49 protein-coding genes and 4 pseudogenes (1 of these 53 cut by a window edge) are annotated in these 57127 nt (G+C 71.1%); 33 read left to right on the forward strand and 20 right to left on the reverse strand.

Going from position 1 to position 57127, the window contains the following annotated elements; all coding sequences use genetic code 11:
- Positions 1-66 precede the first annotated feature (66 nt).
- Positions 67-360: a DUF5955 family protein gene (locus tag ACFQVC_RS02570; protein ID WP_381825926.1), complete on the forward strand. Its 294-nt coding sequence runs from the start codon at positions 67-69 to the stop codon at positions 358-360.
- Positions 361-678: 318 nt separating this feature from the next.
- Here ACFQVC_RS02570 and yczR read toward each other — a convergent pair whose 3' ends face one another.
- Entirely contained in the window at positions 679-2148 is a 1470-nt protein-coding gene (yczR, locus tag ACFQVC_RS02575; protein WP_381825928.1) for a MocR-like transcription factor YczR, read from the reverse strand.
- 315 nt (positions 2149-2463) lie between these two features.
- Between yczR and ACFQVC_RS02580 the strand changes: the two genes are divergently transcribed.
- Positions 2464-3090 carry a universal stress protein gene (locus ACFQVC_RS02580; protein ID WP_381825930.1) on the forward strand — a complete coding sequence of 209 codons (627 nt, stop codon included), beginning with the start codon at positions 2464-2466 and terminating at the stop codon, positions 3088-3090.
- A gap of 423 nt (positions 3091-3513) precedes the next feature.
- On the opposite strand, the gene ACFQVC_RS02585 is transcribed toward ACFQVC_RS02580, so the two are convergent.
- A complete protein-coding gene (locus ACFQVC_RS02585) occupies positions 3514-4203 on the reverse strand; it encodes a response regulator (protein WP_381825932.1) in 690 nt (229 codons plus the stop codon).
- Positions 4200-5429, reverse strand: a complete 1230-nt coding sequence (locus ACFQVC_RS02590; protein WP_381825934.1) for a sensor histidine kinase — start codon at positions 5427-5429, stop codon at positions 4200-4202. The genes ACFQVC_RS02585 and ACFQVC_RS02590 overlap by 4 nt, the downstream gene beginning before the upstream one ends.
- 147 nt (positions 5430-5576) lie before the next feature.
- Between ACFQVC_RS02590 and ACFQVC_RS02595 the strand changes: the two genes are divergently transcribed.
- From ACFQVC_RS02595 to ACFQVC_RS02605, 3 genes are all read left to right on the forward strand, one after another.
- On the forward strand, positions 5577-6656 hold the full coding sequence (locus ACFQVC_RS02595) for an ABC transporter permease (RefSeq protein WP_381825936.1): 1080 nt from the start codon (positions 5577-5579) through the stop codon (positions 6654-6656).
- Positions 6653-7519, forward strand: coding sequence for an ABC transporter ATP-binding protein (locus ACFQVC_RS02600; protein WP_381825938.1), 867 nt, complete (start codon positions 6653-6655; stop codon positions 7517-7519). Before ACFQVC_RS02595 ends, ACFQVC_RS02600 begins: the two co-directional genes overlap by 4 nt.
- An 87-nt stretch (positions 7520-7606) precedes the next feature.
- Positions 7607-8713, forward strand: a complete 1107-nt coding sequence (locus ACFQVC_RS02605) for an isoaspartyl peptidase/L-asparaginase family protein (protein WP_381825940.1) — start codon at positions 7607-7609, stop codon at positions 8711-8713.
- A 65-nt stretch (positions 8714-8778) separates the two neighbouring features.
- Here ACFQVC_RS02605 and ACFQVC_RS02610 read toward each other — a convergent pair whose 3' ends face one another.
- On the reverse strand, positions 8779-9588 hold the full coding sequence (locus tag ACFQVC_RS02610) for an IclR family transcriptional regulator (protein WP_381825942.1): 810 nt from the start codon (positions 9586-9588) through the stop codon (positions 8779-8781).
- Positions 9589-9920: 332 nt separating this feature from the next.
- On the opposite strand from ACFQVC_RS02610, the gene allB reads away from it, so the two are divergent.
- Positions 9921-11258 carry an allantoinase AllB gene (gene allB, locus ACFQVC_RS02615; protein WP_381825944.1) on the forward strand — a complete coding sequence of 446 codons (1338 nt, stop codon included), beginning with the start codon at positions 9921-9923 and terminating at the stop codon, positions 11256-11258.
- A gap of 5 nt (positions 11259-11263) precedes the next feature.
- Positions 11264-12379, forward strand: coding sequence for an allantoicase (gene alc / locus ACFQVC_RS02620; RefSeq protein ID WP_381825946.1), 1116 nt, complete (start codon positions 11264-11266; stop codon positions 12377-12379).
- A gap of 132 nt (positions 12380-12511) precedes the next feature.
- Here the strand turns inward: alc and ACFQVC_RS02625 are convergent, their stop codons facing one another.
- Entirely contained in the window at positions 12512-13246 is a 735-nt protein-coding gene (locus ACFQVC_RS02625; protein ID WP_381825948.1) for an SDR family oxidoreductase, read from the reverse strand.
- Between the two features lie 251 nt (positions 13247-13497).
- On the opposite strand from ACFQVC_RS02625, the gene ACFQVC_RS02630 reads away from it, so the two are divergent.
- A complete protein-coding gene (locus ACFQVC_RS02630; RefSeq protein ID WP_381825950.1) occupies positions 13498-14418 on the forward strand; it encodes a DMT family transporter in 921 nt (306 codons plus the stop codon).
- Between the two features lie 95 nt (positions 14419-14513).
- Positions 14514-14927 carry a guanyl-specific ribonuclease gene (locus ACFQVC_RS02635; protein ID WP_381825952.1) on the forward strand — a complete coding sequence of 138 codons (414 nt, stop codon included), beginning with the start codon at positions 14514-14516 and terminating at the stop codon, positions 14925-14927.
- Between the two features lie 59 nt (positions 14928-14986).
- Here ACFQVC_RS02635 and ACFQVC_RS02640 read toward each other — a convergent pair whose 3' ends face one another.
- A complete protein-coding gene (locus ACFQVC_RS02640; RefSeq protein WP_381825954.1) occupies positions 14987-15190 on the reverse strand; it encodes a hypothetical protein in 204 nt (67 codons plus the stop codon).
- Positions 15191-15370: 180 nt separating this feature from the next.
- Here ACFQVC_RS02640 and ACFQVC_RS02645 point away from each other — a divergent pair, with 180 nt between their 5' ends.
- A complete protein-coding gene (locus ACFQVC_RS02645) occupies positions 15371-16630 on the forward strand; it encodes a sensor histidine kinase (protein ID WP_381825956.1) in 1260 nt (419 codons plus the stop codon).
- On the forward strand, positions 16627-17304 hold the full coding sequence (locus ACFQVC_RS02650; RefSeq protein ID WP_381825958.1) for a response regulator: 678 nt from the start codon (positions 16627-16629) through the stop codon (positions 17302-17304). The genes ACFQVC_RS02645 and ACFQVC_RS02650 overlap by 4 nt, the downstream gene beginning before the upstream one ends.
- 90 nt (positions 17305-17394) lie before the next feature.
- On the opposite strand, the gene ACFQVC_RS02655 is transcribed toward ACFQVC_RS02650, so the two are convergent.
- From ACFQVC_RS02655 to ACFQVC_RS02680, 6 genes are all read right to left on the reverse strand, one after another.
- On the reverse strand, positions 17395-17901 hold the full coding sequence (locus ACFQVC_RS02655; protein ID WP_381825960.1) for a GyrI-like domain-containing protein: 507 nt from the start codon (positions 17899-17901) through the stop codon (positions 17395-17397).
- 50 nt (positions 17902-17951) lie between these two features.
- A complete protein-coding gene (locus ACFQVC_RS02660; protein WP_381825962.1) occupies positions 17952-19409 on the reverse strand; it encodes a glycoside hydrolase family 30 protein in 1458 nt (485 codons plus the stop codon).
- A gap of 113 nt (positions 19410-19522) precedes the next feature.
- Positions 19523-20887, reverse strand: coding sequence for a GH1 family beta-glucosidase (locus ACFQVC_RS02665; RefSeq protein WP_381827062.1), 1365 nt, complete (start codon positions 20885-20887; stop codon positions 19523-19525).
- A 38-nt stretch (positions 20888-20925) separates the two neighbouring features.
- Positions 20926-21780: a carbohydrate ABC transporter permease gene (locus ACFQVC_RS02670; RefSeq protein WP_381825964.1), complete on the reverse strand. Its 855-nt coding sequence runs from the start codon at positions 21778-21780 to the stop codon at positions 20926-20928.
- Positions 21773-22750 (reverse strand): carbohydrate ABC transporter permease, encoded by a 978-nt coding sequence (locus tag ACFQVC_RS02675; RefSeq protein WP_381825966.1) that lies wholly within the window; start codon positions 22748-22750, stop codon positions 21773-21775. The genes ACFQVC_RS02670 and ACFQVC_RS02675 overlap by 8 nt, the downstream gene beginning before the upstream one ends.
- Before the next feature lie 111 nt (positions 22751-22861).
- A complete protein-coding gene (locus tag ACFQVC_RS02680; protein WP_381825968.1) occupies positions 22862-24229 on the reverse strand; it encodes an ABC transporter substrate-binding protein in 1368 nt (455 codons plus the stop codon).
- Positions 24230-24383: 154 nt separating this feature from the next.
- Here ACFQVC_RS02680 and ACFQVC_RS02685 point away from each other — a divergent pair, with 154 nt between their 5' ends.
- The 4 genes from ACFQVC_RS02685 (at position 24384) to ACFQVC_RS02700 (ending at position 27225) form a co-directional block, all read left to right on the forward strand.
- Positions 24384-25760, forward strand: a complete 1377-nt coding sequence (locus ACFQVC_RS02685; RefSeq protein ID WP_381825970.1) for an ROK family transcriptional regulator — start codon at positions 24384-24386, stop codon at positions 25758-25760.
- 121 nt (positions 25761-25881) lie between these two features.
- Positions 25882-26352: a PaaI family thioesterase gene (locus ACFQVC_RS02690; protein WP_381825972.1), complete on the forward strand. Its 471-nt coding sequence runs from the start codon at positions 25882-25884 to the stop codon at positions 26350-26352.
- A gap of 5 nt (positions 26353-26357) precedes the next feature.
- Entirely contained in the window at positions 26358-26864 is a 507-nt protein-coding gene (locus ACFQVC_RS02695) for a hypothetical protein (protein WP_381825974.1), read from the forward strand.
- Positions 26865-26970: 106 nt separating this feature from the next.
- The gene (locus ACFQVC_RS02700) at positions 26971-27225 is read left to right on the forward strand and encodes a hypothetical protein (RefSeq protein WP_381825976.1); all 255 of its coding nucleotides are present in this window, start codon (positions 26971-26973) and stop codon (positions 27223-27225) included.
- Between the two features lie 7 nt (positions 27226-27232).
- Here ACFQVC_RS02700 and ACFQVC_RS02705 read toward each other — a convergent pair whose 3' ends face one another.
- Positions 27233-28264: a Gfo/Idh/MocA family protein gene (locus ACFQVC_RS02705; protein WP_381825978.1), complete on the reverse strand. Its 1032-nt coding sequence runs from the start codon at positions 28262-28264 to the stop codon at positions 27233-27235.
- Between the two features lie 89 nt (positions 28265-28353).
- Positions 28354-29109: a DUF4232 domain-containing protein gene (locus ACFQVC_RS02710; RefSeq protein ID WP_381825980.1), complete on the reverse strand. Its 756-nt coding sequence runs from the start codon at positions 29107-29109 to the stop codon at positions 28354-28356.
- 353 nt (positions 29110-29462) lie between these two features.
- Here ACFQVC_RS02710 and ACFQVC_RS02715 point away from each other — a divergent pair, with 353 nt between their 5' ends.
- The 11 genes from ACFQVC_RS02715 (at position 29463) to ACFQVC_RS02765 (ending at position 42763) form a co-directional block, all read left to right on the forward strand.
- A complete protein-coding gene (locus ACFQVC_RS02715) occupies positions 29463-30119 on the forward strand; it encodes a hypothetical protein (protein WP_381825982.1) in 657 nt (218 codons plus the stop codon).
- 211 nt (positions 30120-30330) lie between these two features.
- Complete coding sequence (locus ACFQVC_RS02720) at positions 30331-31050, forward strand: GntR family transcriptional regulator (RefSeq protein WP_381827064.1); 720 nt, start codon at positions 30331-30333, stop codon at positions 31048-31050.
- A gap of 182 nt (positions 31051-31232) precedes the next feature.
- Positions 31233-32231 carry a substrate-binding domain-containing protein gene (locus ACFQVC_RS02725; protein ID WP_381825984.1) on the forward strand — a complete coding sequence of 333 codons (999 nt, stop codon included), beginning with the start codon at positions 31233-31235 and terminating at the stop codon, positions 32229-32231.
- Between the two features lie 80 nt (positions 32232-32311).
- Positions 32312-33313, forward strand: coding sequence for a sugar ABC transporter substrate-binding protein (locus tag ACFQVC_RS02730; RefSeq protein WP_381825986.1), 1002 nt, complete (start codon positions 32312-32314; stop codon positions 33311-33313).
- A complete protein-coding gene (locus ACFQVC_RS02735) occupies positions 33310-34383 on the forward strand; it encodes an ABC transporter permease (protein WP_381825988.1) in 1074 nt (357 codons plus the stop codon). Before ACFQVC_RS02730 ends, ACFQVC_RS02735 begins: the two co-directional genes overlap by 4 nt.
- Positions 34380-35213, forward strand: a complete 834-nt coding sequence (locus tag ACFQVC_RS02740; protein ID WP_381825991.1) for an ATP-binding cassette domain-containing protein — start codon at positions 34380-34382, stop codon at positions 35211-35213. The genes ACFQVC_RS02735 and ACFQVC_RS02740 overlap by 4 nt, the downstream gene beginning before the upstream one ends.
- Before the next feature lie 139 nt (positions 35214-35352).
- Complete coding sequence (locus ACFQVC_RS02745) at positions 35353-36510, forward strand: ROK family glucokinase (protein WP_381825993.1); 1158 nt, start codon at positions 35353-35355, stop codon at positions 36508-36510.
- Positions 36511-37092 carry a sugar kinase gene (locus ACFQVC_RS02750; protein WP_381825995.1) on the forward strand — a complete coding sequence of 194 codons (582 nt, stop codon included), beginning with the start codon at positions 36511-36513 and terminating at the stop codon, positions 37090-37092.
- 85 nt (positions 37093-37177) lie between these two features.
- On the forward strand, positions 37178-37381 hold the full coding sequence (locus ACFQVC_RS02755; protein ID WP_381825997.1) for a hypothetical protein: 204 nt from the start codon (positions 37178-37180) through the stop codon (positions 37379-37381).
- Between the two features lie 67 nt (positions 37382-37448).
- Positions 37449-40352 (forward strand): DEAD/DEAH box helicase, encoded by a 2904-nt coding sequence (locus tag ACFQVC_RS02760; protein ID WP_381825999.1) that lies wholly within the window; start codon positions 37449-37451, stop codon positions 40350-40352.
- Between the two features lie 371 nt (positions 40353-40723).
- Complete coding sequence (locus ACFQVC_RS02765) at positions 40724-42763, forward strand: SWIM zinc finger family protein (RefSeq protein ID WP_417851972.1); 2040 nt, start codon at positions 40724-40726, stop codon at positions 42761-42763.
- Positions 42764-43061: 298 nt separating this feature from the next.
- Here the strand turns inward: ACFQVC_RS02765 and ACFQVC_RS02770 are convergent, their stop codons facing one another.
- Positions 43062-43874 carry a hypothetical protein gene (locus ACFQVC_RS02770; RefSeq protein ID WP_381826003.1) on the reverse strand — a complete coding sequence of 271 codons (813 nt, stop codon included), beginning with the start codon at positions 43872-43874 and terminating at the stop codon, positions 43062-43064.
- A gap of 870 nt (positions 43875-44744) precedes the next feature.
- Between ACFQVC_RS02770 and ACFQVC_RS42565 the strand changes: the two genes are divergently transcribed.
- Positions 44745-45476, forward strand: coding sequence for a transposase (locus ACFQVC_RS42565; RefSeq protein WP_465270583.1), 732 nt, complete (start codon positions 44745-44747; stop codon positions 45474-45476).
- Positions 45477-45833: 357 nt separating this feature from the next.
- On the opposite strand, the pseudogene ACFQVC_RS02785 reads toward ACFQVC_RS42565, so the two are convergent.
- Positions 45834-45964, reverse strand: a pseudogene (locus ACFQVC_RS02785) (IS5/IS1182 family transposase); the annotation flags it as partial.
- Positions 45965-46364: 400 nt separating this feature from the next.
- Between ACFQVC_RS02785 and ACFQVC_RS02790 the strand changes: the two are divergent.
- The 3 genes from ACFQVC_RS02790 to ACFQVC_RS02800 all read left to right on the forward strand — a co-directional run bounded on the left by ACFQVC_RS02790 (position 46365) and on the right by ACFQVC_RS02800 (position 50360).
- Positions 46365-48401, forward strand: coding sequence for an ATP-binding protein (locus ACFQVC_RS02790; protein WP_381826004.1), 2037 nt, complete (start codon positions 46365-46367; stop codon positions 48399-48401).
- Between the two features lie 407 nt (positions 48402-48808).
- On the forward strand, positions 48809-49924 hold the full coding sequence (locus ACFQVC_RS02795) for a PP2C family protein-serine/threonine phosphatase (protein WP_381826006.1): 1116 nt from the start codon (positions 48809-48811) through the stop codon (positions 49922-49924).
- Positions 49925-50003: 79 nt separating this feature from the next.
- The gene (locus ACFQVC_RS02800) at positions 50004-50360 is read left to right on the forward strand and encodes a cupin domain-containing protein (protein WP_381826008.1); all 357 of its coding nucleotides are present in this window, start codon (positions 50004-50006) and stop codon (positions 50358-50360) included.
- Positions 50361-50468: 108 nt separating this feature from the next.
- Here ACFQVC_RS02800 and ACFQVC_RS02805 read toward each other — a convergent pair whose 3' ends face one another.
- Positions 50469-52016, reverse strand: a complete 1548-nt coding sequence (locus ACFQVC_RS02805; protein WP_381826010.1) for an MFS transporter — start codon at positions 52014-52016, stop codon at positions 50469-50471.
- 145 nt (positions 52017-52161) lie between these two features.
- Between ACFQVC_RS02805 and ACFQVC_RS02810 the strand changes: the two genes are divergently transcribed.
- Positions 52162-53136, forward strand: a complete 975-nt coding sequence (locus ACFQVC_RS02810) for an Lrp/AsnC family transcriptional regulator (protein WP_381826012.1) — start codon at positions 52162-52164, stop codon at positions 53134-53136.
- Positions 53137-53217: 81 nt separating this feature from the next.
- A pseudogene (locus tag ACFQVC_RS02815) lies at positions 53218-53784 on the forward strand (transposase); the annotation flags it as partial.
- A 159-nt stretch (positions 53785-53943) separates the two neighbouring features.
- On the opposite strand, the pseudogene ACFQVC_RS02820 reads toward ACFQVC_RS02815, so the two are convergent.
- The 3 genes and pseudogenes from ACFQVC_RS02820 to ACFQVC_RS42535 form a co-directional block, all read right to left on the reverse strand.
- Positions 53944-54210 (reverse strand): annotated as a pseudogene (locus tag ACFQVC_RS02820) (MSCRAMM family protein); the annotation flags it as partial.
- Between the two features lie 113 nt (positions 54211-54323).
- Entirely contained in the window at positions 54324-55307 is a 984-nt protein-coding gene (locus tag ACFQVC_RS42530) for an ATP-grasp domain-containing protein (protein WP_417851975.1), read from the reverse strand.
- 52 nt (positions 55308-55359) lie between these two features.
- Positions 55360-55905: pseudogene (locus ACFQVC_RS42535) on the reverse strand (ATP-grasp domain-containing protein); the annotation flags it as partial.
- Between the two features lie 479 nt (positions 55906-56384).
- Between ACFQVC_RS42535 and pcaDC the strand changes: the two are divergent.
- Positions 56385-57127, forward strand: partial view of a bifunctional 3-oxoadipate enol-lactonase/4-carboxymuconolactone decarboxylase PcaDC gene (gene pcaDC / locus ACFQVC_RS02835; RefSeq protein ID WP_381826016.1) — the 5' portion only. The gene runs 556 nt beyond the window's last position; only the first 743 of its 1299 coding nucleotides appear in the window; the start codon lies at positions 56385-56387; the stop codon falls past the right edge of the window.

The following is a 57127-nucleotide window of genomic DNA, read 5'->3' on the forward strand; positions in this document are numbered from 1 at the left end:
AGGACGACGCACAACGGCGTGCGAGGGGGATGAACCGTGTTGCGAAGTGTGCGACAGAGGCGATCAGTGACGGACGGCAATGCGGAACCGAGGGCGGAGCGGCTGCGGGCCGCTGTGTCCAGGCTGCGCCGTGAACTGGCCGCGCACCCGGGCGAGTTCCCCGACCGGGGCATCGCCGAGGACGAGCTGGCCGCGCTCACCGAGATGACCGGCCGCGGCGAGCCCGAAGTACCGCGCCTGCGGCGGTCGCTGCTCCTGATCGCCGGCGCGGTCGGCTCGGTGAGCGCCCTCGCGGACGCCCTGGCGGAGGTACGGCACGCGGTCGAGGAGTACGGGGAGCCGCCTGCCGCGGGGCGGTGAGCTGGGGGCTGTTGCGGGGTGGTGAGCTGAGGGTCTGCCGCGGGGTGGCGTGCTGGGGAGTCGCCCTTCGGCGGGGCGGTGAGCTGGGAGTCGCCTTTCGTGGGGCGGTGAGTTGAGGAGCCGTCCTCCGTAGGGCGGTGAGCTGGGAGTCGCCTTTCGTGGGGCGGTGCGTCTTTCGTTGGCGGTGAGTCGGGGGTGCCTTTCGCGGGGTGGTGAGCTGGGGGTGCCTTTCGCGGGGCGGTGAGCTGGGGGGCGCCCTTCGTGGGGCGGTGCGTCGGGGAGTCGTCTGGGGGATGGCGGGCTCCCGGGGAGGGGGGGCTACGCGACCCAGTGGCGGCGGGATCTGGCGCTGGCCGTGGCGGGGAGGCCGGCGTTCAGCGTGGTGGCGAGGCGCTGGACGGCCTGTACGCACAGGTCGGCGGGCAGGGTGTAGGGGATCCGCAGCCGGTGCTCGTGCGTGCCGGGGTCGACGCCGAAGCGGGCGCCGCCCTCGATCCGGACGCCGTGCTCCAGCGCCGCCGTGGCCAGGGATGACGCGAGCGGGCTGCCGAGGTCCACCCACAGCCCGAGCCCACCGGGCGGCAACTGCCAGCGCCACTCCGGCAGTTGTTCGGCGAGCGCGGTCACGAGCGCCTCCCGCTGGGCGCGCAGCAGCGGCAGCCGTTCAGCGAGCACCGCATCCGTCCGCGCGATCAGCTCGACGGCCACCAGCTGGTCGAGGACGGAACTCGCGATATCCGTCGGCACCCGGTGCGTCGCCAGCTCCGTGATCAGCTGGGAGCTCGCCCGCACCCAGCCGATCCGCAGGCCGCCCCAGTGCGTCTTGCTCAACGACCCGACGGTGAGCAGCTGTTCGGCCGCACCGCGCCCCGCGAGCGACGCGAAGGGCGCGGGCGCCGGCACATCGAGGGCGATATCGGTGAGCGTCTCGTCCACGACCAGCCAGGCCCCGGTCCTGCGGGCCGCTTCGATCAGCCGCAGCCGCGCTTCCGTGGGCATGAGACGGCCGGTCGGATTGTGGAAGTCCGGGATCAGATAGGCGAGACGGGGCGCGGACTGGCGCAGCGCCGACTCGGCGACCTCGCACTCCCAGCCGTCCTCGGTCACCGGCACCGGCAGCGTGCGCAGACCGCCGCGGCGGATGGCGTCGAGGACATTGGCGTACGACGGGTTCTCCACCAGGACCCGGTCGCCGGGCCGCCCCAGCAGATCCAGGACGAGCGAAACCGCCTGCTGCGCGCCCGAGGTGATGAGGATCTGGTCGGGCAGTGTGGGCAGGCCGCGCCGGGTGAACCGGTCCGCCACCGCCGCCCTCAACTGCGGGATCCCGTAAGGGTGGTAGCCCGCGGTCGCCGCGTGCCGCTCCACCGTGCCGCCCACCGCGGCCAGCGCCCGGCCGAGCTCGGCCTGCGGCGCGAACGGCGCGGCGAGCGCCAGGTCGATCACATCGTCCTCGTCGATGTAGGCGGCCACATTGGACGGCTGCTGCCCCTCGGGGAGCACCGTCCAGGTACCGGCGCCGCGCCTGCTGCGCGCATAGCTCTCCTCGCGCAGCAGGTCGTACGCCGAGGTCACCGTGGCCCGGCTGACACCGAGCGCCGCGGCCAGCTCCCGCTCGGCGGGCAGGCGTGTGTGCAGGGCGATCCGGCCGTCCATGAGCAGGGTCCGCACTCCCTGCGCGAGGGCGCGGTAGCCGGGGCGCGGCCCGCAGGCGGCGGTCAGAAGGCCGGCTAGGCGATGGCTGCCGAGCGTGCTGTCCACGGAATGGACCCGATGCATGTCTGCCATGCCAACTCCCCTTGATTGGCCCTGCACTCCAGGCCAATCACTGTACAGACTCGGAGTTGCCGGGCCGATGTGGCCTGGAGGCGTGACGGGACGGGACCCGTGGAGGAGGCATGTGATGCAGCAGTACGTATACGTCGGGGAGTTGACGGACCGCTTCGAGCGGGAGTTGCAGCGGCGTGCGGAGGAACGGCCCGCATCTGCCACACGCTTCATGGCCCGGGTGCGCGAAGCGCTCGGGGGCGGTACGAGACGGCACCCGCGGCACCAGGATGAACGGCACGGGGAAGAACGGCAGGGAAAGGGGAGGCAGCGCTCATGAGGAGCGGCAGGCGACACGAGCGGGGGCAGACCGGCGGACGGGAGCAGGCGTACGGGCAGGAGCAGGCATACGGAGGGGAGCGCCGGGGGCGGGTCGTCGTAGGAGTGAACGGATCCCTCGCGAGCCTGGCCGCCCTGCGGACCGCCGCCGACGAGGCGCGGCGCAGCGGCCGTCGGCTGCTCGCGGTGATCGCCTGGGAGCCGCCGGAGGGGGAGGTGCTCTATGTCCGCTGCCCCGACCGTGAATGGGCCGACCAGTGCGTGAGCGCGGCCCTGAACCGCCTGGAGCGCGCCTTCGACGAGGCCTTCGGCGGGGCGCCGCACGGCGTCGACGTCGACCGCCGGGCGTTGCGCGGCCGCCCCTGGGAGGTGCTCGCCGGCACGGCGGACGGCCCGGACGACCTCCTGGTCGTCGGCGCGGGCGTCCGCCGGGGCGTGCGTGGCGGCCGGGGAGTACGGGTCGTGCGCGGCGGACGTGTGGTCCGCAAGCTCCAACGGCGCGCCCACTGCCCGGTGTTGACGGTGCCCCCGCCGTCCTTGGCCGAGCTCACCCGACGTACGCGCAGATCACTCCGCCGGGTCACGGCGGCGGACTTCCTGCCGGGGGACCGGACCGGCGTGTGAGGGGACCCGGGGGCGGGGCAGGGGACGGTGTCGGGCCACCGGGCCACCGGGGCGACGCCGGAGGCGTGCCCCGGGGGGGCGTGTGCCCCGGGGATCGGAGGTGTCTGGGTCTGGCCATCGCGGCGGGGTGTGTCGCCTGCCCGGAGGCGTGAGGCCGTGTCCGGTTCGCGTGCCCGGAGGCGTGAGGCCGTGTCCGGTTCGCGTGCCCGGAGGCGTGAGGCCGTGTCCGGTTCGCGTGCCCGGGGGCGTGAGGCCGTGTCCGGTTCGCGTGCCCGGGGGCGTGAGGCCGTGTCCGGTTCGCGTGCCCGGGGGCGTGAGGCCGTGTCCGGTTCACGTGCCCGGAGGCGTGAGGCCGTGTCCGGCTCGCGGGCCCCGGGATCGTGGGGCCGTGTCCGGCCCCGCGGGCGGTGTCCGGCCGGCGGGTCAGCGTCTGAGCATGCCTCGGGTGCGGGCCGCCGCCACCGCCGCGGTGCGCGAGTCGACCTCCAGCTTGGCGAAGACATGCACCAGGTGGGACTTCACGGTGGCCTGGCTCAGGAACAGCTGCTTGCTGATCTGCTGGTTGGACAGGCCGTCCGCGACCAGGCGGAGCACTTCCAGCTCACGGCGGCTGAGGGCCTCGCCGGGCGCCCGCATCCGGTCCATCAGACGGTGCGCGATGGCGGGGGCGAGCGCCGACTGGCCCGCGGCGGCGGTGCGTACGGCCGCCGCGAGCTCCTCCGGCGGTGCGTCCTTCAGGAGATAGCCCGCGGCGCCCGCCTCCACCGCGGCGAGGATGTCCGCGTCCGTGTCGTAGGTGGTGAGCACCAGGACGCGCGGGGCGCCCTCGCGGGCGGCGATGGCCGCGGTCGCCTCCGCGCCGTGCATCCGGCCGGGCCCGAACTGCAGGTCCATCAGGACGACATCGAGATCCTCGGTGGCCGCGAGTTCCACGGCCAGCTCGGCGCTCGCCGCCTCGGCGACGACACGGAAGTCGGCCTCGGTGTCGAGCACGGCCCGCAGCCCCGCCCGCACCACCGGGTGGTCATCGGCGAGCAGCAGCCGGATGGGCGCTTCGGGACCAGAGGGGCCAGAGGGGCCAGAAGAGCCGGAGGGGCCGGCGGGAACGGTCATGCCCGCACCTCCTCGGCCTCGGGCCGCCCCGCAGCGTCCGGCACCGACACCGGCAGGGGCAGCGTGATCGCGACCGCCGTGCCCTGCCCCGGTGCGGACTCCACGCTCAGGGTGCCGCCCAGGGACTGGGCGCGGGCGCGCATCGCGGGAAGGCCGAAGCCGCCGTCGCCGTCCCCGCTGCCGTGGGTGGCCACCGTGCCCGGCGTGAAGCCCTTGCCGTCGTCCACCACGTCCAGGGCGACCGAGGTGTCCATGAAGCTCAGGGTGACCGAGGTGCGCTGGGCGGCCGCGTGCCGTGCCGTGTTGGCGAGCGCGGACTGGGCGACCCGCAGCAGCGCCACTTCGTACGGCGTCGGCAGCTGCACTGGCGTACCGCTGAGGGAGAACTCGACTCCGCCGGGGCCCGGGGCCGCGGCGCACAGCCGCTCCAAGGCACCTGCCAGGGAGCCGTGTTCCAGGTCGGGAGGGGTCAACTCGCGGACGAACCGGCGGGCTTCGGCGAGATTGTCCACCGCTGCCACGCGCGCGCTGCGCACATGCTCAAGGGCCGGGTCGCCCTCCGGCAGGGCGCGCTCGGCGGCGCGCAGAAGGAGCTGGATGCTGGACAGGCCCTGCGCGAGGGTGTCGTGGATCTCCCGCGCGAGCCGCTCGCGCTCGGCCAGGGTGCCCGCGGCGCGCTCGGCCTCGGCGAGCTCCGCGCGGGTGGCGAGCAGCTCCTCTATGAGGCGGCGCCGGTGTTCGTTCTCGCGGTACAGCGCGCGGTAGCCCAGGACCGTGCCGACCGCGACGGCCGCGCCGAGCAGCGGGCCGATCACGGCACCCGGCGACGCCGCGCCGCCGTGCGCCACGAACCCGCAGGTCGCCGCGGCCGTCGTGACCGCCACCGCCACGAGCCCCCAGCGCAGCGGCAGCAGATGCAGCTGCAGGAAGAACAGCGGGAAAGCCGTCCACAGCGCGTCCGGCGTCAGCACGAGGAGCACGGTCCACAGGGCGCACAGGAGGCCGAGCCAGGCGATGGAGACGGCTCGCGAGTCGCGTACGGCCGGCAGGGCGAGGCCCGCTCCATACGCGGCGCCGAGCGTGGCGCAGGCCACCACCACCGCGCCCGCGTCCGGCTCCCCGCCGGCCACCGCGCGCAGGGCGGCGAGCGCGAGCAGCCCGGCCATCAGCAGATGCAGACAACCGCGCAGGGCGCGCAGGACGGGGGCGAGTGAACGTGCTTCCATGACCCGTCCAGCGTAGGCATGACCACTGACATCCGGCTGCCGAGCGCGGTCAACCGAAAGTTTGATCCGGAGCTCCGTCCAAGGATGCGGCGGGTCCGTACCCTGGCGCGATGCCCGGAAGTACCCGTGGCGATCAAGGTGGGGGACATGTTCGTCGCATGGAGAGATCTCAGGTTCGCCAAGGGGCGCTTCGCCCTCATGGGCACGGTGGTCGTGCTCATCACCCTCCTTGTGGGGCTCCTCTCGGGACTGACCGCAGGGCTCGCACGGGAGAACACCTCGGCGATCACCGGTCTGCCCGCCGACCACCTCGCCTTCGCGGCGCCGCCCGGAGGGCAGTCGGTCTCCTTCACGAACTCCTCGGTCACCGAGAAGGCCTGGGGCACCTGGGCCGAGCAGCCCGGGGTGCGGGAGGCGCAGCCCCTCGGCATCCGCACCCTGAACGCCGCCGCGGGCGACCGCACCGCCGCCGTCTCCGCGTTCGGAGCCGAGCCCGCCGCCGGCCTCGCCCCGCGCGGTGTCGCACCGGGAGAGGCCGTCCTGTCGTCGAAGGCCGCCGCCGAACTGGGCGCCGAGGCGGGCGACACGGTGCGGATCGGCACCCTGGAACAGCGCGTCGCCGCCGTCGAGGGTGATGCCTCCTACAGCCACACCCCCGTCGTCTGGACCTCGCTCGACGACTGGCAGCGCATCGGCCACAGCGGCACGACCACCGAGGAACAGGCCACCGTCATCGCCCTGAGCACCGGCCCCGGCGCGGACCTGGGCGCGGGCGACAAGGCGGCGGGCACCACGACCAGGAGCCTCGACGAAGCGCTCACCGCGATCGGCTCCTACCAGGCGGAGAATGGCTCGCTGCAGCTCATGCGCGGCTTTCTGTTCGCGATCTCGGCCCTGGTCATAGGGGCCTTCTTCACCGTCTGGACGATCCAGCGCAGCGCCGACATCGCCGTACTCAAGGCGCTCGGCGCGGCCACCGGGTACCTCCTGAAGGACGCACTCGGGCAGGCGGTCCTGATGCTCGCCGCCGGCACCGGCGTCGGCACCCTGATCGCCGCCGGTATCGGTGCCCTGATCGGCGGCGGTGATGTGCCGTTCGTCCTCGACGCGGCCACCGTCCTCGTCCCCGCCGCCGTCATGATCGTCCTCGGGGCGCTCGGCGCGGCCCTCTCCATCCGCCGGATCACCGCCGTCGATCCGCTGACCGCGCTCGGGAGCGCCCGATGACCACCCCTGCGAACTCCGCCAGTTCCGAGAACTCCGAGAACTCCGAGAACTCCGTGAACTCCGTGAACTCCGTGAACTCTGTCAATTCCTCCCATTCCACCAATTCCGCTGATGCCGCGGCCACTTCGGCCCCTTCAGCTCCTGCGGCCACTACGACCCCTCCGAGCCTGCTGCTCGACGACATCACGCTGACCTACCCCGACGGCGACGGCCGTCTCACGGCCCTCGACCGGATCTCCCTGGACGTGCCCGCGGGCACGGTGACCGCCGTCGTCGGCCCGTCCGGCTCCGGCAAGTCCAGCCTGCTCGCCGTGGCCGCCACGCTCGTCACGCCGGACAGCGGCCGGGTCGTCGTCGCGGGCACGCCCACGCAGGGCCTGAGCCGCGCCGAGAAGGCCGCGCTGCGCCGCGAGCGCATCGGCATCGTCTTCCAGCAGCCCAATCTGCTGCCGTCGCTGACCTCGGCCGAGCAACTCCAGGTGATGGCACACCTGGACGGCCGCAAGCCTCGCCAAGTCCGTGCGCGGGCCAGGGAGTTGCTGGCGGCCGTGGGTCTCGCCGACAAGGCCGACCGCCGTCCGCACCAGCTCTCCGGCGGACAGCGCCAGCGGGTGAACATCGCCCGCGCCCTGATGAACGAGCCCGCGGTGCTCCTCGTGGACGAGCCGACCAGCGCCCTCGATCACGAGCGCGGGGCCGCGGTGCTCGACCTCCTCGTGGGGCTGACCCGGGAGCGCGCGACGGCGACGGTCCTCGTCACCCATGACCGCGCGCACCTGGCAGCGGCGGACCAGATCATGGAAATGGCCGACGGCCGCCTCGGCCCGGCCGCGGTCACGCGCGCACCCGCCCGGACGCCCTAGTGCTTGCGGTGCTCATGTCAGTAGGCTCGTCAGGCGCCATCGCAGGAACCCGCGAGTCACTGCCCTGAGCCCTGACTAGGAGTGCCGATGCGCGTACGTCCTCTGACCTGGCTTCTTTCTGCTCTCGCCACCGCCGCGGTGGTGGTCGGCGGCCTGCTCGCCCTGCCCCCGGACGCGGCGCCCGCCGGTAACGCCGCCCCACCCGGAAAAGCCAGGCCGGACGCGCGCGGAGTGGTGCTCGCGGTGCACGGCGGCGCGGGCACGGCCCTCGACCGGAAGACGACGACACCGGAGCGCGAGAAGGCCTACCGCGACGGCCTCGCCGGGGCGCTGCGGGCCGGCCAGAAGGTGCTGGACGGCGGCGGCTCCAGCCTCGACGCGGTCGAGGCCGCGGTGCGGGTCCTGGAGGACGATCCGCTGTTCAACGCGGGCAAGGGCGCCGTGTTCACCGCCGATGCCGGGCATGAGCTGGACGCCTCGATCATGCGCGGCTCCGATCTGAAGGCCGGCGCCGTCGCGGGGGTACGCAGTCTGCGCAATCCCATCGAGGGCGCGCGCCTGGTGATGGACGAGTCGAAGCACGTGCTGCTGTCCGGCGAGGGCGCCGACGACTTCGGCGCCCGGAAGGGGCTGCGCACCGTCACCCAGGACTACTACTGGACGCAGACCCGCTGGGACGCCCTGATGAAGGCCAAGGAGCAGGAGCGGCCGCAGAAGCAGGGCGGCGAGGGGCGCGGTGAGGCGCTCGCCGACGAGGTGGCCAAGGGCACGGTCGGCGCGGTGGCCGTCGACGGCGGCAAGGATCTGGCGGCCGCCACCTCCACCGGCGGCATGACCAACAAGATGCCCGGCCGGGTGGGGGATTCACCGATCATCGGGGCCGGGACATACGCCGACAACCGTACGGTCGCGGCGAGCGCCACCGGCGTCGGCGAGGTGTTCATCCGGAGTGCGGCGACCGCGACGCTCTCGCACCTCATCGAGTTCGAGGGCAGGGGCGTGGCCTCGGCGGCGTACGAGGTGATCGTGAAACGGCTGCCGCGGCTCGGCGGCGACGGCGGTGTGATCGCGCTCGCCCCGAACGGCGACTTCGACGCGCCGCACAGCAGCCCCGGCATGCTGCACGGCTATCTGACGAAGGACGGGAAGATCGTCACGAAGATCTTCCCGGACGAGTCACCCGCGAACAGCTGACCCGGCACCCGCGAGCATCCCGGGCCGCACCGACTCCCGCCCCCTCAGGCCTCGTTCAGGACCGTTCAGGACCCGTTCGTGCTGGCAAGCACCACCGACAGCTCGGCGGCCACCTGCTGCAGAATCGGCACGATCTTGTCCGTGGCCGCTTCCGTCACGCGCCCGGCCGGGCCCGAGATGGAAATGGCGGCCGCGGTGGGGGACTCGGGCACGGATACGGCGAGGCAACGGACCCCGATCTCCTGCTCGTTGTCGTCCACGGCGTACCCGGTGCGGCGGACGTCCTCGAGAGCCGCGAGGAAACCCTCGGGCGTGGTGATCGTCTTCTCCGTGGCGGCGGGCATCCCGGTGCGGGCGAGCAGGGCGCGCACCTCGTCGGCCGGGGTGTCGGCGAGCAGGGCCTTGCCCACGCCGGTGGAGTGCGGCAGCACCCGGCGGCCGACCTCGGTGAACATCCGCATGGAGTGCTTGGAGGGCACCTGCGCCACGTACACGATCTCGTCGCCGTCCAGGAGCGCCATGTTGGCGGTCTCGCCGGTCTCCTCGACCAGGCGCGCGAGGTAGGGGCGCGCCCAGGTGCCGAGCAGCCGGGACGCGGATTCGCCGAGGCGGATCAGGCGCGGGCCCAGGGAGTAGCGGCGGTTGGGCTGCTGGCGTACGTAGCCGGTGGCGACCAGAGTGCGCATCAGGCGGTGGATGGTCGGAAGCGGCAGACCGCTGCTGGCGGAGAGCTCGCTCAGACCGACCTCGCCCCCGGCGTCCGCCATCCGCTCGAGCAGATCGAAGGCGCGCTCGAGGGACTGGACGCCCCCGCTGGCGGCGGGCTTGGAGGCGGCACTCTCGGTGGAGGCGTCGCTGGCGCTGGACGTCGGCACGGCGGTCCTTTCGGTGCTGGCAGGCAGAGACGAAGCCTACCCGTCGGTTCTGGTCCTGGTCTTCCCCCTGGTCAAGTGGGGTCTCTGTAGTTCGGTACCGCTTTGTCCCTGTGTCGGCCATCACTTCACGACAAACCTTCGCCCTCCCATTGTGCAGAGATCCGTTCTACGAAGCGAAATCTTGCTTCCGCTTCATGGAAACCTCTAAGTTGGCCGCAGATGTGGAGGGGAGGCCTCCGCGACGGGCCAGGGGGGTCTTGACGGGCCAGGATCCCGAGGTGAAGATTCGTTCAACAGAACGTTGAATTTCGCTCTACGGAAAAGGGGAACGGGTGTCCGACGTGGAACTGGTCCTGCGCTCGACGCGTGTCATCACCCCCGAGGGGACGCGCGCGGCTTCCGTCGCGGTCGCCGACGGGAAGATCACGGCGGTGCTGCCGTACGAGGCCGAGGTTCCCGCCGGTGCCCGGCTCGAAGATGTCGGGGACGACGCGCTGCTCCCCGGCATCGTCGACACGCACGTCCATGTGAACGACCCGGGCCGCACCGAGTGGGAGGGCTTCTGGACCGCCACCCGCGCGGCCGCCGCCGGCGGCATCACGACTCTCGTCGACATGCCGCTGAACTCCCTTCCGCCGACCACGACCGTCGCCAATCTGCGCACCAAGCAGGAGGTGGCCCGCAGTAAGGCGCATATCGACATCGGCTTCTGGGGCGGCGCGCTCCCGGACAACGTCAAGGACCTCAGGGCCCTGCACGACGCCGGTGTCTACGGCTTCAAGTGCTTCCTGTCGCCCTCCGGTGTCGATGAGTTCCCGGAGCTGAACCAGGAGCAACTCGCCTCCTCCATGGCCGAGATCGCCGGCTTCGACGGACTCCTCATCGTGCACGCCGAGGACCCGCACGAGCTGGACTCGGCCCCGCACCTGAGCGGCCCCAAGTACGCCGACTACCTCCAGACCCGCCCCCGGGTCTCCGAGGACGTCGCCATCAAGGGTCTGATCGACACCGCGAAGCGCCTCAACGCGCGCGTGCACGTGCTGCACCTGTCGTCGTCCGACGCGCTGCCGCTGATCGCCGCCGCCAAGGCCGAGGGCGTCAAGCTCACCGTCGAGACCTGCCCGCACTACCTCACCCTGACCGCCGAGGAAGTGCCGGACGGCGCAAGCGAGTTCAAGTGCTGCCCGCCGATCCGCGAGGGCGCCAACCAGGACCTGCTGTGGCAGGCCCTGGCCGACGGCACCATCGACTGCATCGTCACCGACCACTCGCCGTCGACCGCCGACCTCAAGACGGACGACTTCGCGACCGCGTGGGGCGGTATCTCCGGCCTCCAGCTCAGCCTGCCCGCCATCTGGACCGCCGCACGGCAGCGCGGCCACTCCCTGGAGGACGTGGTCCGCTGGATGTCGAGCCGTACCTCCGAGCTGGTCGGCCTGGACCAGAAGGGCGCCATCGAGGCCGGCCGTGACGCCGACTTCGCAGTCCTCGCGCCCGACGAGACCTTCACCGTCGACCCCGCAGGACTCCAGCACCGCAACAAGGTCACCGCGTACGCGGGCAAGACCCTGCACGGCGTTGTGAAGTCCACCTGGCTGCGCGGCGAGCGCATCCACGCGGGCGGCGAATTCACCGAGCCCACCGGCCGACTTCTCGAAAGGAAGAACTGATCACTGTGACGGCGATACCCACCTTCACCGGTAACGCGAACCCCTACGGCGGCGGCGACCCGTACGCCGACTACCGCACCGCGGAGTTCCCGTTCACCCAGTACGCCAACCTCGCCGACCGTCAGCTCGGCGCGGGCGTCATCGCCGCCAATGACGAGTTCTTCGCCCAGCGCGAGAACCTCCTCGTCCCCGAGGCCGCCGAGTTCGACCCCGAGCACTTCGGCCACAAGGGCAAGGTCATGGACGGCTGGGAGACCCGCCGCCGCCGTGGTGTCTCCGCCGAGCAGCCCTGGCCGACCGCCGATGACCACGACTGGGCCCTGGTGCGCCTTGGCGCTCCGGGTGTCATCCACGGCGTCGTCGTCGACACCGCCCACTTCCGCGGCAACATGCCGCAGGCCGTCTCGGTCGAGGCCACCTCGGTGGCGGGCGCGCCGACGCCGGAGGAGCTGCTCTCCGACGACGTGAAGTGGACGACGATCGTTCCGCGCACCGCCGTCGGCGGCCACGCGGCCAACGGCTTCGAGGTCACCGCCCCGCAGCGGTTCACGCACCTGCGCGTCAACCAGCACCCCGACGGCGGCATCGCCCGCCTGCGGGTCTACGGCGAAGTCCTGCCCGACCCCAAGTGGCTCGCCGCGCTCGGCTCGTTCGACGTCGTCGCCCTGGAGAACGGCGGCGCCGTCCTCGACGCCTCGAACCGCTTCTACTCCTCGCCGGTCAACACCATCAACCCGGGCCGTTCCCGCAAGATGGACGACGGCTGGGAGACCGCGCGCCGCCGCGACAACGGCAACGACTGGATCAACTACCAGCTCGTCGCCGAGTCCTCGATCAGCGCGATCGAGATCGACACCGCGTACCTCAAGGGCAACTCGGCCGGCTGGGCGTCGCTGTCCGTCAAGACCGGCGAGGGCGCCGAGTGGCAGGAGTTCCTGCCCCGCACCCGGCTGCAGCCCGACACCAACCACCGGTTCGTCCTGGACACCCCGGCGGTCGGCACCCATGTGCGGATCGACATCTTCCCCGACGGCGGCTTCTCACGCCTGCGTCTCTTCGGCTCCCTGACCGAGGACGGCGCCGCCAAGCTGGCCGCCCGTCACCAGGAGCTGGGCGGCTGACGACACCCGCCCCGTGGGGCGCGCCGGGAGGACAGCCCCGGCGCGCCCCCTTTTCCGTTGCGGTACGGGAGTCACGTGGCGTGCTTTTCCGTGGCCGGTACGGGAGTCACGTGGCGTGCCAGCTGCCGGGAGTCACGCGGCGTGCCCGCCGTCGACCGAGAACTCCGCGCCCGTGACGTACGAGGCCTCGTCGCCCGCCAAGTAGCCGACCATGGCGGCCACTTCGCCGGCCGTGCCGTACCGGCCGAGTGCCGTCATCGCGCTCTGCGCCTCGGCGTACGGGCCGTCGGCCGGGTTCATGTCCGTGTCGATCGGGCCCGGGTGCACGATGTTCGCGGTCACGCCGCGGCCGCCGAGCTCCCGTGCGAGGGCCTTCGTCAGACCGGTCAGGGCGGCCTTGCTCATCGCGTAGAGCGTCCCGCCGGGGCCCGGTACGCGCTGGGCCATGCAGCTGCCGATGGTGATGATCCGGCCCCCGCGCCCGAGCCTCGCCGCCGCGGCCTGCGAGGTGAGGAACACCGAGCGCACGTTGATGTCGAGCACCCGGTCCACGGCGTCGGGGGACAGCTCGTCGAGCGGGCCGAGTACGCCGATGCCCACGTTGTTCACCAGGATGTCCAGGCGCCCGAGAACGGCGGCGGCACGCTCCACGGCCGCCACCGTGGCCCCGGCGTCCGCGGCGTCCGCCCGGATCGCGACCCCGCGCCGCCCCATGGCCTCGATCTTCGCCACGACCTCGTGCGCCGCGCGCTCGCCCGCCACGTAGGTGAGCGCCACATCGGCGCCGTCCTGCGCGAGCCGCAGGGCGATCTCCGCGCCGATGCCACGGCTGCCGCCGGTCACCAGGGCCACCTTGCTGCTGTCCATGTCGTACTCCCTCGCAAGAAGCGGTTGCTGCGGCGGTGCCGGTAGCGGCCGCCGCAGTTGTTGTTGCTAGTTCAAGTACAACGGGCGGCGGGCCGGAGGGCTGGCGGAGATCGGACACCCAGTTCCGCACCGGACCCGGCCCGGTCGGTGAGACACCCCTGGCGGGAAGCGCACAGGCCCGGCTACGGTGATCGCTTCCCGCGCGAGCCGCCGAAGTCTCCGCACTCGCACCGCAGTCGGAGACCGTCACCATGTCGACCCTCGCTGCCGGCACCGGCACCCTCGCGCCCCGCCGCCCCTGGCTCACCGATCTGCCCGTGCTGCTCGTCGCCGGGGCTTGGGGCGGCAGCTATCTCGCCGCCAAGGGCATCACCACGACGCACACCGTGATCGCCGTGCTCGTGCTCCGCTTCGGTGTCGTCCTGCCGGTACTCGCCGCCGCCGGATGGCGCGGGCTTCGGGCCCTGAACCCCGCTCAGTGGCGCGGCGCGGGCCTGCTCGGCCTGATCCTGGCCGGGATCTTCCTCCTGGAGACCTACGGCGTCGTGCACACCTCGGCGACCAACGCGGGCCTCATCATCAGCCTCACCATGATCTTCACGCCGCTCGCCGACGCGGCCCTGAACCGCGTCCGGCCCACGGGGAGTTTCCTGTGCGCGGCGGCCCTCTCCGTCCTGGGTGTGGTCCTGCTGACCCAGGGCGCCGGATTCACCCGGCCCTCGCTCGGTGATGCGCTGATCCTCTGCGCGGCACTCGCCCGCACGGTCCACGTCCTGGCGATGTCCCGTATCAAGGCGGTGCAGGACGCCGACGCGCTTCCCCTGACGACGGTCCAACTCGGCGCGGCGGTCGGTGTGTTCGCGGTGCTCGCGAGTGTGGGAGCGGGCGCGGGCGCGTCCCCCGTGGCGGTGGCCCTGGACTTCGGGCCCCGCGAATGGGCCGGTCTGCTCTTCCTCTCGGTGTTCTGCACGCTGTTCGCCTTCTTCGTGCAGATGTGGGCCGTACGCCGCACCTCGCCGTCACGCGTGAGCCTGCTGCTCGGCACGGAACCGCTGTGGGCCGCGGCCGCGGGGATCGCTCTCGGCGGTGAACAGCTGGGTGCGGTGGGGGCGTTGGGAGTGCTGCTCGTCCTCGGCGGAACCGCATGGGGGCGGCGGGCCGCGGCCTCCTGAGCGCGGCGCGCGCGGACCCGGCGCGGGTTAACTCACGGAAAATTCCCTGCACTTGACATTGACACGTCATGCTCTACGCGCGTCATGCTAGGGGCATGCGAATCCCCCCACGAATCGCCACAGGTATCGCTCTGGCCGCCGCCCTGCTCGTCGGCGGCCCCGTCGCCGCCAGCGCGGCCCCGGCCCAACTCACCGCCCACTCCTCGACGGTGGCCGTCGCCGCCGTCGGTGACATCTGTCAGTCCAAGCTGCCGCCCGAGGCGCACGACACCCTCGACCTCATCGAGGCCGGCGGCCCCTACCCGTACCCGCAGGACGGCACGGTCTTCCAGAACCGTGAGGGCCTGCTGCCGCAGCAGTCCAGCGACTACTACCACGAGTACACCGTCGAGACCCCGGGCTCCGACGACCGCGGCGCGCGCCGCATCGTCACCGGGGAGTCCGACCAGGAGGACTACTACACCGCGGACCACTACGAGTCCTTCGACCTGGTCGACTACACCTGCTGACACGTCTCCCCGGCCCCCGGGACGGGTGATGTCCCACCCGGTCCCGGGGGCCCCGGCGGCTACCCCTTGCTGCTCTCCGCCGCCGCGAACACCGCCACCGCGAGGACGAGCAGGGCGATGCCGCCGTACAGCTCGTAGCCGTCGAGGAAGCCCAGGTGCTGGACGATGCCCCAGCCGCGCATCCAGCCGGTCAGCTCGTGCACGACCGCGGCCACGCCCTGGATCAGCAGGATCACGCCGAGGAACTCGAGAAACTTCTTCATGCGGTGATCGTCGCGTCGCGCACCGCCCCGCCGCATCGGCCGCAGGGCGACACCGCACGAGCGGCGACGGGCCGAAGGTCGATGACCGGCCGACTTTCGTCTATGACCGGGGCCCGGCACCCCCGCACCGGCCGTGCGCTGCGTAGATTTGTCGACCATGAGAGGTCGACCATGAGAGGCATGGACCAGCAATCACCCCCGGCGAGCACCACACCGGGCCCCGAATACCGCTGGCCGAGCCTGCTGCCCTCCGCCGTCGCCGCCGAGCTCGACCCGGACCGTGCCGCGGGCGGCCGGCCCCGGCGCACCCTGCGGGACTGGATCGTCGACTTCGGCTGCTTCTTCGTGGCCGTCTTCCTCGGCCTCATCGGCGCCGCCGCGATCGGCGACAACCCCCGGGTCTCCCCGGGTGTCGCCCATCTCGACCAGATCGTCGGCGCCCTCGCCTGCGCCGCCGTGTGGCTGCGCAGGCGCTGGCCGGTCGGGCTCGCCGTCGTCCTCACCCTGGCCAGCGTCTTCTCGGACACCGCGGGCGGCGCCGGCGCCGTGGCCATCTTCACGCTCGCGGTGCACCGGCCGTTCCGCTACGTCGGCTGGATCGGCGGCGCCTCGATGGCCCTGGTGCCGCTCTTCTACTGGCTGCGCCCCGACCCCGACATGCCGTACGCCGTGGCCGTCGCCTTCGGGGTGATGCTCTCCGCCATGGTCATCGGCTGGGGCATGTTCGTACGCTCCCGGCGCCAGCTCCTGCTCAGCCTGCGCGAGCGGGCCCTGCGTGCCGAGTCCGAGGCGGCCCTGCGCGCCAAGGAGGCCCAGCGCCTGGCCCGCGAGGCCATCGCCCGCGAGATGCACGACGTACTCGCCCACCGGCTGACCCTGCTCAGCGTGCACGCGGGCGCCCTGGAGTTCCGGCCCGACGCCCCCGAGCAGGAGATCGCCCGGGCCGCCGGCGTCATCCGGGACAGCGCCCACGAGGCACTGCAGGACCTGCGCGAGATCATCGGCGTCCTGCGCGCCGACGAACCCGCCGACGAGAGCGGCCGCCCGCAGCCCACCCTCGCCGCCCTGGACGCCCTGGTCGCCGAGTCCCGCGCGGCCGGCATGAAGGTCACCCTCGACAACCGCCTCGACGACCCCGGCGCGGTGCCGTCCGCCGCAGGGCGCAACGCCTACCGCATCGCCCAGGAAGGCCTGACCAACGCCCGCAAACACGCCCCCGGCGCCGAGGTCACCGTCCTCGTGACGGGCGCTCCGGGCGAGGGCCTGACGGTGGCCGTGCGCAATCCGCCGCCGCCCGGCGACGTGCCGAAGGTGCCCGGCTCGGGGCAGGGCCTCATCGGTCTGACCGAACGCGCCACCCTCGCCGGTGGCCGCCTGGAGCACGGAACCGGGGGCGACGGCGGCTTCCGTGTCGAAGCCTGGCTACCGTGGGCTCCATGACCTCGAACCCCATCCGCCTCCTCCTGGTCGACGACGACCCCCTGGTGCGCGCCGGACTCTCCTTCATGTTCGGCGGCGCCGACGGCATCGAGATCGTCGGGGAGGCCGCGGACGGTTCCGAAGTCGCCGGACTCGTCGAGCGGTTGAGCCCCGACGTGGTCCTCATGGACATCCGTATGCCGCAGGTCGACGGCCTCGCCGCCACCGAGAGCCTGCGCTCCCGGGCCGACGCCCCCGAGGTGGTCGTGCTCACCACCTTCCACGCCGACGAACAGGTCCTGCGGGCCCTGCGCGCGGGCGCCGCCGGATTCGTCCTCAAGGACACCCCGCCCGCCGAGATCGTCGCGGCGGTGCGCCGGGTCGCCGCCGGTGACCCGGTGCTCTCGCCGACCGTGACCCGCCAGCTCATCGACAGGGCCGCGGGCCCCGACACCCACGGCGACAAGCAGGACCGCGCCAAGGCCAGGATCGAAGCACTCGCCGAGCGGGAGCGCGAGGTGGCCGTGAGCGTGGGCCGCGGCAGGTCGAACGCCGAGATCGCGGCCGAGCTCTACATGAGCGTCGCCACCGTCAAGGCCCACGTCAGCCGCATCCTGACCAAGCTGGACCTCAACAACCGTGTCCAGATCGCCCTGTTGGCCCACGACGCGGGGCTCCTCGACGGCGAGGAGTAGCCGTTCTCCGGCTCGAAGCCCTTGAGCCGGTCCCGGTCCCGGTCCCGGCGCCGGTGTCGGCCCCTGAGCGGACTCAGCCCCTGAGCGGTCTCAGTCCTTGAGCCGGAACGCCAGCTCCGTCTCCCACTTGTGGAGGTCGGGCTCGAAGCGCGGGTCTGTCTTGTAGCTCTCCAGACGGCAGCCCCACACCTCGCCCGCGGCCGACGGGGTCATATCCCACTCCAGGCCTTTGGCGGCGGCCCACTTCAGGACGGTGTCGGCCACCCCGAACAGCTCGTCGGGGTGGCCGACATGGCTGATCGCCACATAGCTGCCCGCGGGCAGCGCCCCGCCGAACAAGTCGGGCTCCGCGATCCGCACCCGTTCGCCGACCGGCACCCCCGCCACCACGTCGAACTCCCGCTCCCGGTCCCGCGGATCGAGGACCTCGTACTTGAAGAACGGGCCGTCCGTGACGGCGATGCCCCGCTCGCCGAGCCACCCCACGATCTGCGGCAGCCGGTCGGCGATCTGCGGGAAGGTGTCCCAGGTGACCCGGCCCCTGACGCCCACAAAGGGCTGCTCCGCGCGCTCCACGATCCTCGGTTGGTTCGCCATGGGCCGATAGTGCCGGGGTGCGGCCCGCCGCGCACCCCGGCGGCACGCCATCAGACCGTGGGAGCACCCGGCCAGGTGAACGTGGCGACGGCCCCGGCGGGCAGCTCGTAGGCGAGCGAGCGCCCGGACTCGGTGACGGAGAACTTACGGGTCGAGTCGGAGGCGTTGACCACCACCGATACCCGCTCACCGTCCGGGTTCTCGAATGTGACGTTCTGCAGTCCGCCCGAGCCCTGGCTCGTCGAGGCGATCCGGCGCGCACCGCGGTCCACGAACTTCGAGACGTGCCCGAGCACATAGAACTCGGCGTTCTTCGTCGCCCTGCCGCCCGCGACCTCCACCACGCCGTTGCACCGGTCCTGGCACAGACCGAAGTGCGGGCCGCCCTTGTCGTCGAGGGCGAGATTCCACAGCACCACGGTCTCCGAGCCCGAGCGCATGCTGCGCACGACCAGGTTCTCCGCCTGCCACTTCAGGGTGTCGCCGAAGGTCTTGCCGGCGTCCGCGGAGTCGGTGCCCGAGCACTCCGTGAAGAACACCCGCTCCCCGGCGTCGCGCACCTGCTGCTGCACCTCGGGCTGCCCGCCGTAACAGTGGAACGCGGCGCCCTGCACGCGCGCGATGTCCTTCGTTCTGTTCAGTACGTCGAGCGGGTAGTCGGGGCGGTCCCAGTTGTGGTCGTACGCGAACAGCCCGGTGTCGAGCCCTGCCGCGGTCAGCTTGCCGTCCAGCACCTTGAAGAAATCGGCCTGTTGGGACGACGACATGCCCATGGAGGGGTACGAGGTCTCGAACAGGGGCTCGTTCTGCACCGTGAGGTCGTCCACGGGGGCGCCCGCCCCGGCATACGCCTTGAGCGTCTTGACGAGATAGTCGGCGTACGCGTCGTACATCTCCGGCTTGAGCTTGCCGCCCTCCAGCTTCCCGCTGTCCTTCATCCACGCGGGCGCCGACCACGGGCTGCCCATGATCCGCACCCCGGGGTTGAGCTGCCGTGCGGTGCGCACCAGGGGCAGGATCTCCTTCTCGTCGCGGCCGATGGAGAACGACCCCTGGGTGTCCTCGTACGAGTAGTAGGGCAGCGCCGCCACGAAGTCGCTGCCGCCGAGCGTCTGGCGCAGATAGTCGAGGCCGATGCCCTCGCCGTCGCCGGAGAACAGGTCCTTCATCAGGGCGTCCCGTTCGGCCGCCGGAAGCCCGGCGATCAGATGCGCGGACGCCTCGGTGAGGGATGCGCCGGCGCCGGTGAACTCCTGTGCCTTCTCAACCGAGTTGACGGAGATGTCGATCTCCTGCGGCGTCCCGGAGAACGCGGCGTCCGCGCCCCGCGCGAGCTTCTTGCTTCCGTCGCCCGTGGTGATCCACACCTGGGCGCTGGTCTCGGCGGCACCGGCGTTGCCACTGAGCAGGGTGCCCGTGGCCAGCGCCCCGACGGCTACGGCAGCGGCGGTGGCGGCACGCAGACGGGAGTTGCGGCGGCGGTGTCGTGGGGGTGGTTGGGATCGCATGATGCGGCTCCTTCTGTGGGGGGGGGGTGTGGGTGTGTGTGGGGGGAAGTAAGTACGGGCAGTGCGTTATGGAGTACGTGCAATGCCTTATGGGGTACGGGCAGTTCAGTTCCCTACGCCGCGCGCCGTGCCCGCTGCCGGTGTGCACGCGCAATCTCCGCGTACCGCCGTCCACTGGACTTCACGGTGCGCCGCTGGCTCGCGTAGTCCACGTGGACGAGCCCGAACCGCTTGGCGTAGCCGTACGCCCACTCGAAGTTGTCGAGCAGCGACCACGCGAAGTACCCGGCGAGTGGCGCCCCTCGGCGGGCGGCGCGGGCGCAGGCGGACAGGTGCTCCTCCAGGTAGCGGGTGCGCTCGGGGTCGTGGATCTGTCCGTCGGGGCCCACGGTGTCGGGGTAGGCCGAGCCGTTCTCGGTGACGTACAGACGCCGCGCCCCGTACTCCTCGGTCAGCCGGAGCAGCAGCTCCTCCAGGCCCGCCGCATGCACCTCCCAGCCCATGTGCGTGGTGCGCGCCCCGGGCACCTGCACCTGGCGGGCGTGCGGGGGCGGGCCCGTGGGGTCGTCGGTGACGATCTGCCGGAAGTAGTAGTTCAGGCCGAGCCAGTCCAGCGGCGCGGCGATCAGCGCCAAGTCACCCTCCTGCTCGGGGAGTTCGGCGCCGTTTCGCGCGTAGAGCTCCCGCATGTCCTGCGGATAGCCGCGGCCGAGTACCGGGTCGAGCCACCAGCGGTTGGTGTGACCGTCGGCGCGGCGGGCCGCGGCGAGGTCCTCGGGCCGCTGGGACGCGGGCTCGCAGGGGCTGAGGTTGTTGACGATGCCGATACGGGCGCCGGGGGCCGCCTCGCGGATCGTCCCGACGGCGAGACCGTGACCGAGATGCAGATGGTACGAGGCCCGTACGGCCGCCGTGAGGTCGGTGAGCCCCGGCGCCATCCGGCCCTCAAGATGGCCGATCCACGCCGAGCACAGCGGTTCGTTGAGCGTGCACCAGTCCTTGACGCGGTCGCCGAGCGCATCCGCGACGACGGCGGCGTACTGCGCGAAGTGCTCGGCCGTCGCCCGCTCGGTCCAGCCGCCGCGGTCCTGCAGGACCTGGGGCAAGTCCCAGTGGTAGAGGGTCAGATGAGGGGTGACACCCGCTTCCAGGAGGGCGTCGACGAGCCGGTCGTAGAAGGCGAGTCCCTTGGCGTTGACGGGCCCTGTGCCCTCGGGCAGGACGCGCGGCCAGGCCACCGAGAAGCGGTACGCGTCCGTGCCGAGCGTCCGCATCAGGGCGATGTCCTCGCGCCAGCGGTGGTAGTGGTCGCAGGCCGTGTCGCCATGGTCGCCGCCGTCGACGGTGCCGGGTGTGTGCGCGAACGTGTCCCAGATGGAGGGCGCACGGCCGTCCTCGGCGACGGCACCTTCGATCTGGTACGCCGATGTGGCGGTGCCGAACACGAAGTCCTCGGGGAGAGAGTGCAGGTCGTCCACGGAGTGTGCGTCGGTCACGGAAAGCCTTTCGCTTGAGGTCACTTGACGGCCCCGGCGGTGAGCCCGGCGACCAGATAGCGCTGCAGAAGCAGGAACCCGGCGACCACCGGCACGCTCACCACCAGGGACGCGGCCATGACCTGGTTCCAGTACACGTCGTTCTGCGTGGCGTAGCCCTGCAGCCCGACGGCGAGCGTGCGGGTCGTGTCGTTGGTCATGACGGAGGCGAAGAGCACCTCGCCCCAGGCCGTCATGAACGCGTACACCGCGACCGCCACGATCCCCGGGACCGCCGCCGGCACGACGACCCGGAACAGCGCGCCGAGCGGACCGCAGCCGTCCACGAGCGCCGCCTCGTCCAGGTCCTGCGGGATGGAGTCGAAGTACCCGATCAGCATCCAGATGGAGAAGGGCAGCGAGAACGTCAGATACGTCAGGATCAGGCCGCCACGGGAGCCGTAGAGCGCGACGCCCGTGGTGTTCCCGATGTTCACGAAGATCAGGAACAGCGGCAGCAGGAAGAGGATGCCGGGGAACATCTGGGTGGACAGGACGGTGACCGTGAAGACGCGCTTGCCGCGGAAGCGGTAGCGGCTGACCGCGTACGCCGCGAACACCGCCACCACGACCGAGCAGACCGTCGCCGCGCCCGCCACGATCAGGGAGTTGAGGAAGTAGCGGGCCAGCGGAACGGTGTCCCAGATGTCGATGTACGGGCGCAGCGTCAGCTCGCTCGGCAGCCAGCGGAAGCGCCCGCTCACGTCCTCCAGCGGCTTCAGGGACGTGGAGAGCATCACGTACACCGGCAGGAGCGCGAACGCGGCGAGGAGCGTGAGGACGATCCGCCGGGTCCACACGAAGGACGGCGGGGGAGCGGTCGGCGACCTATGCACGGTGGGTCCTCCCTCTGCCGCCGGTGACGATCAGGTAGAGCGCCGTCACCACGAGCAGGAAGAGCAGCAGCAGCGTCGACATCGCGGCGCCGTGCCCGAAGTTCCAGGTCTCGAACGACGACTGGTAGATATGGATCGAGATGAGGTCCGCGGACTCCGGCGCCGCCTTGCCGAACAGCACGTACGGCGTGTTGAAGTCGTTGAACGTCCACAGGAACAGCACCAGGACCAGGACCTGGTTGACGGGCCTGAGCGAGGGCAGGGTGATCCGCCGGATCTGCTGGCGCACGCCCGCGCCGTCGATGGCGGCCGCCTCGTACAGCTCGCGCGGGATGTTCTGCAGCGCGGCCATCACGATCAGGAAGGCGAACGGCCAGGTCTTCCACACCGACACCGTCACCAGAGCGGCGAACGCGTTGTCCCCGATCAGCCAGAAGGAGTCGCCGCCGAGGATCTTGTTCACCAGGCCGTTGTCGCGCTGGAACATGAACGCCCACGTGATCACGGCCGCGTAGACAGGCAGCGCGTACGGAGCGAGGAACACCGCCCGCAGCACGGCGCGGCCGCGGAAGCCGTCCTGCATCAGGATCGCCGCGCTCACCCCGAACAGCCAGGCCAGGCCCACGGCGAGCACGGTGAACGCACAGGTCACCAGGAACGAGTGGAGCAGCGCCTCGCCGACCGGAGCGTCGAAGTCCAGGGCGATACGGAAGTTGTCGAGGCCGGTCCACGGGGCCTCGCCCCACACGCGGATATACGACTGTGTCAGCTCGCGGAAGCTCATTACGATGCCGATGACCATCGGCACCAGATGGATCAGCAACTCCAGGGCGAGCGCGGGAAGCAGCAGGAGATAGGGCAGGCCGCCGCGGCGCAGCCGGTCGGGGAGGAGCGGCGGCCTGCCCCGCTTCTTGCGGGACTTCCCGAGGTACTTCTCTCGGTACGCGGACGCGGACCCGGACGAGGACATGGACGTTGACATGGACGTGGATGCGGGCGCGGCCTTGTGCGGGGCAGAGGGCGGACCTGACCTGGCCGGGGCCCTGACGCCGGAGCCGGTGCTCATCGGTTGCTCCCCGCCTCAACTCTGCATCTGCTGCTGAGCCTTGGCGAGCCGGTCCCTGACGGACTTCTCGGTCACCTGGCGGCCGGCGGCGGCGTCGGCGAACAGTTCCTTCATCGCGGTGCCCACCAGCGTCTCGAACTTGGACTCGTCGGGAACCTGCGGCAGCGGCGCGGCGCTGGTGGCCAGGGTCTCGCGCAGCACCTTCTGGGCCGGGGTGGAGAAGGTCCCGCCGTCCTGCGCGGACTTGACCGGCGGGATGGCGCCGTAGGTGGAGTTGAGGTGCTTCTGCTCGGTGTCGCTCGTCATGAACTTCACGAACTTCAGGGCGCCGTCGAGGTTGTCGCTGTTCTTGAAGACGGAGATATTGATGCCCGCGACCATCGAGTTGACGTTGCGGCCCTGGCCGGGGGCGCCGGACTGCACGGGCACAGGAGCGATGCCGTAGTCCCCGGGCTTCATGCCGTGCGACTTGAGGGTGGTGTCCGCCGCCTGCCACAGGAGCATCGCCGCCTTGCCGGTCGCGAAGTCCTTCAGGGACTGGTTCTGCGCGTACTCGGCGTTTCCGGGCGCCGCTATCTTGTCGCCCGCGAGCAGATCGACGTATTGCTTCACGGCTTTGACGTTGGCGGCGGTGGTGAAGGTGGGTTTGCCCTCGGAGTCGAAGAAGTCGCCGCCGTGCTGCTGGGAGAAGACGAAGGCGTGATGGGAGTTCTCGGCGAGGTTGGCGCCCTCGACGGCGAGCCCGTACTTGCCGCCCTTGGTCAACTTCCTTCCCGCGGCCACGAGTTCGGACCAGGTGGCCGGCGGCTCGTCGATGCCCGCCTCGTCGAACCGGGCCTTGTTGTAGTAGAGGCCGTACGCGAGCGAGTACAGCGGCACCGCCGCAGGGTCCTTGCCCGCCGTGCCCGTCGAGGCGAGCGCGGACGGCACGAACCGGTCCTTCCCGCCGATCTTCGCGAAGGTCTTGTCGTCGAAGGGCAGCAGTGCGCCGGTGGCCTGAAGTGACGCGGACCAGGTGTTGCCGATGTTCAGGACGTCGGGGCCCTGGCCCGAAGTGGTCGCCGCCAGAATGCGGTTGAGCAGATCCGACCAGGGGATGACTTCGAGCTTCACCTTGATGCCGGTCTGCCGCTCGAACTTCTTGAGCTCGGGCGTGAGCACCTTCTTGTCGTGCTCAAGGCTGGCGCCCTGATTGGTGGCCCAGTAGGTGAGGGTCTTGGGATCCGTGTTGCCCCCCTCTGTGTCGGTGCTGGTGCCACCGCCGCAGGCCGCGGTGAGGCTCGCGGTGAGTGCGGTGGCGGCGACCAGGCCGGTCAGGGTGACGGTTCGGCTTCCGCGGTCTGCGGCTCGGCCTCTGGGGTCGGCGGCTCGGCTTCTGCGCATGATCGTGTGCCCCTCTCCGGGGGTGGCTCCGTTCGACTCATGAACGGGCGTCACGGCTAAATTCAAGTCGTGAGTTAAGTAGTGAGAGAAGGGATCGTCAATACTTCGCGCACAGGTTCCCGCCCGGGTAGGTTCACTGCGGGAAGGGGAGGCGATGGTGGAAACACACCGGCGGACAGTGCGCGACCTGCGGCGCACCAACCGCACGACGGTCCTGCGGAAGCTGTACTTCGAAGGGCCGCTCAGCAGACAGGAGTTGGGCCCGCTGACGGGTCTCAGCTCCGGCTCCATCAGCAACGTGGTCGGTGAGCTGATCGCCGACCGGCTCCTGGAGGAGGCCGGCACCGTCGACTCCGACGGCGGCCGCCCGCGCACCCTGCTCAGGGTCGCGCCGGACAGCGGCCGCCTGGTGGGAGTGGACGTCGGCGAGACCCGCGTACGCGTGGAGCTCTTCGATCTCACCCTGACCGAACTGGCCCGCGCCGACCTGCCGTTGCCGGCCGACGGCCATGACGTCCAGCGCGTGGTCCGGCTCATCGCCGAGGGCCTTGAGGCGGTCACGGCGGGCGAGAGCCGTCCGCTCCTGGGCGTCGGCGTCGGGGTGCCCGGCATCGTCGACGCCTCCGGGCCCGACGGCGCGGTGGTGCACGGCCAGACCATCGGCTGGGATGCCGTCCCTCTGGAGTCGCTGCTGCGCGCCGCCGCCCAACAGCGGGGCAGTGGGGGCCCGTTCACCGACGCCACTCCGCTGTTCATCGACAACGGGGCCAAGACGCTGGGCCGCGCCGAGATGTGGTTCGGCGCCGGGCGCGGCGCCCGCAATGCCGTGATCACCCTCATCGGCTCCGGCGTCGGCGCCTGCGTCATCGCCGACGGCGTGCCCTACCAGGGCTCTTCCAGCAGCGCGGGGGAGTGGGGGCACACGGTCCTGCGGGTCGGCGGCCGGCGCTGCCGGTGCGGGGCGCGCGGCTGCCTGGAGGCGTACGTCGGGGCCGAGGCGCTGCTCGACCGGTGGCGGGAGGCGGGCGGCGACTGGCGCGCGGCCGACGAGGAGGGCGCCCTCGCCGAACTCCTCGCGGAGGCCGCGGGAGTGACCGGACCCGACTCGGCGGCCGGGGCTCTCCTGGACGAGACCGCCGAATACCTCGGCGCGGGCATCGCCGACCTCGTCAATCTCTTCAACCCCGAGCGGATCGTCGTCGGCGGCTGGGCGGGTCTGCTGCTCGGCCCCCGGCTGCTGCCCGCCGTGCGGACCGCGGCGGCTGCGTACGCACTGCGCCACCCCTACGCCCAGACCTCCATCGAACTCGGCAGGCTCGGCCCCGACGCGGTGACCGTCGGTGCGGCGACGCTGCCGCTCGCCCGTTTCCTGGAGACGGGCGGGACGGGCGGGACGGGCGGGACGGGCAGGACGGGTGGAACGGGTGGGGTGGTCGGTGCGGGCCTTGCTGGAGCGGAGAGCGGGGCGGGTAGGGTCGCGCTCCGTGATCAGACAGAGCACGCCGTTCAGCCGAAGGGGACCGCACGATGACAGTCGTCCGGCCGAAGGAGCCGCACGATGACGGTCGTCCGGCCGAAGGAGCCGCACGGTGACGGTCGTCCGGCCGAAGGAGCCGCACGATGACAGTCGGGCAGTGGAAGGGGACCGCACGATGACCGAGGCAGCGTCAGGGGAGCCGCGTACCCCGGCCGGATCCGGGGCGGGCGCCGCCTTCGACCTCTCGGTGGCCGAACAGGCGCTGGACGCGCAGCCGTTCAGCCGCCTCCTGAAGGCGAGGATCACGGCGTTCGGGGACGGCGGCGCCAGCCTGGAGGTCGATATCCGGGAGGAACTGCAGCAGCAGAACGGCCACCTGCACGGCGGAGTGCTCTCCCACGCCGCGGACAACGCCATCACGTTCGCCGCCGGCAGCACCCTCGGCCCGGCCGTCCTCACCGCGGGCTTCTCCATCCAGTACGTACGCCCCGGCCGCGGCCGGACGCTGATCGCCCGCGCCGACGTCGTCCACACCGGCCGCCGCCAGGCCGTCGTCCGCTGCGATCTGCTCACCGCGGACGAGGCGGACGACGAGCGGCTGTGCGCGGTGGCGCAGGGCACCGTCCTGTCGGCGCGGCAGGACTGAGCGGCATGCAGCGCAGCGTCGAGATACGCGCGGAGCTGACCGGCCGGATGGGCGGAGGCGAGGGCTTCCACTATCTGCGCTGGAACTCCAAGATCGAACTCTCTCTGGACTGCTTCATCTGCGAACGCGCCGCCCGCACCACCGTCCTGGAGCTCGGCGCCGAACGCGCCCTGTGCCTGGGCAGCCGCAGCGGCCCGGCCGGCCACTACGCCGCCGCGCGCATCGCCGCCTTCGATGTGACGTCGGGCGCCGACCAGCTGGCCCTGCGGGCGGTGGTCAGCTTCTGGTGGGCACCGTTCACGGACGCCAAGACCCGCCACCGGGCCGCCGCCCCGACCCTGCACCCCTGGGTCCGTCTGCACGTCGGCTACGACTGTCCTCAAGAGGGCGGCGAATCCCGCAACTTCACCATTCAGACGAACACGGAACGCCCCACGAGCGAGCCGTGCGCCCAGTGCGCACGGCCGGTGGCCACCAGCGCCAGAACGCCGACGATCCAGCTCCTCGACTGACTCCTCGACTGGCTGCTCGGCTGTTTGTGGCGGCGACCGACCGCCGCCTTGGACGGCTGACCGGCGGCGTGCCGCGACGGCTGACTGCCGCGTGCCGCGTGTCGCGATGACGGATCATCGGCTGGCTGCTCGGCTGTTTGTGGCGGCGACTGACCGCCGCCTTGGACGGCTGACCGGCGGCGTGCCGCGCCGGCTGACTGCCGCGTGCCGCGTGCCGCGTGCCGCGTGCCGCGTGCCGCGTGCCGTGATGACGGATCATCGGCTGGCTGCTCGGCTGTTTGTGGCGGCGACCGACCGCCGCCTTGGACGGCTGACCGGCGGCGTGCCGCGACGGCTGACTGCCGCGTGCCGCGTGCCGTGATGACGGATCAGCCGCTTGCCGTGAATTCCTCCATCCGCACCACCCGGCCCTCCCTGCGGGACACCTCGCAGGCCTCCGCGATGCGCAGGGCGTGCAGGGCCTCGCGGCCGTCACACGGATTGGCGCGCCGGCCGAGCACCACCTCCACGAACGCCGCGAGCTCCGCCTCGTAGGCGGGGGCGAACCGGTCGAGGAACCCCGGCCAGGGCTTCGTGGGGGCGGGCGGTCCCGCGGGTTCGGCGGAGGCCAGCGGAGTACGGTCGTCCCAGCCGACGGCCAACTGGTCGAGTTCGCCCGCGAGTTCCATGCGTACGTCGTAGCCGGCGCCGTTGCAGCGCGTGGCCGTCGCCGTGGCGAGCGAGCCGTCGTCCAGGGTGAGGACGGCGGCGGCGGTGTCCACGTCGTCCGCCGCGCGGAACATCGCGGGCCCGGCGTCCGAGCCCGCCGCGTACACCTCGCGCACCTCACGGCCCGTCACCCAGCGCAGGATGTCGAAGTCATGGACCAGGCAGTCGCGGTAGAGCCCGCCGGACAGCGGCAGATACGCGGCGGGCGGCGGCGCCGGGTCCGAGGTGATCGCCCGCACCGTGTGCACCCGCCCGAGCCGCCCCGACAGGACCGCCTCGCGCGCCGCGATGTAGCCCGCGTCGAAGCGCCGCTGGAAGCCCAGTTGGAGCAGGGACCCGGCCGCCTCCACCTCGCGCAGCGCCGCGAGCGTGCCCGGCAGGTCGAGGGCGATGGGCTTCTCGCAGAACGCCGGGAGCCCGGCACGCGCGGCCCGTCCGATCAGCTCGGCGTGCGCGGAGGTGGCCGCGGTGATGACGACGGCGTCCACACCACCGGCGAACACCTCGTCGACACTTCCGGAGGACACCGCGCCGCCGGACGACACCCCGCCCCCGCCGATCCGCCCGGCGAGTTCCGCCGCCCGCGCGGGCTCCGCGTCCGCCACGAGGAGGGACTCCACGGCGGGATGGCGCGCGAGCACCGCGGCGTGGAACGTACCGATACGACCTGTTCCGATGAGTCCGATGCGCATGCCACCAACCTGACATCGCAGACCGCACTCCGTCCACCCTTTGTCCGGACAATCGAACTTGGTGGAAGCCCCGGGTGCCCGGCTGTGGGCTACCAGTTGAGCGCGTCCGACTCCTTCTGTTGCCAGAAGGTCGCCCGCGCCGAGGTCTCGCTGTACCAGCGCACGGACTTCGGCAGTTCGAGCGTCACGTGCGGGCCCTGGACATCGGCCTCGTCCCCCTCGCTGGCGTAGGCGAAGCCGACACTCACGGAGTCCGGGTCGAAGCCCTTGCCGCCCTCCTCGCTCAGGGCCGACGTGGAGATCCCCGCGTACGCCGATGCGCCCGGCTCGATCGAGACCACGGCCTGCGGCTGTGTGCTCTCCTCGATCCGCGTGGGCCTGGAGTCGTCGAAGGAGAGCTCCGGCAGCCAGGCCCAGCAGGTCTCGTCGCCGACATTGGTGGCGGTGACGAGCAGGACGGGGACCGTGCCGTTCGGGTTCTTCTCGGCGACGCTCAATTCCATGTTGTCGCTGTGGCACTTGGCGGCGTCGTCCGTGCCGGCCCCGTCACCGTCATCGGCCCCACCGCCCCCCTCACTCCCGCCTCCGGTGTCCCCCGAGCCACCGGAACCCTCCGAACCGCCCACCACGCCACCGGACTTCCCGCCATCACCCCCGGACTTCCCACTGTCACCGCCGTCACCGCCGCCCCCGGGCTTCGCCGAGCTGCTCGCGCTCGGGCTGCCGGACGGGTCCCCGGCCGCGCCGTCGTCGGTGCCCGGCTCGCAGGCGGTGGACGAGAGCAGCGCGGCAACGGCCGCAACCCCCAGGGCGTACGACTTCCAGGTCTTGCGGACTGAGCGCATGATGATCCCCCGTGTGCCTTCACATGGTCGATTGGCCGAACGATCTGCCCGACCCTTGGATTCTGCACAGCCGAGACCGCTGAATCCCGTCCTCCCCGCATTCGTTACGGATCAAGGACACGGAGGTCATCCTTCCGTTGTGCCGTCTCAGGGTTGTCCCTGAGAAGGTGTCCATGTCAGGAGCCGACCGCGCCGAATATCATCAACGCCCCGACCCACAGCGCCTGGACGAGCGCACCGACGTGAACGCGTCGAACGCCGCCAGGAAGGTGCGGGAGGACTTCGGGTGAGCATGTCGGAGGACTTCGGGTGAGCGCGACGGCAGACCGGATGAACACGGGAGAAGGTTTCGGGTGAGCACAACCGACCGGGACCGGGAGTCCGTCGAGCGGGCGCGCGCGGTGCTGCCGCCGGGCGCATCCGTACGCGGTGAGCACCGGGTGGGACTCGCGGGCCGGGTGCCGAAGCCCGGCCATTTCCGCCGCCCGCGGGTGCTGCGCTCCGAGGGCCGCACGCTCTGGAGCTGGTGCATGCTCCCCGTCCGCGCGGCCGCGACGGTCGTCTCCGTCACCTGGAACCCGTTCGAGGCGTTCTTCGAGGCGGTCTTCTGGCGTGACGAGAAGAAGAAGCCGGGCAAGCCGTTCCACGGTGGCTGGAACAGCATGGCCGGCGAGCTGGCCCGCGCCCTTTCGCCCCGGTCCAGGAACGGCGCACACGTGGTGATGCAGGTCGGCGACCGGCACCTTCAGCTCGCGTATGTGTCCTGCGCCGGTTCTCTCACCGGCAGGCACGGCCCGGTCGAGGCGGGCTGGGCCACGGACCTGCAGCACGTGACCTGGATCCGTGACCGCAGGGACGTGGTGGGCGGCCGCCACGAAGTCGCCTTCACCGACGGTTCATGGTGCTCGGTCCAGTTCATGGGCCAGGGCTGGCGCCGGATGGCGGAGGCTTTTCCGGTCCGGTTGAGCTATCGCGACCAGATTCCGAGTCAGGGGTGGCCGGCGAGGTAGCGGCAGGAGGCGGCTGCCAGGAGCGAGGCGGCCGTCTCCGCTTCCTGCCGGACGGATCCCCCGGCTCCTGCCCGGACCGCTTCCGCCCCTGTCGGTCGCCGCCTTTTGTCCGGACAATCGAACTTCAGGACTTCCCGTCATCCTCTCCCAGGACTACGCTCGCCCCGTGTCCAAGCCAGTAGCCGACCACGCCGAAGCGCTCCAGCTCGGCGTGGACCGCAGCAGTCCCGTTCCGCTGTACTTCCAGCTGTCGCAGCAGCTGGAGGCGGCGATCGAGAAGGGGCGGCTCGCGCCGGGGAGTCTGCTCGGCAACGAGATCGACCTGGCGGGACGCCTCGGTCTGTCCCGGCCCACCGTGCGGCAGGCCATCCAGTCCCTGGTCGACAAGGGGCTGCTCGTCCGCCGCCGAGGGGTCGGCACGCAGGTCGTGCACAGCCAGGTCAAGCGCCCCCTTGAGCTCTCCAGCCTCTACGACGACCTCGAAGCCGCGGGCCAGCGCCCCGCCACCCGCGTACTGCACAACGCGGTCGAGCCCGCGTCGGCGGAGGTCGCGGCCGCGCTCGGCATCGCCGAAGGCGCTGACGTACACCGTGTCGAGCGGCTCCGCCTGGCCCACGACGAGCCGATGGCGTATCTCTGCAACCACCTGCCCGTCGGCCTGCTCGCCCCGGAGACCGCACGTCTCGAGGCCACCGGTCTCTACCGCCTCATGCGCGCCGCCGGCACCACCCTGCACAGCGCGCGCCAGACAGTCGGCGCCCGCGCCGCCGCGCCGCAGGAGGCCGAGTTGCTCGCGGAGCCCGAGGGCGCGCCGCTGCTGACGATGGCGCGCACCACCTTCGACGACACCGGGCGCGCGGTCGAGTTCGGCTCCCACATCTACCGCGCCTCGCGCTACTCGTTCGAGTTCCAGCTGCTCGTACGCCCCTGAGGGGCCCTGGAGTGTCCCTGAAATGCCCCTGAAGTCGCCGTCGGGGCACGGCACTTGGGCGTGCACCCCCGGGCCCCATAACGAAGTAAGAATGTTCTGACAAATTCATTGACGGGTCCGTACGCCCGCCGCTAGAACTCCCCCAGCCGCACCGGGCGGCCCGACGAAGGGGTGGGTCCACCATGCGTACAGCCCGCACAGCGACAGCTCTCGCCGCCTGCGCGGCGGTGATCGCGCTCGCCGCCGGTTGCAGCGGCTCGGGCGGCAAGGAGTCGGAGGACAAGGCCGACGACGCGCCCGGCGGCGGCAAGGTCTCCGGGCCGCGTCTGAAGATCGGGATGGTGACCCACTCCGGCGAGGGCGACAGCTTCTGGGACATCGTGCAGAAGGGCGCCGAGCAGGCGGCCGCCAAGGACAACGTCGAGTTCCTCTACGCCAACAACAAAGAGGCCAAGGAGCAGGCCGAGCTCGTCCAGTCGTATATCGACAAGAAGGTCGACGGGCTGATCGTCACGCTCGCCAAACCCGACGCCATGAAGGACGTGCTCGCCAAGGCCGCCAAGGCGGGCATCCCGGTCGTCACCATCAACTCCGGCGCCCAGTTCTCGCAGAAGTTCGGTGCGCTCACCCATATCGGCCAGGACGAGGCCGTGGCCGGCGAGGCCGTGGGCGACGAGCTCAGCAAGCGCGGCCTGAAGAAGGCCCTCTGTGTCATCCACGAGCAGGGCAACGTCTCCCTGGAGGAGCGCTGCGCGGGAGTCAAGAAGACCTTCAAGGGCTCGGTCGAGAACATCAACGTCAACGGCACCAACATGCCCGAGTCCCAGTCCACCATCCAGGCCAAGCTCGACTCCGGCGCCGACTACGACGTGGTCGTCACCCTCGGAGCGCAGTACGCGGAGGCCGCCGCCCAGGCCAAGCAGGACTCCGGCAGCAAAGCGGAGATCGACACCTTCGACCTGAACAAAGTGGTGGTCGGCCAGCTCAAGTCCAAGGCGATCGGCTTCGCCGTCGACCAGCAGCCCTACCTGCAGGGCTATCTCGCCGTGGACGGGCTGTGGCTCCACAAGACCAACGCGAACGTCATCGGCGGCGGCAAACCGGTCCTCACCGGCCCCGCCATCGTGACCGGCAAGGACGTCCCGAAGCTGGAAAAGCTCACCGCGAACGGGACCCGATGACCCCGCTGGCCGCACAGCTGATCGCGGTGACCGATACTTGGGCGGCACCGCAATATGTACGGCAAGAAGGGCACGGCTTCGTGGCAAGCGTTCGAACCTGGGTGGGCATCGCGCTCGCGGCGGCACTCGGCATCTCCATGACCGGCTGCAGCAGCACGGGCGGCAAGCGCGCCGAGGACGCCCGTAAGGCCCAGGCCCAGGGCAAGGCCGCGGTCGACACCCCGCGCTGGACCATCGGCATGGTCACCCACTCGGGCGACGGCGACACATTCTGGGACATCGTCCGCAGCGGCGCCGAGCAGGCCGCCGTCAAGGACAACATCAACTTCCTGTACGCCAACCACGACGAGGGCAAGGAGCAGGCCCAGCTGGTCGACTCCTACATCGACAAGGGCGTGGACGGCCTGATCGTCACCCTTGCCAAACCCGACGCCATGAAGGCGGCCGTCGCCCGCGCGGAGAAGGCCGGCATCCCGGTGATCACCGTGAACTCCGGCTCCGCCGAGTCCAAGGAGTTCGGCGCCCTCACCCACATCGGGCAGGACGAGACCATCGCCGGCGAGGCCGTCGGCGACGAGCTCAACAAGCGCGGCAAGAAGAAGGCCCTGTGCGTCCTGCACGAGCAGGGCAACGTCGGCCACGAGCAGCGCTGCGAGGGCACCAGGAAGACCTTCAAGGGGCAGCTGCAGAACCTCTACGTCGACGGCACCAACATGCCCGACGTCCAGTCCGGCATCAGCGCCAAGCTCCAGGCCGACGCGGACATCGACGCGGTCGTCACACTCGGCGCGCCCTTCGCCGACACCGCCGTCAAGGCCAAGGCCGACGCGGGCAGCAAGGCGGAGATCGACACCTTCGACCTGAACGCCAAGGTCGCCGCGGGCCTCAAGGACCGTTCCCTGGGCTTCGCCATCGACCAGCAGCCCTATCTGCAGGGCTACGAAGCGGTCGATCTGCTGTGGCTCTACAAGTACAACGCCGATGTGCTCGGCGGCGGCCGCCCGGTCCTCACCGGCCCGCAGATCATCACCGAGAAGGACGCCGCCAAGCTCGAAGAGCTCACGAAGCGGGGGACCCGATGAGCGCCACCGCCCCGGCCCCGACGCCGGACGCACCGCACAAGGCGGGCAAGACCACCGACGAACGCCTTCTGCAGACCTCGCTGCTGCGCAAACTGCTCGGCCGCCCGGAGCTCGGCTCGGTCGTCGGCGCCATCGCCGTCTTCGTCTTCTTCTCGTTCGCCGCCGACAGCTTCCTGCAGGCCTCCAGCCTGTCCACGGTGCTCTACGCCTCGTCGACGATCGGCATCATGGCGGTGCCGGTGGCGATGCTGATGATCGGCGGCGAGTTCGATCTGTCGGCCGGTGTCCTGGTGACCAGCTCCGCGCTGATCTCCTCGATGTTCAGCTACCAGATGACGGCCAACGTGTGGGTCGGCGTCCTCGTCTCGCTGCTCACCACGCTCGCCATCGGCGTCTTCAACGGCTTCATGCTGACGCGTACGAAACTGCCGAGCTTCATCATCACGCTCGGCACGTTCCTGATGCTGACCGGCCTGAACCTCGGCTTCACCAAGCTGATCAGCGGCACCGTCTCCACCAAGTCGATCTCCGACATGGAGGGCTTCGAGTCCGCCAAGACGCTCTTCGCCTCGCAGATCACCATCGGCGGCGTCGACTTCAAGGTCACCATCCTGTGGTGGATCGCCCTGGTCGCCGTCGCCACCTGGATCCTGCTCCGCACCCGCGCGGGCAACTGGATCTACGCGGTCGGCGGCAACATGGACGCCGCCCGCGCGGTCGGCGTCCCCGTGATCAAAACCAAAATCGGCCTCTATATGGGCGTCGCTTTTGCCGCCTGGGTCTCCGGACAGCACCTGCTCTTCTCCTTCGACGCCGTGCAGTCCGGCGAGGGCGTCGGCAATGAGCTGATCTACATCGTCGCGGCCGTCATCGGCGGCTCCCTGATCACCGGCGGCTACGGCTCAGCGATCGGCTCCGCGTTCGGTGCCTTTATCTTCGGCATGACCGGCAAGGGCATCGTGTACGCGGAGTGGAACGCCGACTGGTACAAGTTCTTCCTCGGAGCGATGCTCCTTCTGGCGACCCTGCTCAACCACTGGGTCCGCAAGCGCGCGGAGGCCACCAAATGACGACCCCCGAGCCGGCCGACGCGACCCCCGAGCCCGTCGACGCGGACCAGGCCCCCCTCATCGAGCTGGACGCCGTCAGCAAGTACTACGGCAACATCCGCGCCCTCGAAGGCGTCTCCCTGGAGGTCCGCGCGGGCGAGGTCTCGTGCGTCCTCGGCGACAACGGCGCCGGCAAGTCCACCCTCATCAAGATCATCTCCGGGCTTCACCAGCACGACGCCGGGACGTTCCGCATCGAGGGCGAGGAGACCCGCCTCAGCAACCCGCGCGACGCCCTCGACCGCGGTATCGCCACCGTCTACCAGGACCTCGCCGTCGTCCCGCTGATGCCGGTCTGGCGCAACTTCTTCCTCGGCTCCGAGCCCACCAAGGGCGTGGGCCCCTTCAGGCGCCTCGACGTGCAGCAGATGCGCGCCACCACGCGCGAGGAGCTGCTGCGCATGGGCATCGACCTGCGCGACGTCGACCAGCCCATCGGCACCCTGTCCGGCGGCGAGCGCCAGTGTGTGGCCATCGCCCGCGCGGTGTACTTCGGCGCCAAGGTCCTGGTCCTGGACGAGCCGACGGCGGCACTCGGAGTGAAGCAGTCGGGCGTCGTCCTGAAGTACGTCGCCGCCGCGCGTGACGCGGGTCTCGGCGTGGTTCTGATCACCCACAACCCGCACCACGCCTACCTGGTCGGGGACCGTTTCGTACTCCTCAAGCGCGGCACCATGGCAGGCAGCCACCAGCGCTCCGAGATCGGCCTCGACGAACTGACCCGCCAGATGGCGGGCGGCTCCGAACTGGACGAACTGAGCCACGAACTGGAGCGCGCCCAGTCCGAGTAGTGCCACGGCCCGCCGCCCAGGGGTGCCCCGCAGGGTGTCCCGGCGGCGGGCACAGGCCCCGTCCCGCCCCCGGCGCAAGGCGCCACCTGGCCGGACGCCACCATGCACCGCCCCAGCGGGGTAAGGCAGAATCGCCCCGATGAGCACCTACCGCGATCTCGCACACCGCGGCTCCGCACGGGCCACCGTCCTGCGCACCGTCGGAACCCGCGAACGACGCTCCCACCTCACCGCCCCGCGCGTGCCCACGGTCGGCATCGACATCGGCGGTACGAAGGTGATGGCGGGCGTCGTGGACGCGGACGGGCAGATCCTGGAGAAGGTCCGCACCGAGACCCCGGACAAGTCCAAGAGCCCCAAGGTCGTCGAGGACACCATCTGCGAGCTGGTGCTCGACCTCTCCGACCGGCACGACGTGCACGCCGTCGGCATCGGCGCTGCGGGCTGGGTCGACGCGGACCGCAACCGGGTGCTCTTCGCCCCGCACCTGTCCTGGCGCAACGAGCCGCTGCGGGACTCCCTGCAGTCCCGGCTCGCCGTCCCCGTCATGGTCGACAACGACGCGAACACCGCCGCCTGGGCGGAGTGGCGCTTCGGCGCGGGCGCCGGCGAGGACCACCTCGTCATGATCACCCTCGGTACCGGCATCGGCGGCGCCATCCTCGAGGACGGCCAGGTCAAGCGCGGCAAGTTCGGCGTCGCCGGAGAGTTCGGCCATATGCAGGTCGTGCCCGGCGGACACCGCTGCCCGTGCGGCAACCGCGGCTGCTGGGAGCAGTACAGCTCCGGCAACGCCCTCGTCCGCGAGGCCCGTGAACTCGCCGCCGCGGACTCCCCGGTGGCGTACAACATCATCGACCGGGTCCAGGGCAATGTCTCCGACATCACCGGGCCCCTCATCACCGAGCTGGCCCGTGACGGCGACGCCATGTGCGTCGAGCTGCTGCAGGACATCGGGCAGTGGCTGGGCGTCGGCATCGCCAACCTCGCGGCCGCCCTCGACCCGTCCTGCTTCGTGATCGGCGGCGGTGTCAGCGCCGCCGACGACCTGCTGATCGTGCCCGCCCGTGACGCCTTCCGGCGCCACCTCACCGGCCGTGGCTACCGCCCCGAGGCCCGTATCGCCAAGGCCCAGCTGGGCCCCGAGGCGGGCATGGTGGGCGCCGCCGACCTGGCCCGGCTCGTGGCCCGCCGCTTCCGCCGCGCCAACCGCCGCCGGGTCGAGCGCTACGAGCGGTACGAGCGCTACGCACAGGCGATCCGCACCACCGCCCGCCAGACCCAGGGAAACAAGTAGATGGCTCCGTCCGTGCCCCGCCAGTCCCCGCCCCCGGACGAGCAGTCCAGACCGCCCGAGGACCGCAAGCACATGATCAGGCGCCGCTGGTTCACGGCGATCATCATCGTGCTGCTCATCGGCATCCCCGCGGGCTATCTGGCCATCTCCGCGGGCCAGAGCCGGGACAGCGGCCGCGACAAGGAGAAGAAGTACTCCGCCACGGGCCTCACCGAGGGCTGGCCGTCCCGCGTCCAGCGCCGGGTCTACCAGGTGCCGATCCCGCCGTACTCGGAGCGCGTCGCCTACTACGAGACCAACAACTGGCGCACGAGCCGGCTCTACGTCCAGTTCCTCACCAGCAACGAAGGCCTCGAGAACTTCCTGGAGAAGATCGGCAGCAGCGTCGACGACCTCAAGGAAGGCGACATCACCATCACCGCACGCGACCGCAAGATCGTCGGCTGGGACTTCACGGGACCCGGGCCCTGGTCGGGGCTCACGCACGAGCAGAAGGACCCGCACCCCACGCAGGACGTCACCGTGGACCGCTCCAATCCCGAGCACCCCATGGTCTATGTGGTGTCGAGGGCGAATCCGTAGCCGGGGGCGCCGAAGCGGTGGGCGGGGGCGGCCAGTCCTTTGACGGGGTCGGCCAGTCTTTGACGGGGTCGGCCAGTCTTTTGTCGTGGACGAGCGGCTCGCGGTCGTGGACGAGCGGCCCGCAGTCATCGGTGGCCGGCCCGTGAGTGATCCGGTGACCGGTCCGGCGGACGAGCTGGTGACCGCTGAGGGCGATCCGGTGACCGGTGCGGCGGGCGAACCCGTGAACGCGTCGGCGCCCGCGCCCCGCGTCCCGGCCGATTGTCAGTGGCCCTCCGTACAGTCGTAGACAGTGATCCGCGGGCACCCGGTCCGCGGCTCGTCCACGACCGGCGTGAGGGGAGGTGAGCCGCACCATGAGTTCTTCATCCGTTGCATCCGTTGCATCCGTTGCATCCGTCGCAGGTGCCAGTTGCAGCGCCAGTGCCAGAGCCAGTGCCGCCGCAGTCGCTGGGCCCGAGACGCCCGTGCGCCTGGCCGCGCTCTTCCTGCCCGCCGTGCTGCCACGCGAAGGCCGGCTCGCCTGGTGGGACCCGGACGGCGGGCCGCTGCCCGAGGGCCCGGGTGAGCCGGTGGAGCTGACGGTGGCGCGCAGGCAGGGAGCCGCCGTGCGCAGAGTCACCGTCCCCGCCCTCACACTCCCGGTAGCGGAGGCACTGCCCGCGCTGCTGCGCGCCCGCAGCCACCCGGCCGCCCACCCCGCGGCGGCCTGCTGGGGCGCCGCCGCCCAGCTCGCGCTGCGGCTCGTGGCCCGCGGCCGGCTCCTGCCCGGTCTCACCGCCGACGACTGCGACGCCTGGCGAGCGGGACCGCTGGACGCCGACGACATCGGGCACCTCCGCGCGGTGGCGGCCGCCCTGCCTCCCGAGGGCCACGCCGTTCCCCTCGCCGATGAGCAGCCCCTCCAACTCCCCGCACCCGAAGCCCTGATGAGGGCATTTCTCGACGCGGTCGCCGACACCCTGCCCCGCACCCTCGCCGCCGAGCACGCCGCGGGCGCCCCCTTCGCCGCCCGCGCCCCGCAGCATCTGCCCGCCGCCCGCGACTGGGCCGCGGAGGCCGCCGCCGGTATGGACGCGGGCGTGCGCATCTCGCTCCGCCTCGACCTGTCGGGCTACGACCTGTTCGACCGCCATGACGAGGACGACACGGCCCGCACGGCCGGCGCGGCCGTCGTCCAAGTGCACAGCCTCGCCGACCCGACCCTCGTCATCGATGCAGCGGAGCTGTGGGCGGGGGAGGGCGAGGAGAGCTTCGGGCCGCGCGCCCGGGTGGACGCGGCGCTCGCCCTGCGCCGGGCGGCCCGCGTGTGGCCACCCCTGGAGCGGCTCAGCGAGCAGGACACCCCGGACATCCTGACCCTGTCCGAATCGGAGTTGTACGACCTGCTCGGCACCGCCTCAGCCCGCCTCGGCGCCGCAGGGGTCGCCGTGCACTGGCCGCGCGATCTGGCCCAGGACCTGTCGGCGGCCGCCGTCGTACGCACCGCACCCGGCTCCGCCACCGACGGCACCGGCTTCTTCGAGGCCGAGCAACTCCTCGAATTCCGCTGGCAGCTGGCGCTCGGCGGCGACCCGCTCAGCGAGGCGGAGATGGATCTGCTCGCCGAGTCGCACCGCCCCGTCGTGCGCCTGCGCGACCAATGGGTGCTCGTCGACCCGGCCCTGGTCCGCAAGGCCCGCAAGCGTGAACTCGGCCTCCTCGACCCGGTCGACGCCCTGTCCACCGCCCTCACCGGCACCGCCGAGGTCGACGGCGAAGAGGTCGAGGCCGTGCCCGTCGGCGCCCTCGCCGTCCTGCGCGACAGGCTCACTGCGGGCCTCACGCCCGCGGAGCCGCCTCCCGGCCTCGACGCCCGCCTGCGCGACTACCAACTCCGGGGCCTGGCCTGGCTCGACCTGATGACCTCACTCGGCCTCGGCGGCTGCCTCGCCGACGACATGGGCCTCGGCAAGACCGTCACCCTGATCGCCCTGCATCTGCGCCGCGCCCGCCCCGAACCCACCCTGGTGGTGTGCCCCGCCTCCCTCCTCGGCAACTGGCAGCGGGAGATCACCCGGTTCGCGCCCGGCGTCCCGGTGCGCCGCTATCACGGCACGCAGCGCTCCCTGGAGGACCTGGACGGCGGCTTCGTCCTCACCACCTACGCCACCATGCGCACCGCCGCACCCCGCCTCGCGCAGCAGGCCTGGGGCATGGTCGTCGCCGACGAGGCACAGCATGTGAAGAACCCCCACTCGGCCACCGCGAAGGCCCTGCGCACCCTCCCCGCCCCGGCCCGGGTCGCCTTGACGGGCACGCCGGTCGAGAACAACCTCTCCGAGCTGTGGGCCCTGCTCGACTGGACCACCCCCGGCCTGCTCGGCCCGTTGAAGGCCTTCCGCTCCCGGCACGCGCGCGCGGTGGAGGGCGGTGAGCAGGACGACGCCGTGGAGCGCCTGTCGCGGCTCATCCGACCCTTCCTGCTGCGCCGCAAGAAGTCCGACCCGGGCATCGTGCCCGAGCTCCCGCCGAAGACGGAGACCGACCACCCGGTGGCGCTCACCCGTGAGCAGGCCTCGCTGTACGAAGCGGTGGTCCGCGAGTCGATGGCCGCGATCGAAGCGGCCGAGGGCATCGCGCGGCGCGGTCTGGTCCTGAAGCTTCTGGGCGCCCTCAAGCAGATCTGCAACCACCCGGCGCAGTATCTGAAGGAGGGCCCGGCCCACGGCGGCGCCGTCCGTCTGGACGGCCGCTCGGGCAAACTCGCCCTCTTGGACGAGCTGTTGGACACCATCCTCGCCGAGGACGGCTCGACGCTGGTCTTCACGCAGTACGTCGGCATGGCCAAGCTCATCGCCGAACACCTCGCCACGCGCGCGGTCCCGGTGGAAGTGCTGCACGGAGGCACCCCCGTGGCCGACCGCGAGCACATGGTGGACCGTTTCCAGTCCGGCGCGACACCCGTCCTCGTCCTCTCCCTCAAGGCGGCCGGCACCGGCCTCAACCTCACCCGCGCGGGCCATGTCATCCACTTCGACCGCTGGTGGAACCCGGCGGTGGAGGAGCAGGCCACGGACCGTGCGTACCGCATCGGCCAGACCCAGCCGGTGCAGGTCCACCGGCTCATCACCGAAGGCACGGTCGAGGACCGGATTGCCGAGATGCTCACCGCCAAGCGCGCCCTTGCCGACGCGGTGCTCGGCTCCGGCGAGTCGGCCCTCACGGAACTGACGGACCGTGAGCTGTCCGATCTGATCTCTCTGCGGAGGCCCGCATGACACCGCCCCCGGAGCGGGAGAGCCCGCCGCCCCTGGACAAGGAGAGCCCGCCGCCCCTGGACAAGGAGAGCGCACCCCCGGGCAAGGAGAGCCCACCCCCGGGCAAGGAGAGCCCGGCGGAGAAGGCCCGCCGCGCGCTGCGCGAGGCGCGGCGCGGTGGTGCCGTGGTCACGGGGGACGAGGGCGCCCCGGTGCGGGAGCAGGGCCAGAGCGCGGAGGGCGACGCGGGGACGCGGCGCCCCTCTGAATCCCCTGAACCGGCGTCCCCTGGAGCGACGTCACCTGGGTCGGCGTCCGCTGACCGGGCCTCCTCGGGGCCTGTATCACCGGGCCCTGCATCACGGGGCCCTGCATCACGGGGCCCTGCATCTCTGGACCCGGCCTCCGCACGCACCGACGTGGCACCGTCCGACACTCCACTGCCCGGTGCCGCACCATCCGGTGCCACCGGGGCCGCCCGCCCCGGCGACGTGGCCCGCGAGGCGCTGCGCGCGGCTCGCACGACGGCGCAGGGAACCGGCACGGCGCGTACGGCCCCGGCGGAGAAGGGAGGCCGGGCAGGGACGGATGGCCCGGCGGGAACGGATGGCCCGGCAGGGACGGACGACTCGGCCCGGACGGACGCCCCGGCGGAATCCGGACCGGCGGCCCGCCCCGTTCCTCCGGCCGCGCCCACACCCCGCTCGGGTGCGGGCGTCCGCCCCGGCAGCCCCGGTGGACCGGCCGACACCGTCGAGGAGTTGCGGCGTATGGTGCGCGCCGGGCGCCGCGGCAGCGGGGAACCCGCGGCGGCCGCGAAGAGCGCGGCCGCCGAGCACGCTGCGGGTGGCGGCGGCGACGCCCGTAAGGAGACCGCGCAGCCGAGGACCGACGAGGACCCCACGCGCGCGGCGAGCGCCGCCGCCCGTGCGGCCCTCGCGCGGGCGGGTGCCGAACGCCGTAAGGCCGCGCGCGGCTCCTCGCACCCCAGGCGCACCCGCCGCAAGGCTCCCCGTCAGTCGGCCGCACCGAACTCCGCGGAGGCACAAGGCCGTTCCACAACCACATCCGCATCCGCCGCAGCCCAGCAGCCGGGACCGGCCACGGGGGCGGCCCGCCCCACACCACCCGAGGACCTGCGCCGCACCTTCCCGGCGGCTGCACTCGACACCTCTCCAAATGCCACTCCGAACACTTCTCCGGCGCAGTCCGGAAAGAGCCGCCCCGCGAGAAGGGACGCCAACACAGATTCAGCGGCCGCCAGTTGGTGGGGGAGTGCCTGGATCACCGCTCTGGAGGAGTCCGCGCTCGATCCGGCCCGGCTCGCGCGCGGCCGTGACTATGCGGGGCAGGGGCATGTGGACGCCATCACCGTCACCCCCGGCCTGGTCCTCGCCTATGTGCACGGCAGCCGCCCCCGCCCGTACCGCACGAAGATCGCGCTGCCCACGTTCACGGACGAGGAATGGGACCGTTTCCTCGACGCCGCCGTGGCTCGCCCCGGCCATATCGCGGCGCTGCTGGACCGTCAGATGCCGCACTCCCTGGCCGACTGCGGGGTCTCGCTCCTTCCGGGCCCCGGTGATCTGCACCCGGAGTGCTCCTGCCCCGACTCGGGCCGCCCCTGCAAGCATGCGGCGGCGCTCTGTTACCGCACGGCGCGGCTGCTCGACGAGGACCCGTTCGTGCTGCTGCTGATGCGCGGCCGGGGCGAGCGCCGCCTCCTGGGGGAGCTCTCCCGGCGCAACGCCACGCTGGCGGCGCGCACCGACAAGCCCCGAACTCCCGCGCGCCTGCCCGGAGTCCGGGCGAGCGAGGCACTCGCGCCGCGCTCCCTGCCGCCCCTGCCGCGCCCCCTGTCGCCGCTCCCGCACCCGGAGCAGCCCCCGGCCTACCCCGCCGCGCCCGGCGGCCCCGACCCGCTCGCCCTCGACCAGCTGGCCACGGACGCCGCGACCCGCGCGCACACCCTGCTCGCCACCGGCCAAGACCCGGTGGCCGGGCTCACGTTGTGGCAGGACGCGGTCCGGCTTGCCGCCGCCCGTCCCGGCTCAGGTCTGACCGCCACCGGCCGGGGCCTGTACGAGTCGCTCGCCGCCGCGGCCGACCGCACACCCGGTGACCTGGCCCGCGCCGTCGCCGCCTGGCGGCAGGGAGGCCTGGAGGGCCTCGCCGTACTCGAAGAGCCCTGGGACCCGCCCGCGGGCCGCTTCGACCAGGCCCGACCCGCCCTGCGCGCCGCGGAGTTCCCGCTGTTCACCCCGTGGCGCAATCGCCTCACCCACCCCGCGGGCACACTTCAGCTCCGCCTGGGCCACGACTCCCTCTGGTACGCCTACGAGTCCGAGCCCGGCCACGACGACTGGTGGCCCCGCGGCACCCCGGACCACGACCCGGTCGGCGCCCTCACCGCACTGACGCCCGGTCGGTGAGGCCGCGCGTATCCTCCGCCAGGTCACGGAACGGGACCTCAGGCGTATCCAACTCGGCCACGCCCAGGTCCTCCCGGAGCAATTCCGTTACGCGGACGGTGAGTTGAGGCCCGGAGATACGATGGGGGCGTGGCAGCCGTGAGGGACTTCAGTCGCGAAGGACGCCTGTTTCGAGTCACAGGTTTCAACCCTTCGCATCGTCAGCTCTTCCTGAGCGGCGATGCGCTGCCCATGGAAAAACCACGACGCGCATCGAAGTCGCTTTCGGGCACGTGGATTTGATGTTCCTCAGGCCCTACTACAGGAATGGAGTGCACATTCGCCGAGCGTCCCACGAAGAGTTCGCCGAACTCAGCACGCGGCATGCTCTTGCAGCGGACGACGCTCCGGACACCTGGCTGCTGGAGCGTGACGGTGACACCTTCGTGGTGTCAGCCGGACCGAGTTGACGCGAGGCCGAGTAGGAGCTGATGGGTGACCGCGAGTGGCTCATTCTGCACGCGGATGACGGATGCCGCAGGTTGGGTGTGCGGACGTAAGGGACCCTGCCGATGCCTGCGTGGTCAGGGTCGGCGAAGTCCCAGACCGATTGAATGCCGGCGCGGCGCCGGAAGCCCTCCCGCGCACGCATTCCGCGGGCCGTCTGGGTGCTCAGCTGAGGCTCGTAGCCCAAGACGATGCCGTTGGCGCCATCGATGCGTACGTCGAGGCGTGCGTGCCCGTCGGCGGTCTGCGACTCGATGTCGGCGTGGAAGCCATGATCTTCGGAATCCTTCGCGACGCGTTCCTTGCGGGCAAGGTGCTCGTCGGACTCGTGGCTGATGGGCTTGTCCCCGGGTTTCCGGTAGTGGGAGGCAAGCCATACGCCATCACGCTGGATCAGGTACACGGGGACACGTCGGCCACGAAGGTCCCGGCAGTCGGGGCAGATGAGCCCGCGCTTGTCGATAGGAACACGTCCGCGCATACGGAGGAGCACTTGGAGGAGGTCTTCGTCCTGCGGGACACCGAGGTCGGGGCGGTCCAAGTCGAGGTTGCGGCCCGCCGGTTCGTAGTAGACGGGGTTACGGAAGAGCTCTTCGTCGCTGTCGATCTGAAGGTCGTCGTCCATGAGTGCTCCCCCCCGCAGCCGTCACGAGTAGGTCCTGCAACGCTACGGCGAAGCTCTGACAATCGGGGCTGAGCTGAGGAGAGGCGTCTGCTGAAGGGGCGTCAGCCGGAAGTTCAATCAAGAAGACATGCCGGCGTTCACGCGGGGCGCACTGGAATGCGCCGAAGGAAACGCAAGGCGCGCGCGGCGGTGGGGAGCTTCCATGGTCTGCAGATCGGCCGACGTGATCTGCGTGAGGGCGGGCGGCAGTTGGGGAGCATGCCAGCGAACGCTGCTGCAGTCCCGCGGACTGACTCCTGACATCTCGGACCGACGTGTCCTGACCATCCTGTGTCGACGCGGGGCGAGGCAGTGCGCTTGGACGCCGGACCGGGCGAGCGTGTCTGGAGCACTGCACTGCGGGGTGTCCTCTGCACCGTTTCACTGGTGACCGCTCTCCGGGCCCGCGGCGCGGCTACTGACCTTCGACGGGGGATGAACCATCGAGTCGTCACACCCGCCTCGAGCCGAGGGCCGCGCTGCAGATGCGGATGAGGTGGTACTGGGGGTCGACACGCATCGCGACGTTCACGTTGCGGCAGTCGTCTCGTTGACGGGGCACGTCCTGGGCGTTGGACGTTTCCCGGCAACAGCGAGTGGCTACAGCCGACTTGCCCAGTGGGCCGGCCGGTGGGGTGCGGTCGACGTGCCGGGGTGGAGTGCTCCGGCAATTACGGCGCGGCGCTGTCTCGGCGTCTGCTGGCTGAGGGCATCACGGTGGTCGAGGCTCCTGGCCCCGGACCTTCGGCTCGGCGCCGGCGGAGCAAGTCCGACGAGGGCGATGAGGTAGCTGCAGCCCGGTCCGTGCTCAGCGGCCGTGCGCAGTCCCCGGTGAAGGCAGGCGATGGCCCGGTCGAGATCGCGCGCATGCACCTGATGGCCAAAGACTCCGCGGTGAAAGCCAAACGGCAGGCCGTGAACCAGATCAAGGCCCTCCTGGTCACCGCTGACCCGGCCCTCAGAGAGGAGCTGCGGAGTCTGTCGCGGCGTCGTCTCACCCTTTCCTGCCTGCAGTTGAGCGAAGGCGGCGAGGAGGTGGATCCGGTCGCGCGGGCGACCAGGTTCACGGTGCGGGTGCTGGCGGAACGCGTCGAGCACCTTGATGGGCAGGCTCGAGTGCTGGAGCAGCGACTGTCTGAGCTGATCGGCACGCATGACCCGCGCCTGCTCGATGCTGTCGGAGGCGGAGCGCACAGTGTGGCGGTGTTGTTGACGGCCCTGGGGGACACCGGCGAGCGCATGCGGGGTGAGGCGTCGTTCGCGGCGTCGTGCGGGGCCAATCCGGTCGAATACTCCTCGGGCAGCCGGGCAGCCGGGCAGCCGGGCAGCCGGGCAGTACCGCCGGCTCAACCGCGGCGGCAACCGGCAGGCGAATGTGGCCCTGCACCGCATTGTGCTGTCCTGGTTGCGCTGGGATCCGCGTACGCAGGCGTACTACGAGCGGAGGGTGACCGAGGGGAAGACCCGGCGCGAGATCATCCGCTGTCTGTAGCGGTACGTGGCCCGCGAGATCTACCGGCTGATCACTACCAGTCGTCAGGGAGCCGTGGACGGGCACTGTGAAGGTCAGTCGGAGAACCGCATGCCGGCCAGGCAGCCGACGCCGGTTCAGGGGATGGATGAGGTGGTACTCGTCGGTGAGGATCACCAAGATGTCCTGGAGGTCCTTGGCCTGGTAGCCGAGCGGTGAGGGCGGCTCGGTAGGAGCGGTCGAAGACGTGCCTGGCGTCGGCGGGTGCAAGACCGGGCCTCCCGCACAGCCCGGTCCCGGTGAGGTCGGCGGCGCGAGGGGACACGGGAGGGGAGCCGTGGCCTCCCCGCGCGAAAGGCTGCCGACCGCACGTGAAGCTTTCGCGATGCGTCATTCCGCCCGCGGGCATGTCAAAGATCGAACGCGTTGTGGATCTCGCGGAGTCGCGCGGGCCGCCCCTTGCGGGCAGCGTCCACCCCCTCGTGGCGCACGCGGTCACCAATTTCCCAAAGCAGCGTGGACTCAGCCCTGTGACCGGAGCTGTCCAGGACGGCTCCGACGCCGTGACAACACCAGCCATGTCAAGATCGTCGCACCCGTGACCAGTGGTTATTGGGACACCTCTTTGCGGCCCGAAAGCGGATCCGGGCGGATCGGCGGCATGCGGCCATCCTCAGGAAACCACCATGACCCCAGGGGTGTCGACACATCACACGCGCCAGGAGCGGCCTCGCTGGGCGGCCCCACGCAATCTTCCTTGGTCGATCAACTGTCCTGACATGCGCAGACGTTGTCATATTCCGCGTCGCCGCGATCCGCTTGCGTCGCGGCCTGGTGCTTTGCCGTCACAGACTGCACGGGGCGTGCCGCAACTCGGCAGAGTAGGGGCGTGCCCCTGCACGGTGGGCGTGTGGCGCTCGGGAGGTGTTGTGGACCAGGTTCAGCGACGGGTGGGCAATCTACCGCCGGCACGGACTCGGATGGTGGGCCGTCGCACCGAACTGGCCGAGCTGCGACGGCTGTTCACGGGCAGATCGCGGATGGTGACCCTCACCGGAGTGGGCGGGGTCGGCAAGACCCGGCTCGCGCTGGAAGCCGCGGCCGAGCTGCAGCCCGTGTTCCCGGACGGGGTATGGCTGGTTGAGCTGTCTCCGCTGAGTGAGGGGGGACTTCTGGCGCATGCCATCGCCGAGGCGCTGCGGCTGGCGGATGAGACGACCCGCCCGATGAACGAGGTCCTGGCCGGCTACCTGGCCAACCGGGAGCTCTTGCTGGTCCTCGACACCTGTGAGCATTTGGTCGACGCCTGCGCGGCGACCGTGCGGGAGCTGGAGAAGGAGGCACCGGGCCTGCGGATCCTGGCGACCAGCCGCCGTCTCATCGGCGCGCCCGGCGAGGAGGTGTTCACCGTGGAGCCGCTGCCCGTGCCGGAGGCGGGGGCAGCGGCGGGGTCGCAGGACGATGCGGTCGTGCTGCTCGCCGAGCGGGCCGCCCAGCACCTTCCCGGCGGGGAGGCCCCCTGGGCGGAACTGGCCGCTCTGAGCCGGTGTCTGGAGGGGCTGCCGTTGGCCATCGAGCTGGCCGCGGCCCGGCTCGGGGAGCTGTCCGTGGCGGAGTTGATCGAGCGACTCGACGACCGGTTCGCCATCTTGGGCCAGACCGAGAAGGTGGTCTACGGCACGGAGCCGCCCTGGCATCAGGCGTTGCGTACCGCGATCGGCTGGAGCCATCAGCTGTGCAGCCCGGCCGAACGGCTGTTGTGGGCAAGGGTTTCGGTGTTCTCCGGGTCCTTCGACGCCGAGGCCGCCCGTCTGGTGTGTGCGGATACGCATCTGGGCCCCGAGCGCGTCGGCGGACTCCTTGCCGCGCTCGTGGACAAGTCGATCCTCACCTGGCAGCCCACGGGGGCGACCGAGCGCTACCGGATGCTCGACACGCTGCGCGAGTACGGTGCCGGCTGGCTGCGCCGCCTGGGCGAGGAACATGAGCTCCGGTGCCGGCACTTGATCTACTACCGGGCCCTCGCCCTCCAGGCCGACACCGCATGGATGGGGCCCGATCAGATCGAGTGGTACGAGCGGACGGTCGCCGATCACGCCAACTTCCGTGCCGCGCTGGACTTCTGCCTCGGCGAGGGCGAGGACGGCACCAGCGCTCTCGAGGTGGCCGGCGCCCTGTGGTTCTTCTGGCTCGCCTGCGGCTACCTGCGCGAAGGCCGGCACCACCTCGACCACGCCCTCCACCGGTTCCGCGAACGGAGCCCGGCCCGCACCAGGGCGCTGTGGGCCTGCGGGGCGATCGCCCTGGGCCAGGGTGACCTCGACACGGTCGCGCGTCTTGGCGAGGAGTTCCGGGCCATCGCCGAAACCGCGTCCGATCCGGCCATGCTGGTCGCCGCCGCCCATCTCGGCGGCGGGCGCCTGGCGTTGAGCGGAGCGCCCGCGCAGGCCGCGGCGGTCTTCGACGCCTCGCCATACACACAGGACCACGGTCATGCGTACACCGGGGCGCGCTTCCTGCTGTGGACGATGCGGGTGTTCGTCCACGCCAACCTGGGCGAGTTCACGCAGGCCGCCGCGGCGGCCGACGCCTTGCGCGCGGAGTGCCTGAAGCGCGGTGAGCGCTGGGCCCTGGCCTTCGCCGACTACGTCCGCGGCCTTGCGGCGTGCGGCCTGGGCAGGTTGGACGAGGCGGCCGACTACGCCCGTATGTCCCTGGCGGGCAAGGCCCTGCTGCACGACAGCATCGGCATCGGCACGGCCGTCGACCTGTTGGCTTCGGTGACCGCCGCCACCGGCGAGGGCGAGCGGGCGGCCCGGCTGCTAGGCATCGGACAGCGGGCATGGGATCTGATCGGCAGAGACCAGCTGGGCGTCCCCGAACTCATCGCCGCCCGCGAAGCCTGCGAACGCCAGGCACGCGCGCACGCGGGCGACGCGGCGTACGAGAAGGCGTTCACCAGGGGGCGGCAGGACGGCCTCGACGAGGGAATCGCCTATGCCCTGCGCCGGCACTGAATGCGCTGGAACCTCACAATCGGCGTCCCTGATCAGGATCTGAATTTCCCCATGCCGTGGCTGCCATTGGGACCTGCCCCGGCTGAGCACGGCGTGCAGCGGACTGGCGGGACAGGGCGATCACCGTGGCCCATACCGGCGCCCAGGACGGTGACGGACGTATGTGTCATCGATGAGCCGCTGGACCGCCCTGGCGTCGTCTTCGGCCGGACCTGGGCACCGACTGACCGCATTCAGCCCTCAGGAGGGCCACTTCAGCTGGCGGCGCGTCCTGCCGACAAGTGGGCTGATCTCGGTCGCCTTCCATCACTTAGGGTGCATATTCCGCCTGCGTACTGCAGGTCAGATGTGGACGCGCCAATATGACCTCTTGGCATGCCGCCCGGTCGTCAGCGAGGGGGATGGGTGTGGCTCGTGTCCGCAAACGCCCGGCAGCCCGTTGGCGGGTGCCGTCGCTCGCCCTGGGGGGCGTCGCGATGGCGGCGCTGTTGGCGCAACTCCTGTTCGCCACGTACCCGGACATCCTGACGGCGTTGCTGCTGCTTCCGCTGCTGGCAGGGGCCGGACTCGGCGTACGGGTGGCCGCCGGGATGGGTGGCTGCGTCCTTGTGGCGGGTGCGGTGACGGGGGCCGTCGCGTTGCAGCTGCCGCTGTGGGACACGGCGATACGTACGGGGGTGCTGGCTGTGGGCGCCGCCCTGGCCGTGCATACGGCGCGGCGTCAGCGCTCGCGGGAGAAGGTCCTCATCCAGGCGTCGCAGACGATCCAGCGCATCATGCTGCCACCCGTCTCCGTACGTGCCGGCGGGGTCGACCTGGCCACCCGCTATGTGCCCGCCGGCCGGGACGCGGTGGCCGGCGGCGACCTGGTCGCCGTCGCCGATTCGCCCTACGGGCTGAGGGTCATGGTCGGGGATGTGCGCGGACACGACCTGCACGCTGTGTGCCTGGCGGCAGTCGCGGTCGGCGCCTTTCGCGACCTGGCCTATGTCTCACCGGACTTGCCCGGCCTCGTCATGCGGCTGGATGAGGCCCTCGGCGGGCATCTGGACGCGGAGGACTTCGTGACCGTGGTGATCGCGGAGTTCGCGCCCGGCGAGGTGCGCCTGGTCAATTGCGGCCACCCCGCCCCTTTGCGGATCAACAGCCGTCCGGGCGCCCTCGAACCAGCGGATCCGGGACCGCCGTTGGGGCTGAGGCCGCAACCACGGCTTCAGCGGTACTGGTTGGCCCCCGGGGAGCGACTGCTGCTCTTCACCGACGGGCTGATCGACGCACGCAGCCCCGATGGGGCCGCCCTTGCTCTGGACGGTCGGGTCTGGAAGGCGTTGAGCCAACCGTTGCTGCCCGACTGCCTGGAAGCCCTGCACAACGTGGCCGTCGAGCATGCGACAGGACCACTCGCCGATGACCTGGCCCTGGTGATGTGCGAACCCCTCCCCGTGCACGCGCCGACCCCGCCACAGACACCCCACGGCCACCAACCCGACAGCCCGAGGCAGCCACGCTCAGAGAACCGATAAACAACTAGCAGGGTTCAAACTGTGCAACGGAAGGTGATCCCCGAGTGCAGCATTGGTGGTACGCGGTTGGCTTCGAATCATGGCTGACGATGAGGATGAGTACGTCTTCTCCCTGGCTCCGCTGGCCGACGGTCTACTGGCGAAGGCCCCTGACGCGCATGCATCACGCAGTGCCAAGACGGTCTACGGCGGCGGTGGTCGGGCGCTGGGGCAGACGCTGATCGCCATGGCTGCGGGCACCGATCTGGGCGAACACAACAACCCGGGTGAGGCCACGGTGATGGTGGTACGTGGTCTGATCAGCTTCGCCTATGGCGGGCAGTCCTGGGAGGCCAAGCCGTACGAGCTGTTCGCCGTGCCGCCCGAGGGTCGGCACGCGATCAAGGCGGTGGAGGACTCGGTAGTGCTGCTGACGGTGGCACGACAGGTGTCCTGACGCAGCTGCCGACCGTCCACAGAAGCGGCAACAGGCAACAGGGGGGCGGGTTCCAGGTGATCACCTGGAACCCGCCCCCCTGTCCTTCGGTGAGAGCTCGGGTACCTCCTACGAGAGAACCGCATCCGTGGCCCGTGCGGCACGGGACCTGGCGTCCGCCTGCGCTTCGGCGGTTCCCCTGGCCTGCCGACGGAGGGCTACGGCGCAGAACAGGGCGGCCGCGACGGCCAGGAGTCCACCGATGACGGCGACGGTGTTCAGGCCGTGGGTGAAGGCCGTGCGCAGCAGATGGTCCATGGCCTGTCGGCCACCGGCCGGGGCCTGGTCGAGCAACTGGTGTGCGCTGCCACCGGTGAGCTGCTGGGACGCCGCGTGCGCGTCGGCAACATGCCCGGTCAGGGTCGACTGGGCGGCGGAGGCGACCAGGGTGCCGAAGATCGCAACGCCCAGGGCGTAGCCGAGCTGCTGGAAGGTGGTGAAGGCGCCGGAGGCCATGCCCGCCCGCTCCTGCGGGACGGCCTCGACGGCCAAGTGGCTGGACTGGGGGATGACCATGCCCATGCCGATACCGCTGAGCACCATCCCGGCCAGCAGGGTCAGGCCGGCCGAGGACGCGGTCAGGAAGGACTGGGCGAAGGCTCCGGCGGCGACCAGGAGCAGGCCCAGAGGCAGCGAATAGCGGGCGGCCACCCGGTGCAGGAGGCGTCCGGCCAGCAGGGCGACGACCATCGAGGCCGCCGAGCTGGGCAGCATGACCAGACCCGCGCCCATCGGAGACAGGCCGGTCAGGGACTGCAGCCACACCGACGTGTAGGCCATGAAGCCGTACGCCGTGAACTCGCCGACGAAGATGGCCACCAGTGCGGCCAGGAACACCGGACGGCGCAGCAGCGCCAGGTCGAGCAGCGGGTGTGTGGTGCGGCGCTGCACCAGGACGAACGCGATCAGGGCGAGGACGGCGACAACCAGCGGGACGAGAGTGCCGGGGCTGGTCCAACCGCCCTCGTGGGCACGGATCATCGCGTACAGCAGGCCCGAGGCGAACGCAGCGAACAGCAGCATGCCGGGCACGTCCACACGGCCACGCTCACCGCTGGCACGCACGACGGGCGCAGGCACCAGCCGCAGGGTGAGCACCACCGCCAGCACCCCGACCGGGATGTTGACGAAGAAGATCCAGCCCCAGCCGAACACCTGGGTCAGCACACCGCCTGCCAGCGGGCCGAGTGCGGCGGCAGCCGAGGCGACCGCGCCCCAGGTTCCCAGGGCAGCGGCCCGGTCCCGGCCGGTGTAGGTGGTGCGCAGCAGCGACAGGGAGGTGGCGAACATGGCCGCCGCGCCCAGGCCCTGCACGATCCGCATGGCGATGAGCACGATCGCGCTGGGGGCCAGGCCGCACAGCAGCGAGGCGAGGGTGAAGACGGCGAGGCCGACGAGGTAGACGCGGCGCTGGCCGTGCCGGTCGGCGACCGTGCCCAGTGTCAGCAGCGCGGCGGCCAGGGCCAGGGCATATCCGTCCATGACCCAGGCCAGGGCGGACGCGGACGTGTGCAGCTCCTGCGAGATGTCCGGCAGGGCCACCACAGTGATCGTGACGTCAAGCAGCAGCATGAACGTCCCCAGGCAGACCGCGAGAAGCGGACCCCACTTGCGCATGACGCGAAACCTCCGTGATCGCGGACAGCACCGGGTACCGGGCCCCCACTCGTGCCGTCTTCCACTCCGATGATCTCGCCAAGAACCGCCCCTTACGACGCGAAGCGTTCCAGAATGAAATAAACCGTCATGCGAGAGGTTGGAAATGGAACGATCCGCCAAGCCGTCGTTCGACGAGCTCGACCACCGCGTGCTCCAGGCGCTGCAGCTCGACGGCCGGGCTCCGTTCCGCCGTATCGCCGCGGCCCTGGACGTCTCGGAGAACACCGTCGCGCGCCGCTATCGCACCCTGTGCACCCAGGGGCTGCGCATCGTGGCCCGCACCCTGCCCGAACGGCTCGGTGACAGCCGATGGCTGCTACGCATCCAGTGCGCCCCTGACGCCACCACGCCACTCGCCGAGGCGCTGGCCCGGCTGCCCGAGTCCAGCTACGTCTCCATCGACTCCGCCGGCACCCAGATCCACTGCGGCATCACCGCCCCCGACACCGACGGGAACGAAACCCCCGTACTCGCCAACCTGCACCGCATGTCCCGCGTCACCGAGATCAGTGCCCACTGCCTGCTGCGCGTCTACGAAGGCGACCCACCCGCCTGGTACACCAAGCTGCACCCCCTCACACCGGAGCAAACCGCCCTTGCCCCGCCCCGCGACGTCCCCGCCCCTCAGGACGAGGACGAGCCCGCCCTCCTGGACGACGCCGACCGTGCGCTCATCACTCACCTCGCCGACGACGCGCGCGCCACCTTTCCCCAACTCGCAGCCGCCACCGGCCTGTCGACCGCCACCGCCAAGCGCCACCTCGACCGACTGCGCGCCAGCGGCCTCCTGCAGATCAGCACCGAATTCCCGCCACGCCACCTCGGCTACCGCCTCATGTCCTACCTATGGCTGCGCGTCGACCCGAGCTGCCTTCACGACGTCGGCACCGCCCTGGCCGGACACCGGCCGATCAGCTTCGCGGCCGCCACCACCGGCCCGTACAACCTCGTCGCCACCACCATCACCCGCAGCACCACCGACCTCTACCGCTACCTCACCGACCACGTCGGCCACCTGCCGGGCATCCAGTACGTCGAGACCGCCCCCGCCCTCCGCCAGATCAAACGCCTCGCCTGAACGACCGGCCCTGTAAATAGAACGGTGTAACTCCGATCATGGAGGATTGCGCCCGTGACCAGCGAGAACATAGGCAAGGAGATGCCCGTAACGGCCGCTGCGGAGGCAGCTTCGTCTGCGGCAGCGGATGAGAGGTTCATCGAGGAACTCGTTACTCGGGCCCAGGCTGACGGGCTGCAGCTGACTGGTGAGGGCGGCCTGCTGCAGCAGCTCACCAAGCGGCTGCTGGAGTCCGCGCTCGAGGGCGAGATGACCGATCGCCTCGGCTATGACAAGCACGACGCGACCGGGAAGAACGGCGGCAACTCCCGTAACGGCAAGCGGTCCAAGACCGTGCTGAGCGACGTCGGCCCCGTCGAGATCGAAGTCCCCCGTGACCGGGAGGGAAGCTTCGAGCCGCACATCGTCAAGAAACGCCAGCGCAGGCTAACCGGGGTGGACGAGATGGTCCTCTCGCTGTCCGCGAAGGGCCATACTCACGGGGAGATATCGGCTCATCTGGCCGAGGTGTATGGCGTCGAGGTGTCCAAGCAGACCATCTCCAACATCACCGACGCGGTGATGGAAGGCATGGCCGACTGGCAGAACCGGCCTCTGGACCGCGTGTATCCCGTGGTCTTCGTCGACTGCATCAACGTGAAGATCAGGGTTCTGTCGACGATCTTGTGATCCGGACAGGTAGGCGGGCCGTTCGGGATGTTCGCGATCATGCATCGCGTGCTCTCGTGATGTGCTCTTGGAGCTGTTCCCGCACCTGTCCCAGTTGTCGGTCGAGGAGGTCGAGCGGCGGCCGCTGGAGACCTCCTTGAGGCGGTAGACACCCGGTGCGAGGTCCTTGAAGGCGAGCTTGCCCTGGGCGTCGGTCTTGCCGTTGGCTGCTTCCTTGCCCGCGGAGTCGAAGAGGGCGAAGGCTGCGCCGGCGAGCACGTCGCCGGCGGGATCCTTCTTCAGGATGGCCACGCCGCCGGTCTGTGGCTCGGCCGCGTTGCGCGGAGTCAAGGACGTGGATGCGGAGGGGGTGGGGTCGCTGCTCTGGACCGAGGCGGTCGGGGCCCAGGACAGGGAGCCGGTCACTGTGGCAGCGACGGCAACGGCGGCCGGGAGGGTGCGAGCGGTGCGGATGCGCAAGAAGGAACTCTCCAAGGGATACAGGCGGGAATGGGCGAGGCGGGCAAGCGGGTCGTTGTTCAGCGAGTGCGGCCCGACGCCGGGCGCGGGGGTGAAGCGGGCAGTCCAGTTGCCGATCGGGAGGGTGCGGTGATCGCGTAGCGGCGGGCGGCGGGGACGAGTTGCTGTTGCTGCTGGAAGGGCAGCTGGGCGATGCCGGCCAGGCCCTGGGCGATGGCCGGGCCGAAGGGGGATCCGGCGTCCAGGCCGGCGGCCTGGACGATCTGCGCGGCGGCTTCGGCTTCGACGAGGACGCCGTAGGTGCTGGGGACTCCGAGCATGTGCTCGGCGTGGTCGCGGGCACCGTCGAGGATCTCGGTGAGCGGGACGTCATCGTTGAGGCAGTCCGCAACGATGTCGAGGAGGGTCAGCGTCGCGCTGTGCAGCCGGTCACGGAAGTCCGGCAGGTGGTCTAGGCGGGGGTGACCTGGACGGACAGGTGCCGATACGCCTCGGTGGAGCGCGCCCCGCGCCACTTTGGCGCTGGGTCCGGTGGTGATGAGGTAGCCGATGCGGGCGCTGAACATGTCGCCGTCCGGTGGCAGCACGAGCTGGTCGCCGGCGTCGCGGTGGAAGGTGACGCGCTCGAGCCAGTCGGCGCTGTCGGTGAACTCAGAGTCCAGGTGGCGCTCGGTGAGGGTGCCGGAGTAGGCGGGGTAGATCAGCCGGATTGCCACTGCCTCACTGCGCGTTGGAGTGAGGTCGGGCAGCGTGCCGCAGGCGATGTCGGCGGCGGCGCGGGCCAGGTCGACAGCAGTCGCCAGGTGGACGAGGTGGCCGATCATGTCGCCGGCGATGCGCGCGTTGACCTCGATCAGACGCCGTCGGCCGTCCACGATGCGGATCTCGACATGGCTGACGCCGTCGGTGACGCCGACGGCGTCGAGGGCCGCGACGGCGGCCGGCGCCACGTCGGCCAGCAGCGGGTCGTGCGCGTCGACCACATGCGCCAGCTCCTCGAAGAAGGGTGGCATCCCGACGGTCTTGCGGGTGACGGCGACCACGGTGGTCCTGGTAGGTGACGCACTCGACGCTCACCTCCTCCCCGTCGAGGTACTCCTCGACCAGGACCCGGGTGCTCTCCACACCGTGGTCGGCGGTCTGCGCGGCGAAGGCGTACGCGGCCGGCAGTTCACTGGCGTTGTCGACGCGGATGACGCCCATGCTCGCGGCGTGCGCGGCGGGCTTGAGGACCACGGGATAGCCGATCAGGGCGGCGGCATCGGCCGCCTCCCGCTCGGTGCGCACGCTCACGGATATGGCGGAGGGGACTCCATGGCGGGCGAACAGCGTGCGGGAGGCGTGCTTGTTGCGGCAGCCCTGGAGGGCTTCTGGAGTCGTCGTGGGCAGCCCGAGCTGGCGGGCGAGACGGGCGACGGGGACGAGGTACCACTCGGTCCACGTCATCACGCCGGCCAGCTCGTACCGCTCGGCGAGCGCGCGTCCGGCCGCGTTCAGGGCTGCCTGGTCGGTGGGGTCGGCGACGGCATGGTCGAGGAGGAACTCCTTCTCCCAGGTCGGCTCGGCGCCGGAGATCAGGACGACGTCGTAGTGGGCACGGGCGTTTTCAAGGCAATACGCCCGATACGCGTGCGCCTCCATGTCGGCGGCTGCAACAACCAGGACGACGGGGATCCGCGGGGAATTGCTTCTGATGCGCGAATCCGGCGACGGCAAGCTGTTGTTCTGTGGCTTCAAGGTAACTTCCTTCTGTCGTTGGTGGGTTGGGTGACCTGCGGCGTTGTGTCATGTCATGCATTGGATGCATGATTCGCGCAGAAAGTGGGTGGGAGGCGTCCATGGCCGGTGCGGGTCTGAGCGACGCGTGTGCGCCCGCCTGGCCCGCAACGCCTCACTGATGGACCTCGCCTCCGAGCCCGCGTTCGTCCTTCAGCCGCCTGCTGGGCCTTTGCCAGCAGGCCGCCGACAACTGGAACGCCGAAACTGCCCGCGGCGACGAGCACAAGCGGTTCTTCGCACCGCTGCTGCGTGAAGCCCGCCGTGGACGATCTTCGTCCGGCGGCGGACGCTTGGGGTGATTTGGTGCAGGCGCCCACCCCCCGACCGTGAGATTTTGTGAGATGTGGGAGCGTAAGCGGGTGAGTGAGAAGACGGCTGGAACCCTGCAATACCGCTTTGACGGGCCCGAAGACGCCCCGGTCCTGATCTTGGGACCGTCTCTCGGTACTACATGGCACATGTGGGACCGGCAGATACCCGAGCTCACCCAGACCTGGCGCGTGTTCCGCTTCGATCTGCCCGGCCACGGCGGTGCCCCCGCGCACCCGGCCGACAGTGTCAGTGAGCTCGCGGACCGGGTGCTCGCCACCCTCGACGAGCTCGGTGTGCAGCGCTTCGGCTACGCCGGCTGTGCCCTCGGTGGCGCCATCGGCTCCGATCTCGCCCTGCGCAACCCGCAGCGCGTCGCCTCGCTCGCGCTCATCGCCTCCTCGCCCCGGTTCGGCACCGCCGACGAGTTCCGCCAGCGCGGCGTGATCGTCCGCACCAACGGCCTCGACCCGGTCGCCCGCACCGCCCCCGAGCGCTGGTTCACGCCCGGCTTCGCCGCCAACCAGCCCGCGATCACCGAGTGGGCCGTGCAGATGGTCCGCACCACCGACCCCGGCTGCTACATCTCGGCATGCGAGGCGCTCGCCGCCTTCGACATCCGTTCCGAGCTCGGCCGGATCGGCGTGCCCACGCTCGTTCTGGTCGGCTCCGAGGACCAGGTCACCGGGCCCGCCGAGGCCCGCACCCTGGTCGCCGGCATACCGGACGCCCGTCTCGCCGTCGTGCCCGGCGCCTCCCATCTGGCGCCCGTCGA

Origin of the sequence: Streptomyces monticola, assembly GCF_042665355.1 — a bacterium.
Classification (GTDB): domain Bacteria; phylum Actinomycetota; class Actinomycetes; order Streptomycetales; family Streptomycetaceae; genus Streptomyces; species Streptomyces monticola.

Excerpts from the sequence above, each read along its gene's own strand:
- yczR (WP_381825928.1), bottom strand. The coding sequence starts at position 2,148 with ATGGCAGACATGCATCGGGTCCATTCCGTGGACAGCACGCTCGGCAGC.
- ACFQVC_RS02580 (WP_381825930.1), top strand. The coding sequence starts at position 2,464 with ATGAGGAGCGGCAGGCGACACGAGCGGGGGCAGACCGGCGGACGGGAG.
- ACFQVC_RS02585 (WP_381825932.1), bottom strand. The coding sequence starts at position 4,203 with ATGACCGTTCCCGCCGGCCCCTCCGGCTCTTCTGGCCCCTCTGGCCCC.
- ACFQVC_RS02590 (WP_381825934.1), bottom strand. The coding sequence starts at position 5,429 with ATGGAAGCACGTTCACTCGCCCCCGTCCTGCGCGCCCTGCGCGGTTGT.
- ACFQVC_RS02595 (WP_381825936.1), top strand. The coding sequence starts at position 5,577 with ATGTTCGTCGCATGGAGAGATCTCAGGTTCGCCAAGGGGCGCTTCGCC.
- ACFQVC_RS02600 (WP_381825938.1), top strand. The coding sequence starts at position 6,653 with ATGACCACCCCTGCGAACTCCGCCAGTTCCGAGAACTCCGAGAACTCC.
- ACFQVC_RS02605 (WP_381825940.1), top strand. The coding sequence starts at position 7,607 with ATGCGCGTACGTCCTCTGACCTGGCTTCTTTCTGCTCTCGCCACCGCC.
- ACFQVC_RS02625 (WP_381825948.1), bottom strand. The coding sequence starts at position 13,246 with ATGGACAGCAGCAAGGTGGCCCTGGTGACCGGCGGCAGCCGTGGCATC.
- ACFQVC_RS02630 (WP_381825950.1), top strand. The coding sequence starts at position 13,498 with ATGTCGACCCTCGCTGCCGGCACCGGCACCCTCGCGCCCCGCCGCCCC.
- ACFQVC_RS02635 (WP_381825952.1), top strand. The coding sequence starts at position 14,514 with ATGCGAATCCCCCCACGAATCGCCACAGGTATCGCTCTGGCCGCCGCC.
- ACFQVC_RS02640 (WP_381825954.1), bottom strand. The coding sequence starts at position 15,190 with ATGAAGAAGTTTCTCGAGTTCCTCGGCGTGATCCTGCTGATCCAGGGC.
- ACFQVC_RS02645 (WP_381825956.1), top strand. The coding sequence starts at position 15,371 with ATGGACCAGCAATCACCCCCGGCGAGCACCACACCGGGCCCCGAATAC.
- ACFQVC_RS02650 (WP_381825958.1), top strand. The coding sequence starts at position 16,627 with ATGACCTCGAACCCCATCCGCCTCCTCCTGGTCGACGACGACCCCCTG.
- ACFQVC_RS02655 (WP_381825960.1), bottom strand. The coding sequence starts at position 17,901 with ATGGCGAACCAACCGAGGATCGTGGAGCGCGCGGAGCAGCCCTTTGTG.
- ACFQVC_RS02660 (WP_381825962.1), bottom strand. The coding sequence starts at position 19,409 with ATGCGATCCCAACCACCCCCACGACACCGCCGCCGCAACTCCCGTCTG.
- ACFQVC_RS02675 (WP_381825966.1), bottom strand. The coding sequence starts at position 22,750 with ATGTCCTCGTCCGGGTCCGCGTCCGCGTACCGAGAGAAGTACCTCGGG.
- ACFQVC_RS02680 (WP_381825968.1), bottom strand. The coding sequence starts at position 24,229 with ATGCGCAGAAGCCGAGCCGCCGACCCCAGAGGCCGAGCCGCAGACCGC.
- ACFQVC_RS02685 (WP_381825970.1), top strand. The coding sequence starts at position 24,384 with ATGGTGGAAACACACCGGCGGACAGTGCGCGACCTGCGGCGCACCAAC.
- ACFQVC_RS02690 (WP_381825972.1), top strand. The coding sequence starts at position 25,882 with ATGACCGAGGCAGCGTCAGGGGAGCCGCGTACCCCGGCCGGATCCGGG.
- ACFQVC_RS02695 (WP_381825974.1), top strand. The coding sequence starts at position 26,358 with ATGCAGCGCAGCGTCGAGATACGCGCGGAGCTGACCGGCCGGATGGGC.
- ACFQVC_RS02700 (WP_381825976.1), top strand. The coding sequence starts at position 26,971 with ATGACGGATCATCGGCTGGCTGCTCGGCTGTTTGTGGCGGCGACTGAC.
- ACFQVC_RS02705 (WP_381825978.1), bottom strand. The coding sequence starts at position 28,264 with ATGCGCATCGGACTCATCGGAACAGGTCGTATCGGTACGTTCCACGCC.
- ACFQVC_RS02710 (WP_381825980.1), bottom strand. The coding sequence starts at position 29,109 with ATGCGCTCAGTCCGCAAGACCTGGAAGTCGTACGCCCTGGGGGTTGCG.
- ACFQVC_RS02725 (WP_381825984.1), top strand. The coding sequence starts at position 31,233 with ATGCGTACAGCCCGCACAGCGACAGCTCTCGCCGCCTGCGCGGCGGTG.
- ACFQVC_RS02735 (WP_381825988.1), top strand. The coding sequence starts at position 33,310 with ATGAGCGCCACCGCCCCGGCCCCGACGCCGGACGCACCGCACAAGGCG.
- ACFQVC_RS02740 (WP_381825991.1), top strand. The coding sequence starts at position 34,380 with ATGACGACCCCCGAGCCGGCCGACGCGACCCCCGAGCCCGTCGACGCG.
- ACFQVC_RS02745 (WP_381825993.1), top strand. The coding sequence starts at position 35,353 with ATGAGCACCTACCGCGATCTCGCACACCGCGGCTCCGCACGGGCCACC.
- ACFQVC_RS02750 (WP_381825995.1), top strand. The coding sequence starts at position 36,511 with ATGGCTCCGTCCGTGCCCCGCCAGTCCCCGCCCCCGGACGAGCAGTCC.
- ACFQVC_RS02760 (WP_381825999.1), top strand. The coding sequence starts at position 37,449 with ATGAGTTCTTCATCCGTTGCATCCGTTGCATCCGTTGCATCCGTCGCA.
- ACFQVC_RS02770 (WP_381826003.1), bottom strand. The coding sequence starts at position 43,874 with ATGGACGACGACCTTCAGATCGACAGCGACGAAGAGCTCTTCCGTAAC.
- ACFQVC_RS02790 (WP_381826004.1), top strand. The coding sequence starts at position 46,365 with ATGGTGGGCCGTCGCACCGAACTGGCCGAGCTGCGACGGCTGTTCACG.
- ACFQVC_RS02800 (WP_381826008.1), top strand. The coding sequence starts at position 50,004 with ATGGCTGACGATGAGGATGAGTACGTCTTCTCCCTGGCTCCGCTGGCC.
- ACFQVC_RS02805 (WP_381826010.1), bottom strand. The coding sequence starts at position 52,016 with ATGCGCAAGTGGGGTCCGCTTCTCGCGGTCTGCCTGGGGACGTTCATG.
- ACFQVC_RS02810 (WP_381826012.1), top strand. The coding sequence starts at position 52,162 with ATGGAACGATCCGCCAAGCCGTCGTTCGACGAGCTCGACCACCGCGTG.